Consider the following 57,671-nt stretch of genomic DNA (forward strand, 5'->3'; position numbering starts at 1 on the left):
GATGCGGCGCGTTGACGAAGGGGCAGGAAGCCCCTTTCGTCAACCCCCGGCGAAAGCTTCGGAGCGCAGGGAATAAGCGGCATCCGGGCCGCCTTTTCTTTGGGTACTTTCTTTTGGCGGAGCAAAAGAAAGTACCTCGGCTGTCGGGCCGAGACCCGACATTAAAACCAGCCGTCGCGCCAGCGACACCTTAACCTCAATAGCCCTTCGACAAACTCAACTCGAACGGAATCCAATAAAAAACTAATCAACGCCCAATCGCGTAATACTGCAACCCAAACTGCTTAACCAACCTAGGCTCATACATATTCCGCCCATCGAATATCACCTTGTCTTTCAACAAACGACTTAAATCATCAAAGTCCGGACTGCGGAACTGTTTCCATTCGGTGACGATGATCAACGCATCCACATCGTTTAAGGTGTCCGCCTGTTTCGCGCAATACACCAATCCGGCTTTGTCGCCATAGATGCGATGCGCTTCTTCCATCGCTTCCGGGTCGTAGGCTCGTACAGTCGCACCCGCATCGATTAAGGCTTCCAGCAATACCCGGCTGGGGGCTTCGCGCATGTCGTCGGTGTTAGGTTTAAACGCCAGGCCCCATAGCGCAAAGGTTTTGCCTTTCACACCATCGGGATAATGCGTAGAAACTTTCTCAAATAAGCGGTGTTTTTGTCGGTCGTTGACGTTTTCCACAGCGCTAAGCAGTTCGGCTTGATAGCCGTAGTCGCGGGCGGTACGTTCCAGCGCTTTCACGTCTTTCGGAAAGCAGGAGCCGCCGTAGCCGCAGCCTGGATATATAAAGCTGTAGCCAATGCGGCTGTCGGAGCCTATGCCGTGGCGGACGTTTTCGATGTCGGCGCCCAGCCTTTCCGCCAGATTGGCGAGTTCGTTCATAAAGCTGATTTTGGTGGCCAGCATCGCGTTGGCGGCGTACTTGGTCAGTTCGGCGGACCGAATGTCCATAGTGATAACCCGCTCCCGGCTGCGATTGAACGGCGAGTACAGCGCTTTCAACAATTCGGCGGTTCTGGGGTTATCGGTGCCGATGATGATCCGGTCCGGCTTCATGAAATCGTCCAGCGCGGAGCCTTCTTTTAAAAACTCGGGATTTGAGACGACGTCAAACTCCAATTCCTGACTGCGCTCGGCCAATACATCTTTGATGGCCTGTTTGACTTTGTCGGCGGTGCCGACCGGCACGGTGGATTTATCGACCACTATTTTGTAATCGCTCATGTGTTCGGCGATGCTTTTCGCCACCGCCAACACGTATTTCAAATCGGCCGAGCCGTCTTCGTCCGGCGGCGTACCCACCGCGATGAATTGAAACAAGCCGAAATCCACGGCTTCCTTGACGTCGGTGGTAAAGCTCAAGCGACCGGCGGCGACATTGTCCTTAACCATCTCGTCCAAACCCGGCTCGTAGATTGGAATGACACCTTGCTTGAGTTGGTCGATTTTGCGCTGATCGACATCCATGCAAAGCACTTGATTACCCACTTCTGCCAGACAGGCGCCCGTCACCAAACCTACATATCCACTGCCAAACACCGTAATTTTCATCGTTACACCTTGTAAACTAATTGGAAGATCGTTTCTGTTTTAAGCGATACAACGCGGAAATATCCTCGTCGCCATAACCTTTGGCCATCAGTTTGGCATAGTCCGCGAGCGTCGTAATGGTTAGCGGGCAACCTACGCCGGCATGCTGAGCCATATGCTGAGCTATTTTTAAGTCTTTATGATGGAGCGCCAATTTAAAACCGGGGGGAAATTGGTTTTGGGTCATGGTCTTGCCGCGGTGATTCAAGAACCAGTTGCCGGCCGCGCCGCCGCTGACCACCTCAATGACTTTCTCCATCGGTAATCCCTGAGCCTCGGCAAAGGCCAATGCTTCGGTCACTGCCTGGTTAATGCCGGCACACATGATTTGGTTCACTGCCTTGCAAGCTTGCCCGGCACCGACACCACCCATGTGTTCGATACGCGCGGTCATGGCCGCCAACACCGGACGAACCCGTGCCAAAATTTGTGCGTCGCCACCGACCATCATAGCCAACGTGCCTTTGTTGGCGCCTTCCACGCCGCCGGACACCGGCGCGTCCAAGAACGCCGCCTGTTTTTCCGCCAGTTTTTGCGCCGCCACCATCGCCGTCTCGCTGCTGACCGTAGACATATCCACCACCACGCTGCCTGGCCGGATGGTTTTAGCGATAGCATCCACCACCATCAGCACGTCTTTATCCGCCGATACGCAGATCAACACCACTTCGACTTGACCGGCCAGCTGTTCGATAGTCTCGCAAGCCTGGATTTGTAATTCCGCCGCTAAGGTCTCGGCTTTACTTGAGGTCCGGTTGTAAACCGCAGTCAAGCATCCGGCCTTGGCAAGATTGCGCGCCATGCCCTGGCCCATTGCCCCCAATCCGATTAAGCCTACCCGCATGTCATATCCCCTTAATATTGTCTGGACCATTATAGCGCCTTAGTCCGGCGGCAACAGAGCACGCTGCGGCTACAAAGCGCCATACTTTTGCAGTAATGTCGCAATATTTTCCGCCAGGCGCCGGTACCCCAAGTCGTTGGGATGAACAGCATCCGACTTAAGCTCGTTGTTTGCCAGAATGCTGGGCACGGTATCCAGATCGCTCGGCACGCCTTCGGAGACGGCAAGTTCCTCATAAACTTTCGCACTATGCAAAAACACTATCCCAAACGCCGGCACACCCAACATAAGCACCGGAATATTGCGCTGCCTGGCTTCGGCAATCATGGCTTTGAGATTCTCGCGGGTTTGCTCCGCCGCGATTTGTTGCAAAATATCGTTGCCGCCGTGGATTAAAATCACCAGGTTGGGCTGATATTCATCCAGCAATGCCGGTAAGCGTTGCCTGCCCTCAGCGCTTAATTCTCCGGGGACGCCTTCGTTAATCACCTCACGGCTTATCATTTGCGCCAGGATACTGGGGTAATCATGCTGCGCCGACGCGCCGGTGCCATAGGTCAGGCTATCGCCGAACGCCAGGATGACGGCGTTATCCGGCAGCTTGCTAAAGGTTGGCGCCGGTTTATTGCAGGCTATGCAGCCACAGAATAATGCCACGGCAATCAGGAATATTTTCATGTTAGCCTCGGCTTGGGCACCTTACCGTTATCGATCCCATACTTCGGGAACTGCTGGTGCCTTCTTATCTTTCCAGGTAGGTATAAGCGTTCAATCCGGCCAGCAATTCCTGCTCGAAACACGCCTTTTGCTCAGCCGGCAATCCGCAGCCGTCAAGCTTTTGCCGATAGGCGGTTTTCAGGGCTTCGGTATTGATATGCACATAATCCAGCAATTCGCTGACATCCTCACCTTCCATGAAATCGCCGAAACGATAGCCCTGTTCGTCCAGTTCGATATTAATCGAATGCGTATCGCCGAACAGATTGTGCATATCTCCCAGAATTTCCTGATACGCCCCAACCATGAAAAAGCCGATCAGGTAATCCTGATCTTCCGCGATAGTATGCAGCGGCATGGTATTGGCGATGTTCTGATGATCGACATATTGGTCGATACGGCCGTCGGAGTCGCAGGTTAAATCCTGCAAAACCGCGCGCCGGGTGGGTTGCTGTCCTAGCTGATGAATGGGCATGATCGGAAAAATCTGGTCTATGCCCCAAATGTCCGGCATCGATTGAAACAAGGAAAAATTGCAAAACACCTTGTCAGCCAGCTTTTCGTCCAGTTCCTGCAAAATTTCCCGGTGATGATGATTGTCCAGGTCCAACTCGCGCTGAATCTGCTGGCACAAACTAACGTAATACTTCTCGGCTTCCGCCAACTCGGTCAGCGACAAATCGCCCTGCACGAACTTGGCGCGGGCTTCGGCCATGTTGAATTGGGCATTGTGATAAGCCTCGGCGATATTTTGCCCGGCTATTTCCACCGGCATAGCAGCACCTTGCAGGCTTTCCACTTCGGTGACATTGGTAATCAACACCGCATGGTGCGCCGTAATGGCCCGACCCGATTCGGTAATGATGTTGGGCTGCGGCAATCCGTGTTGCTCAGCCACTTCCGCAAAAGCGCGGACAATATTTTCCGCATACTCGTTCACGCTGTAATTGATCGAGCATTCGCGCCGCGAGCCGCTGCCGTCATAGTCCACACCCAAGCCGCCACCGGCATCGACCGTGGTAATGTTGGCGCCGAGCTGATGCAATTGCAGATAAAACTGGCCGGCTTCTTTCAGCGCCAGCTTGATATCGTGGATATTGGCTATCTGCGAGCCCATATGAAAGTGCATCAGCTGCAAACAATTCAGCATATTCAATTGCTGCAAGCGGGCGATCAGTTGCAAGACTTCGCTGGCGTGCAAACCAAATTTGGATTTTTCGCCGCCGCTGTTTTGCCATTTGCCGGCGCTGATGGTCGATAAGCGCACGCGCAAGCCGATCAAAGGTTTTACCTGTAGCTTGGCGGCTTCTTCGATGATCATCTCCAGCTCGGAAGGCTTTTCGATGACGATGAACACCGACAAACCCATCAATTGGCCCATCAAGGCCATGCGGATGTAAAACCGGTCTTTGTAGCCGTTGCAGACAATGGTACCGCCGCGTTTTGCCAGACCCAAAATCGCCAGCAATTCCGGCTTGCTACCGGCTTCCAGGCCGATATGCTCGGCAGCCACAATGCTTTCCACCACATTGCCTTGCTGATTCACTTTAATCGGATATACCGGCGTGTAATGGCCGCGGTAAGCATGCGCGACTCTCGCCTGATCGAATGCCTGCTGTAACTGGCGGATGCGGTCGCGCAAAATATCGGTAAAACGCACCAGCACCGGAAAGTTCAAGCCCTTGTCCCGCAAGGCCTGAGCGATGTCGAACAGATCGATTTCGGTCGCGCAATCGGCTTGCGGCTTGACGCAGACATGGCCTTGGTCGTTAATCGAAAAATAACCGTTACCCCATTGCTGGATAGCGTAAAGCTGCTTGGATTGTTCAATCGACCAGGGTTGTGTTGGCACGCGTTCTACTCGGACTGTCATAAAGAGGTAGAAATTCTAAAGTATAATGATGAACGTTATATGACTTTTTACAGGACTTCATCATGCTCGACGACCAATGGTTCAGCGAAGCGCAAACCGCCACCGGCACTGCGTTTTCATTAAAAATCACCCGTAAACTCCACGAGGAGCAATCCGAATTTCAGTTTCTGGAAATCTACGAAACCGAACAGTTCGGCAATCTGATGGTGATTGACGGCTGCACCATGGTCTCCACCCGCGATAATTTCTTCTATCACGAGATGATCAGCCACCCGGTGTTGTTTACCCATCCCAATCCAAAAAACGTGTTGATTATCGGCGGCGGCGACTGCGGCACCCTGCGCGAAGTGTTGAAGCATCCCGGCGTTGAATCAGCCGTGCAAATCGACATCGACGAACGCGTCACCCGTTTGGCGGAAATCTATTTTCCGGAATTGTGCGAATCCAACAACGATCCGCGCGCCGACTTGAAATTTATCGACGGCATCAAATGGGTAAAAGAAGCCGCGCCGAACAGCGTGGACATCATCATCGTCGACAGCACCGACCCGGTCGGCCCGGCCGAAGGCCTGTTCAGCGCCGATTTTTATAAAGATTGTTTCAGGGCGTTGAGCGAGAACGGTATCGTGGTGCAGCAAAGCGAATCGGCCTTGCTGCATATGAAAATCCTCAAGGAAATGCGCGAGGAAATGCAAGCCGGCGGATTTGCAAACTTTCAAACCGTGTTCTTCCCGCAATGTATTTACCCGTCCGGCTGGTGGAGTGCGACGATGGCCAGTAAAGCCGACTTGTCAAAATTCCGCGAGCAGGATGCCGCCAATAAAGGCTTTGACACCGTCTATTACAACAGCGACATCCACAAAGCCAGTCTGGCGATGCCGGAGTTTTTCAAAAAAGCCTTCGCTTAAACCACAAGCGAGCCGAAGCGAACCTACGCTTCGGCTACTGCTGAGTTGCATCCCACCCACGCCGCACAACACTCTCAAACCGCTTCACTACCTTCAGCTCGACATCGCTGACCTTGATAGCTGTCGGACTATCTGAGACACTACAAATTATAAGGTTGCACCTACAGCGCCCCGCTCGACAACATAATTTTACGTTTGGCCGAACAATCCCAAAAGCTTATTTCAACGCCCATGCCTGGAGATGATTAGGAATCAACCGATGACCACGCCTCCCGACAAAACTCAGTTAAATTTGTCGAACACTTTGGTCGGCAAATTATCCGAAAACGGTCGCGACCTTTCGGAGCTGGAGCCGTATTTGGTAGTTTTATCCGGTAGCGAACAAGGCAAGCAATTCAAATTACACAATGACCAGCATGTGCTGGGCCGCGAACCGGCCGTGGATATTCTGATTCCGGATCCGAAAGTCTCCCGGCGCCACGGCATGCTGTCGGTGAACAGCCAGCATATCCTCCTCGAAGACTTAAATTCCACCAACGGCACCTACGTCAATGGCAAGCGCGTCATAAAACATACACTCGCACTACTCGACAGAATCCTGCTGGGCGACACCTACCTGAAAATCGATTACAAACGCTTCAACGAGGCCAAATCGGAACAGGCGCTTTACGCGGCGGCGAATCTGGATTCGATGACCAACATTCTGAACCGCAATGCCTTCATGCTGCGCGCGCAACAGGAGTTTTCTTTTTGTAAACGCAACGAAACGCGATTGACGGTGATGATGTGCGACGCCGACCATTTCAAGCGAACCAACGACAATTTCGGCCACCTCGCCGGCGACCAGGTCCTTAAAGAATTGGCGAAAATTCTGAATGCGGAAATGCGCCAAGAGGATTTTCTGGCCCGTTACGGCGGCGAAGAATTCATCATGTTATTGCGAGAGATTTCTGTGGATGCCGCAGCCGCTTTGGCGGAGCGCATCAGACTTACGGTGATGCAGCATACGTTTCAATACCAAAATCAGCACATACCTGCCACCATTTCGATTGGCGTCTGCTCGTGTCGGGTAGTTACCGACACATCCCTGGAAGCAATTATCCAAGCGGCTGATGACGCCCTTTACCGCGCCAAGAAAAACGGCCGCAATCGGGTTGAAATCGACGCCCAGTAACTTTGGTTTGCAAACCAGGCAAAACAAACATCTGGCCGCATAAGGTATTTGCATTTCTCTGCGCCGTGCGTTACTGTCGGACTTCCAGTGTTTTCGGCGTTCTGCTGCTATGCTTAGCACGTCAGTAGAATTAAATTTGTAACACCACGGGAGTATCTAACATGAATAAAAATAAATTCCTCATCACCTGTTTGCTGTCAGGTGCATTATTGGCAAGCCAAACGGCACATGCGGACGAAAACCATCCGGGTTATCTGGCGGGTTTTACTTCCAGAGTCAGCCAAGGCTTCGCTAACACCACTTTCAGTTTTATCGAAATCCCTAAAAACGTGGTCAACATCACTCACGACCAAAACATCCTGCTTGGTTCGAGTTGGGGCGTGTTACGCGGCGTGGCTCACACCGTCAGCCGCACCCTGATAGGTGTGGCGGAGCTGATTGCCTCGCCGATACCCACCGATGAATTTATCTCTCCGCCATACGTATGGGACCGTTTTAGTGAAGATACCCGTTACTTCGGCCTGCATTTCCCCGGTTACTGGACTCATTACGGCCCGCTGGATCACGGTTATTCCGACACGCTGGATCATGGCAAGTAACGCGGACGATACCGCTCGATTTAGAGGATAAGATCATGAAAAAAAAATACGTATACATCCCGCTTGCCGTTCTGGCTTTATCGCTGACCGCCTGTTCCACGCCGAAAAAAGATGTGGCTGGACTCAGCGCCGAAATTGATGCCGCATCCAAAGGTCATTACGGTCAAGCCTTGCTCCACGCGTCAGCGGCTGAACAAGATTTAAAGTCGGCCAATCATGTGCTGAAACACTGGCAAAACGATTACTACTGGAACATCGACGAGAGCCTAAAAGCGCAGGAGGCTGCAAAATCAGCCGCGGCACACATTTTGGCCTCGGAAAAAGAGTATTGCCAATGGCTGACAGAGGCCCATTCACAAAACCATCATCACGTGGAAACGATTCATGAAACCGTAGCCTACTTCAAAACCGGTAGCCACGTGCCGTTTAAAACCAAGGAAGACACCATCAGTCATATCGGTCACTTTTTGCACGACCACCCCGATGCAACTGCTACTGTCACGGCTTCCACCGACACAGTCGGCAAGCCAGCCTATAACCAAGCCTTATCGGAAAGAAGAGCTAAATCCGTTAGCGAACTGCTGATTAAAAATGGCGCCAGAGCCACCCAACTGGTCTCTAAAGCTATCGGCGAAGCTCACGGTCCCGATAATACCGCTGATCAAAGTCACCGCGTTGCCGTGGTTATTTCCGCGCACCCTGACTATCTCGACTGCCCTAAACTGAAGTAAGTCCAACCCGCCCTGCTCGCGCCAGCGGCAGGGTGCTTGGCGGCAGAGATTCAATAACATCGATTATCGAATCTCTGCCCCACATTACATTTGGTCTGCCTGCTGTTTCTGCCGGTCCGCACTTTCAAAAATCTGCTTTTCCGCATCTCTGGCCTGATCCATGGGTTGCTTGATTGCATCCGCAAGCGGCTGCTGCACTGCTGCCGGCGGATTAGCCTTATCGGCCGGCGCCGAGTCGCAAGCCGACAAACCGCAAGCCACTAGTAAAAAAATCAAAGTGTTTTTCATGGGTTTATAGAACCTATTCGCAGGGCTATTGGACATTAAACTTCGGACTCAGCGGCCGGCGATGCCAAATATTCAATCATTCCGGTGCTCGCGAGGCCTACGCAAAACCTGCTGTATCGCCTGCTCCACCGCCATATCGACAGCACTGGCCATCTCCTGATATTGCTGCTCGCTGACATTAATGCCCTTATCGATGGTATTACGCACATAACACGGCGGTAATTTATTCAGCGCCAGACAGGCGACGTCTTCCTGAAATGCTTGACTGAACGGCTCTTCGGCCTGCTCAGCAAGCTTCCACAGCCGGTCTATCACCAATCGCTCGTAATAATTACTAATATTCAGCATAAAGACCTCTTGGCATGACATTGGCTAAAACTGCTAGCTAAGCATAGCCGAGAATCCTTTCGGGCCTAGTCCATTCTTTCGTTTTGGCAGATGTGATGATGTCAGCAAGACAACAATAGTGCTTTGGATCACTCCGCCCGTAAAGCTTCCAACGGATTCAATCTGGCGGCTTTGATGGCGGGCACCACGCCTGCCGCGACGCCGATAAACAAGGAAATCGCAAAGGCGGCAACGATGTAGTTCCAGGCCAATTGCACCGGCAGCGCCGGAACAAAAGCGGCAGCGAGCTTCACCAGTGCCACGCCCAACAAAACGCCTCCAGCCCCGCCGACCAAGCTCAGCAGCATCGCTTCGCCGAGAAACAGGTTAAACACCATGCCACGCTCGGCACCGATGGCGCGCAGCAGACCAATCTCAGACACCCGTTCCGATACGGCGATGGTCATGATGGTGAGAATACCGACCGAGCCCACCAGCAGCGAGATACTGCCCAGCGCCGCCACCGCCAGCGTTAAAACGCTGAGCACCGAATCCATTTTTTCCAGCATCTGGTTCTGAGTGACTATCGTAAAATCCTCAGCGCCGTGCCGCGCTATCAAGCGGCGCTTGATAGCTTGTTCGACAGTTTCCGCACTGGTTTCGCTGCTGTAGAGTAAATCGATTTCCATCAAACTCTGCCGATCGAACATTTCCATGGCCTTGCCGCTGGCGATGAATACCGTGTCGTCCAGGTCAAAACCCAACATCTGGCCTTTGGCCTGCATCACGCCGATGACCCGAAACCGGTCGCTGCCGATGCGAATCCGTTGCCCCAAAGGGCTGGCGTTACCGAATAATTCGGCGCGCATCTTACTGCCCAATACCGCGAAAGCGCGCGGGTTATCGAGGCCATCGTTAGGCAAAAAGCGGCCGCTATCGACTTTCAGCTGCCAGACTTGCGGCAACGCGGCCCCCACCCCAAATACATTAGCCCGGCGTTGTTTAGCGCCGGCCTCGATCCGGGCATTGCCCTGTACCAAGGGCATCGCCGCCAGCACATGATCCAGATTTTCCAGACTGGCCGCATCGGCGGTGGATAAAGGCCGCACCGTGCTGATGGTAGCACCGGATAAGCCAAAGGTAGTCGTTTTACCGGGATAAACCGCGATCAGATGCGTGCCGAACTGGGTAAATTCCGCTAGAACGAAACTATGAATGCCGCGGCCGATGGAGGTCAAAATCACCACGGCGGCAATGCCGATAATCAAACCCAGCGCCGTCAGCAGGGAGCGTTGTTTATGGCTGCTAATACTGCGTAGCGCCAGTTTGGCTAAATCCAGCCAATTCATCTTAGCGCCTCGCCAAAGCCGCAACCGGGTCCAACCGCGCCGCCTTCCGGGCAGGCATTACCCCGAAAATCAAGCCGGTGGCCAGCGCCACCGCCAAGGCCGACAGTCGGGCCCAAAGCGGCAAAGCGACCGGAAAATTAGGATACAGCCACTGCAATACCAAGATACCGAACTGCCCTATCACGCTGCCGACCACTGCGCCAGCCAGGGATAGCAAGGCCGCTTCGCATAAAAACCAGCGCTGCAACTGGCCTTGGGTGGCGCCCAAGGCTTTCAGCAAACCAATCTCCGCCGTGCGTTGGCTGACGCTGACCAGCATCACATTCATCACCAATACCCCCGCGACCGCCAGACTGACCGCCGCAATGCCGGCTACGGTAAAGGTCAATGCGGTAAGGATTTTGTCGAAGGTATTCACCACGCTGTCCTGGGTAATCACGGTCACATCGTCCTCGCCTTCGTGGCGCAGCTTGATGATATTGCGGACCTCGTCAACGGCTTTATACATAGCGGCTTCCGAATGCGCCTCAATTAAAATCCGAAACAAGGAATGGCTGTCGAACAAGGCTAGCGCGGACGCCACCGGCACAATGATGAGTTCGTCGAAACCGGTGCCTATTGATTGACCTTCCTTGGCCAACACGCCAATCACTCGAAACCGGCGGTCGTTGATACGCAGCCATTGGCCAACCGCTTGCTGATGCGCGAACAATTCGTCACTGATAGTTTTGCCGATCACGCACACCGAAATTTCTTTATCGGCATCGGCCTCCGGCAGAAACTGGCCTTGGGCCATCGTCAAATGCCGCACGCGCAGCAAAGCATGCGTGGAGCCCATTACATTGGTTTCCCGCTCCAGACCGCCGACGGACACCGGCGCCGAGCCGATGCTGACCGGCGCAATCGCCGCCACCTGCCGGCTGCGAAACAAGGCGGCGGCATCGTCCAACGTTAGATCGCGCGGGGTTTCACCAAACAGAGGTGGATGGCCGCCGGTGGTTTCGGTGCGACCGGGCAGGACGATGACCAGATGGGTGCCCAGCGATTCGAATTCGTGGACTACATAATTGCGGGCACTATCGCCCAATGCGGTCAACACATTTACGGCAGCCACGCCTATGCTCATCGCCAAAATAATCAGCGCGGCGCGTAGGGGCTGGGTCCGGATGGCTTTGCCGGCCTGAAGGAGTAAGTCTTTACTGAGCATGGCGATAGGGTAACAAGCTTAACCGGCAGTTTAGCTGGAACCGCCAACAAATACCCAGCTAAAACGCAAACGCTTCATAGACTGCGAGATTAAAACCTTGAGCTTAGGTTTTCCGGCGGCTGAGCGGAGCTTCGCCGAAGCCAGCCAGCGCGGAGTCGGCGAAGCTCAGCGCATAGCCCCCAGAGAACCGGGGCCAATCAGCTTCCGAAGTAATTTATTATCAGTTTTCCGCCGGACATCACCAAATCAGGATATTCCAACAATTTAAGCTTTTGCATCGGGTCGCCTTTTACCGCGATCATATCGGCCGGCGCGCCGGGCAATAAGGTGCCAAGCAAAGGAATATTCAGGTATTGACCGGCATTGGAGGTTGCTATCCGAATCACGTCCAACGGCGTCATACCTGCCAGATGTTGCAGGTACAGCAACTCCTGGCCGTCTATGCCCCAGGGAATATCGGGATGAGCGATTTCCGCGCCGTACAAAAACTCCGCGCCCAGCTCGGCTAAGCGTCTGACATTGCTGCTCACTCCCGAACATTTGGACAAGGTGTCGATGGTGCTGACGATTCTGACCTGCTGTGCCACGGCCCGATGCAGTTGTGCGTCAGGCAGAGTTTCGCATGGTGTATGTGCCCATTCGTCGATGCCGACGTCCAAAGCCAATTGTGCGCCTTTAGACTCCGCAAGATGTGCCGCCACCCGGCGACCCAGTTGATGCGCTTCATCGACGATGGCCGCCAACACAACCGGAGATAACATCGGCCAGCTATGAGGCTTATCATGCATTTTGGAGTGCGCGTGTTGGGCGTGAGCGTGTCCGCCAGACCAGGGCGCGCCTGCTTCGCCACCCGGCTCCAGCGCCACTTTGATCACTACCGCGCCACCTGCCACCAGTTTACGCACCGCTTGCCGCGCTTGTTGCGCGTCGGCTACCGGCATGGCAATGTCGGTTTCGCCCAGATTAGGTATCGGATAGCCTGCCGGCGCGGTTAAAATCGGCCCTGACGTCATTAGCCTTAAGCTGCCGTCGCCGCCGTAAGGCTGATGCAGCGGCCCGCCGACATCGCGCACCGTGGTGACTCCATGGCGCAACACTGTATCGGCCGGTACGTGTTGATAGCTTAAATGCGCGTGTAACTCGATAAAACCCGGCAATAAGGTTGCATCGCCGAGATCGAGTCGGGGTGCACCGCTATCGTTAAAGGCTTCCCGGCCGTCTATCCTGGCGACCTTGCCCTCGCTTATCAGCACCGCCGCATCGGTTCTGAGCGTATAGCCATCGAAAACCCGCGCCGCCGAGATTAGCAGCGGTTGGTCTTGGGCGAAGGCGGCGCTGCCCGGCAAAGTCAGCGCCAGCACCGATAGCAATTGGAGGCAGCGATTGAAACTAAATTGAGATTTCATGGCTATTTCGCAAAAAGCAGCGCCGGCGGAAACCGGCTCTGTCGAGTTGAAGTGGATTAAATCGCCTAGAAGCTGGCAGCAATACCGATTTGCCCCCAAATGCCAGGCATTTGATAACCGGGGCGGTATACATAGCGCTTGTCGAACAAGTTTTCCACGCTGACAAAGAGTTCGCCTTTTTTGCCCAACCCGGCAATCGGATAGGCCAGCCGGGTATTCGCCACGGTAAAGGCTTCGACACGTTGGTTATTTACTTCGCCGACATTCCGGGCTCTGTTCAACGCCCAGGTTCTTGATTGATATTGCAGGTCGAAGGAAAAACGCAGCGGACCAATCGGGCCATTGATACCGGCGGTCACCGCTTGTTCCGGGGTGTAGGGCAAATTCGGGATGCTGGGGTTTAATAAGGTCAATCCCGCAAACAGACTCCAATCGGCGAATAGCTCCTGCTTGACGGAGGCTTCCAAACCGCGCATCCAGTACGAGCCGAAATTGAGATAAGCACCCTGGGTTAAGTCGAACACGTAGCGGTTTTTGACATTATCGATGAAAAAACTCAAATCGATTTTTGTGGTTTTGAACGGCGAGGCTTTTAACCCCACTTCGGCATGATCGACATTTTCAGGCGACAAATTTTGCCAGCCGTTGGCTGAAAAATTCGGTAAAAAGCCGCCGGAAAACATATTTAACGGCACATTCGACAAGGCACCGGCGTTAGCCGCCGCGTCAATGCCGGGATAATTGACGCCATTCGAGACGTTGCCGAATAAGGTCAAATCATCCGAGACAAATGACAAACCGGCGTGCGGCGAAGCTTTGGATTTATAGTGACTATGATCGTAAAAACGCACGCCGATAGATGGCACCATCACCCAGTCTTTGTTCAACACCACGTCGTGATTCAAGGCCACATAAGGGCTGGTCAGCCTGAAAGTGGGTGTGGCGAATTGGTACACTTGGTTGCCGGTTTGAGCACCCAGATTGGTCACTTTACCGTTCAGCCATTCGTTATCGATACCGGCCAGTAAGGTGCCGCCCTGCCACGGCGAAAACTGTTCCTTCCAGCGAAAACCGTCCATGCTGTATTGACTGAGCAGATTCGAGCGGTTGTCGGCAAAGCCGGTGAAGTAAGTGTTTTGACTTAACCAGTTACCGTCTCCGCCGTTATGGTAAAGGGTAAATTTACCGTGCCAATCGCCGTGCTCGTGACTAACACTGGCGGCAACCATACCGGCAACCGTATCGTACTCACCGATAGGCGGCGTTACCCCGTACTGCCCGGGATCGCCGGCTCTGTTATCCGCGTACAGAAAAGTCACGTCCGAACGCCATTGCGGACTTAGCTGATAGCCGGCTTTACCCATCACGTTGCGCAATTCGCCATAGCCATTTTGGCGATGACCGTCCGATTTAGCATAGCCTTGCGCCAGCGAGAAATCGAAATCGCCGTATTTGCCCTGCACATCCGCTTGCTCGGTAATCGTGCCGAAAAAGCCGCCGGACAAACGGCCGCTACCGTGTAGACCGTCCTCGATCGCGGTTTTGGTTTGCAGGTTGATCGAGCCGAAATTGTTGCCGTTGATATGCGGTTGCGGGCCCTTGTACACCGTAATCGATTGCATGCCGTTGACGGGCAACAAATCCAGCAAGGGATGGTTCCAAGTGGCCATATACATAGGAATATCGTCGATATAGGTTTTAATCTCGCTACCCGGCCGGCCCGTGCCTTGACCGCGAATCGAAACCGCACCGCCCTGGTCGCCGCCGAAGGCGCCGACCGGGTTATAGCGCGAGATTTGCACGCCGGGCGTTCTTTTCAACACTGACGCCAAATCCAGCGCATTCTGATCGCGGATTTGCTCTTCGGTCACAACCGCGGACACGCCGGAGAACTCGTCCACATGGTTTTCTTCGATAATGGGGCTGGCGACTACCTCGGTGGAATCGAGTTCGTCAGTCTTTTCCTCCGCCATCACGGCGGCACTGGCTTGCAGTAGCGCCAAGGAAACCAGCAAGGGCTTGGGTAAATTCAGTAGGGGCAGCGAGGCATATTTCATGATAATTCCAGTCAACATTCGGCAAATATAAAACCCGATCCACCAAACATTTATCGATTAATGTTCGAATATGGAAAGCGTTTATCACAATGCTGATTTTAACGAATCACCCGCAGCAGCCTAAGCTCCTTTCATATGCTAAAAGTAATATTTTTTATGCTATAAGTAGTAGCCGGTAATGTCTGGCGTTTCGATTATTTCATCCAAAAAACTCGGCAGCCTATTTAATAACTATTAATTAAGCCAAATAACACAGTTTAAATAAAATTTGCCCGTTGCTAACCACACAGAGATTGCCATGACAAAAAAAACGGCGGGACGCTGGCGCATAAAAAACGAAGAATTGCAGTCCCAACAGCAAGGCAACTGCCTGACTGAGTATCTACCGAATGAAATGGGCAAAGGGCACTCGACTTTGTTTCCGCTCGATCAGGATCTGAACTATATCGAAACCCATTATCAGCCCAGTCAGGATTTAGCTATCCTGACCCGGATGGATCAGCACAACCCTCGTCTGGTTGTGACTTTGGGCATGCAAGGGCAATCGCGATTCGTTGATGCGCAAGGCCGCGAAATTACTTTTAATGAAGGCTATACGTCGATAACCGCATTTAGCTCCAGTATTGGCGAACGCCAATATCAAGCCAATAATCCGATGGCTCAAGTGCGCTTTTCGATGAGTAAGTCCTGGTTGAGTAGATATTTCGGCGAAAATACCGCAACGCGATTTTTTAATAAGAACGGCATTAATTTAATAAGCTATAAACCGATTTCGAACGCGGCATTAATTGCCACGCGACAGTTATTAAATTGCGATGCGGATAACCCGGTAAAACATGTATTTATGCACGGCCAAGCCATGTCGATATTAGCCGCCGAAATGGGCCATCTATGGCAAGACGATCAGAAGAGCTCGCCGGTATTTTCGCAAAAAGACAAGGCCATAGCCCAAGCCGCACGCAGTATTCTATTAAATGAATATAAAAACCCGCCGTCGGTTGCGGAATTATCAAAACGCGTCGGCACTAATCAATTTAAATTAAAGCAATTGTTTCATCATTTTTTTAATACTACGCCATATGGCTTATTATTAGAGATTAGAATGAAAACCGCATATCAGTTATTGGAATCCAGCCGCTGTCAAATCGACATTGCCGCCGCCCACGTCGGATACAATCACGCCAGCAATTTCAGCAGCGCTTTTAGCAAATATTTCGGAATATCCCCCGGCAATATTGCCAAAAACCACACATCCAAACCTTAAGGGTTTACTATAGGCGCGGCTCCGACAAAACTCGTGTGTCGGTAGCCGGCAGGACGATGCGTATTTTGGATTCGCAGACCATTAGACCGAGCCGATACGGCCGGATTTAAACCCATTCGCTCTTACCTCCCCAGCCAAACACCAGTGCCAGCCGACACTAATCAGCCGCAATCCATTCAGACTCCCAACCCTATCTTGCCGCCATCTAACAGCCGCCTCGGTCTAATCTATATGCTGGTCGCTTGCGTGTTGTTTTCGGTTATGAACGCCGGCGCGTACGCCATCGGCCTACTTGATACCGGCTTGCCGCCCAGCATGATCAGCTTTATCCGCATTCTGGCCAATTTATTGATTCTGACAGTCCCGGCGTTGATCGGCGGCCGACTGAGCGGTCTGTTCGGCGATGCCCGCCCGTCGTTGTGGTTGCGCGGCTTGTTCGGTAGCACGGCCTTGATGCTGTCATTTGCCGCCATCGCCCGCATTGGTCCGGGCGAGAGCGCGTTTCTTACCGCCAGCAGCGGCGTGTTCGTGATGCTGTTAGGGCCAGTGGTGCTGGGCCAAAAAAACTCGCTGCTGGTTTGGCTGGCGATTATCGGCTCATTCAGTGGGGTGTCCTTATTATTCGACCTGGAAAATAGCCACAACTTGTTCGGCCAAGCCATGGCCTTGCTGGCCGGCCTGCTGTCGGCGCTGGCGTATTTGATGGTGGCGCGCGCCGGGCGCAGCAATACGCCGCAAACGGTAATCTTCTATTTTTGTCTGGTCGGTTTGGTGTTACACGGTTTTTATTTTGCGCGCTTTGGCTATCGGCTGCCGGACTCGCCCGAAAGCTGGGGCTTATTGCTCTTGGTAGGTCTGTCGGGCAGCGGCGCGCAACATTACATGACCCGGGCTTATCAAGCGGCGCCAGCGGCCTTGGTGAGCTCCATCGGCTATTTGGCCCCGGTATTAAGCCTGGCCTGGAGCGTCTTGCTATTCGAACAAATTCCCGGCCAAACCGCTCTGCTTGGCGCCGCACTGATTTTAGTGTTTGGCGTGATGTTGCCGTTTCTACGTTAAGCTAGACCGGCCAGGCCCCTGTTATTGCATTATGAGATACCGTGGTGCTTGCAACGCCTGACCATAGGCATGATGCAGTGATTGCTGAATTGGCCGGCGCTTTCGAGACCAGATTTTAAACTGCAACTTTGCAATAAGAGGGAATCCAACTGCGAGCGATCATGTAGTCCGGCAATTCGTTAAAATCAAAGGCCTCGCCATGCGCGATCATTTGTTTGACATCGAACAGCTCGCCCACTTCCGGGATATCTTGATAAAACAGGGTGTAAAACGGCTTAACCAGATAGCGGGCAATCTTAATACCCAATGGCCCGATGAAATTACGGCGCTGGCCGACATGGGCGACTTCGTCGATGGTGATTTCGTCCAGCAAGGCTTTCAGACGATCCCGAACTTCCGGCTCGTCGGCCAATAACGCGTCGAATAACTGATACAGATGGCAATAGAAGCTGACACCCATTAACTCGGTGACGAAGGCCGGCGTATCCATCAATACCCCCGGCAACTTGGGAAACTGTTCGTAGATCATTTCCTTAAACGGGGTCAACGGTTCCCATACCACCCGATCTAATCCGCAGGTCTTCAGCATTTCATCGAACAAACGCCAATGGCAAAATTCTTCGGCCAGATGCACTCGGGAAATTTTGTCTTCCACGCTATGCGAATTAGCCATATCCGGCACCACATCCCAGGCGCCTTTAATACCCACCCACTCGTGGCGCGCGAACTTATAAATTCCGCACAGCAACAAAGTCAGCTTGTCCATGGATTTTGGATCGTCCACCATCTTCACATAATTGCGATAAAACGCTTCCGGGTCTGCCAAAGGCTTGCGCAAGCGCACGGGATCATTTTGAAAATACGCCAATCGTTCGCGTTTTTTAGCCAAATCCCGGTCTGCTTCCAGCAACTCACCACCATGTTGTTGGGTAAACAGCCAATAATCGGCAAAATTTTCCTGCCGTTGCGCGTCGCTGGCGGGCGTAAAAATAGAACGATATTTGGCCTGAGTCACAAAATATTTCCCAATCTGCGGATAAAGACGCAGATTCTAACGAATTAATGACTTAAGGGTAGATTTTAAAATTTTTCCGTCGAGGAAATCGTTTGATTGCTCGATTCCCGCTGCATTCCCAACCAATTCAACGCATCGTCGCGATTATTGAAAATCCGGTAAACCCAATCGGCATCCCTGGGCATTGACAACATAACTTGGGTGGTCAGCTGGCTGATGTGGCTATAAACCACAAATGCGGCCGCTTTAATACCGGGCAAGGTGCCAAGTGCGGTTTGCGAGGCAAAGTCATAGTGGTAGGCGTTTACTTTGTGCACCAGCAGCAGATAGGGCCTCCGCAAATGCGCAACGATCCACGCATGATATTCGTCGACACGAGCCAAGTTAAATTCCACACCCTCATCGACAACAAACTCCGCCAAGTCCTCATCCAGCTTGATGGCATTGCAAAAACTTAATCTAAATCGCTCCATCGTCCCTCCCCGGCCCACTGGCGCGTTAACTCTGTGGACAGTATCGCACAACCAGGAAAAGTCTAACGACAAAGTTATCGCCGCCAAGCTTTTTTTAGCGCCACCCTAACTGAAAAAACTAAACCGAGCCGCCTGCCAAACGACCATCGACAATTCGCAATTGCCGCTTGGCTCTTCCGCCGATGTTTTGGTCATGGGTGATGATAATCAGCGTCACACCTTGCCGGTTCAGATTCTCCAACAACTCGATAATGTCCTGACCGGACTTGCTGTCCAGATTGCCGGTCGGCTCGTCGGCCAGCAGGATACCGGGCTGCATGATCATCGCCCTGGCAATGGCTATGCGTTGCAACTGGCCGCCGGACAATTGATTGGGCTTATGCTCGGCCCGATCCAATAAACTCACCGAGGCCAATGCCTGTAACACCCGTTGCTTGCGCTGTTTGCTGTCGATGCCGGCGAGGATCATCGGCATTTCGATGTTTTCCGCCGCGGTGAGCCGGGGGATCAAATGAAAAAACTGGAACACAAAGCCGATATTGTCGCGGCGAATCCGCGCCAGTTCGTCATCGCTTTGCCGGGTGACATCGGTGCCGTTCAACAGATACTGGCCGGCCGACGGTTGATCCAACAAGGCGACAATGTTTAATAGCGTGGACTTTCCGGAACCGGACGGCCCCATCACCGATACATATTCGCCACGACCGATAGACAGGTCTATGCCGTTCAAGGCCTGCACGATTTGCTCGCCCACCTGAAATTCCCGGCGGATACCGCTAAGCTGAATCATGGCTTGACGCGAACCGTCACGCCGGCCGCCACGCCATCCTTACCAACCGACGTCACCACTTGGTCGCCCGCCTTCAATCCCGACAGCACCTCGGTGAAACTCCAGTTGGATAGGCCGGGCTGAAAGCTTTGTTCATGCAGCACATTGTCTTCGTCTATCAACAACACGCGATGATTGTCCAGAATCGCCTCGGCCGGCAAACGCAGCGTACGCTCTTTTTGGTTAAGCAACACTTCGATGTCCGCGCTGTAACCCGGCAACAATTCCGCCAGATCTTTGGGATCGCGCAAAGTAACTTCAACTTCCACCGTGCGCGCCTGTTTTTCCTTTTCCAACACATAGGGCGCAACGCGGGTCACGATGCCGGAACACCGTTTTTCTGGAAACGCATCCAGCGACACGCAGGCACTCATGCCGGTCTTGATACTGGCCGCGTCCACTTCATCGATAGGCGCCGAGACGGTCAGACAACTAACGTCCAACAAATCGATAGGCGGCAAGGTCGGAATCCCCGGCGGCGATGGCGTGACGAACTCGCCCAACTCGGCATTGACCTCCGCGACCGTACCGTCGAACGGTGCTTTCACCAAAGTGCGCTGCACAGCCGCCTCGGCGACGCCCAACTGCGCCTCGGCCACCTCAATGGCTTGCAGCGCTGCCTTGCACCCGGCGCGCTGCGACTTACCGCCGGTTACCGACTTATCGACCTGTTCGACTGACACCACGTTTTTGTGTTTTTGTAATTGAGTCATCCGCGCCGCTTCCCGCTCCGCGCCGCCGGCCAGTTGGCAGGCCTGTTCAGCACTGGCCCGGCTGGCATTGATTTGGGCCTTTTGCAGTTCAACCTGGGCTTTCAAATCGTGATTCCACACTTCCAGCAACACTTGGCCTTGCTTGACCTTATCGCCTTCCTTGACCAACAAACTCGCCACCTGCCCTCCAGTGGCCGGCGCCAGATACGCCCGTCGACACGCCTTGACCGTCCCCACCCGCGTATTCGCCACCGTCGCCCGCACCTCGCCTTCCGCCAGAGTATAAGCCTCCACCTCGACCGGCTGCGGGCGGCGGCTGTAGAAAAATAGTGCGGCGATGGCTATCAGCAAGGCAGCAACGATCAGAGATTTGCTTTTCATGGAGCGAGTGCGCGGATAAGAGGTAGACCGGTAGCCTACATCGACAACGCTTGATTGCCAAGTGATGAACTACTTCCGCTGCGCCCAGTAGCCTGGTCGCCGCCTGTGATGTGCGACGGCAAGAATTCGCAACTCCTCAGCAGTGCACTGATAGATGATGCTGTATGGGAAGCGACGGAGGTTATAGCGTCGACGCGTGCCGCGAAACAGAGTGCCGAGCAGCGGATTGGTCAAAACGAAGTTGGCAGCTCGTTCAAACTCGGCCACAAATGCCAAACCAAGTTCGATATTCGCTTTCAACGTATAGAATGCGGCTGCATCGTGAAGCTCCGTGAGCGCCGGCGGCGCAACGACCAGCTTCATTTCAGGGCTGCACGTACCTGGGCAAGTGCTTCAGCAATGGGAATGACTTGCACAGTTCCATTCTCAATATCGGATATTCTGCGCTCGGTTTCGGCGACCCAAGCTTCCTCAATCTCGGCGTCCTCGTCGAGACTGGCAAGCAGCAGCTGGGCAAAAGCCGCGCGTTCACCGACTGTTAGTTGCAGGGCTTGGGCTTCGAGCAATTCGAGTTGAGTTCCCATGGCTAAGGTCTCCGTAAAGATGGTAGCTGTATTATACCGATGCTCTGGTTAGACGCCATGTTAAGCAGGGTATGTTGCTGCAAGACCGAGTTCCGTTTTTCTGTGCTGCGGCTATAGCTGATGTTGAAACGGGAAACATTATAGACATCCGCTTCGAACCATCCCTGGAGTCTGGATTCGCTAAGCGGTCTAACGGCTCCGGCAATCCATTCCAGAATGACGCCGTCAACACAGTCCCCGAAGCCCTGCTGGGTATACAGTATTTATAACAATGCTAAGTGTTTTCTTGTGGGACGGCTGTTCTCCCGTTTGCCGCGCCGAGTACCGGAGCTTTCGGCGGGATCAGCCCGCAGGGGCGACGCATGGATGCGGCGCGTTGACGAAGGGGCAGGAAGCTCCTTTCGTCAACCCCCGGCGAAAGCGAGGAACGCAGGGAAAAAGCGGCATCCGGGCCGCCTTTTCTTTGGATACTTTCTTTTGGCGGAGCAAAAGAAAGTATCTCGGCCGTCGGCCCGAGAACCGACATTAAATCCAGCGGTCGCGCCAGCGACACATTATTTCGAAATACTTCAAATCCGCGTGGGCACAAAAACCGTGCCCACCCTACGAAACGTCAAAAAACAAATCTCGTATGCGGTTTTCAAGTTTGAAGCCATCAAAGCCTTGCATTAATGCTGGCTTGGTCTTTTGGCGTTGCATAACATTCGAATCAACATACATGTAAAGATGGTACTTGCCAGTGGAGGGTGTTTGTTGAGCGCGATCTTTTAACTCATCATGATGGAAAATCCATGCGCGGCTTTCCGATATGTCAACGAAGGCAAAATATTCGGCAGGTGAATTGACTGGAACCCACCAATCGAGAGTAAGCTTTCCTTTGCCTCCTGCAGGTTTTGGCGCGAGATTTGTTTTTATTTGAACTGTGAACGCCTTTTTTCCCTGGCTAGAGTAAGCAACAAGATCAATTCCTGCATCAGTAGTGAGATGTGCTGACTCAATGCCATACTGTAAAAGGCGATATTGAATAAATAGTTCGCCAAGTTTACCAATCTGTTGTGTTGATAACGTTTGATCAAAGGAACATTTAACTTTGTGTTTTTCAATCACCTACAAACCTCCACCTCAAACACCGTCCCCTTAACCGCCACCACTTTCACCTTAGCCCCCATCGGACTATCCTCCCCATGCACCTTCCAAAACGTATCATCAACCTTAATCTTGCCCTGACCATTCTCGATAGGCGCGATCAGAAAAAAAGTCCGCCCGATGTACTGCGCCCCGCGCTGATTCAATAAAGGATGATCGGTAACAGTCACCGCCCGATTCCGGGCGTATTTACGCCAGGCCAGCACCGACAACACCGCCAGCAAGGAAAACAGCAGTAACTGCACGTTGAACGGCGTGGCCCGCACTAACAACACCACAGCGCCGACAATAAACGCCGACACCGCCAACCACAGGAAAAAGAAACCGGTGACGACGATTTCCAAGGCTAAAAAGCCCACCGCCAGCACCCACCAATACCAAAACACAATATCTTGCTCCAACATAATTAAGCCTTTTTATTCAGCGCTTCTTTAGCCAATTCGCCGATGCCGCCCAGCGCGCCGATCACGCTGGAGGCTTCCAGCGGCATGAAGATCAGTTTGCTGTTGTTGGCCGAAGCGACTTCTTTCAAGGATTCAATGTATTTTTGCGCAACGAAGTAATTGATGGCCTGTACGTCGCCTTTGGAGATGGCTTCGGACACCATCATCGTGGCGCGGGCTTCCGCTTCTGCGAGTCGCTCACGAGCTTCGGCGTCGCGGAACGCGGCTTCTTTACGGCCTTCGGCATCCAGAATCGCGCCTTGTTTCAAACCTTCGGCTTTCAAAATTTCCGCTTGCCGCAAGCCTTCCGCTTCCAAGATCTGCGCGCGTTTTTCCCGCTCGGCTTTCATTTGTCTGGCCATGGAATCGACCAAGTCCTTGGGTGGGGCAATATCTTTGATTTCGATACGAGTGACTTTAAGCCCCCACGGTGAGGTGGCTTCATCGACTACCGTCAACAGGCGGGCGTTGATTTCGTCGCGGCGCGATAGCAGTTCGTCCAGGTCCATGGAGCCCATTACGGTACGGATATTGGTCATCACCAGATTGATAATGGCCATGTCCAGATAAGTAATCTCGTAAGCGGCCTTGGCGGCATCCATAATCTGATAAAACACCACACCATCGACCCGCACCATCGCGTTGTCCTTGGTAATGACTTCCTGCGACGGTACGTCCAGCACTTGTTCCATCATGTTAAGCTTGCGACCGATGCGGTCAATGATCGGCATGATGATATTCAAGCCGGGCGTCAAAGTCGCGGTATATTTACCGAAGCGTTCGACGGTGTACTCCATGCCCTGCGGCACGGACTTGACGCTCATGAACACCATCAAAACTGCAAACACCAACAACATTATTGCGAATAAACCAAAGCCGCCCATAGCGCCTCCTAAGTTGTGAAAATGAATTGTGTATTGCCAACGGTCACGCGGCTAATAATAATGTATGTCTCTTTAACTTGCTGGAAACAGGGTTCCGATTCATGAATACTTTGATCTACTACAGTTTTAACGTAATGATTTTGGCGGTGATTATCTTGATCGTCGGCCTGATCAAACCCAAGTGGATACTGCTGTGGATGGATAAACCCGGTCGCCTGCCCATCATGGCCATTGCCGGTGCGATATTTATGGCCGGTGCGGTGATGTTCGGCGAAGGCAATAAGCAAAAACAACAGGAACAAGCCGCCGCCGCAGCCAAACAACCCGCGCAAAAGGCGGGTGAAGAAGTGCCGGATTTACATTAATCCGTAGGGTCAAATGAATTCGCACTTCTAATTTCGCTTTTTTATTTCCCTCACCCCTCTCCCGGAGGGCGAGAGAGAACATCTGCCGAAATTTGAAGCGGGAAAATTATAGTTAAACTCGAAAGCTCGCGACCAACTTTTTTAGAACCTGCAAATCGCTGGCTTCGGTATCTGATTGGTAGCGTAAGCGAATATAAATCGCGGTAATCCGCTCAATTGCTTCGGCCAAATCCGGGCGCAGCCCTTTGGCGCGCTCGGCGACGGTTTTGGGGCCATCGCCGACATCAACTTTAATACCGGCTTTGCTCAGCTTGGCACAAAACTGCCGATACAACATCAGAGCCGGGTCTTGGCGGCGCAGGTTGGGCCGCAACAAGCGCCAAGCCAACACGCCGCCGACACCGGCAACGCTAATCAACAGCCAATAACCGAGCTTGACGAAATTATCTATCCCCAGGCTTTGTAAAAACGCTCTCTGATTAACCGTGTCGTAATTGATGATCCAGCGTTGCCAGTTGTAATCGACGCTTTGCCAGAGTTGCCGGCCGCGTTGCAGCCAGGATAAGGTTTTTGCGTCGAGTTGGATCGGGCTGAAATTAACCGCGCCGCTGGCAATTTGTAAATCCACGTTCACGCCGCGCTCGATGCGCTCAGGGGCGATGGCGGCGGTCGGATCGAATCTAACCCAGCCGCGCCCTTCCAGCCAAGCTTCCGCCCAAGCATGTGCGTCAGCCTGCCTGATCTCCAAAAAGCCGCCGACGTCGTTAATCTGTCCGCCTTGATAACCGCCCACCACCCGTGCCGGAATCTCCGCAACGCGCAACAAATACACAAAGGCCGTGGCGTAATGGCTGCAAAACCCGGCGCGGCGCTCGAATAAAAAGGTCTCTATCGGTTTATCCGGCATCGCCTCTGGACTAAGGGTGTAATGAAAGTTTTCCTGGCGAAAATGTTGCAACAAATTGCCGATAAACAACTCGGGGCCGGCTTGCCTGCCTTGTAACTGCTTAACCAACTCCACGATTTTTTCCGACGGTTTGCCGGGTAGTTGCAGATTTTCCCTGCGCTCGGTTTTGCTGATGCCTCCGGTGTTATAGACAGGCGAGGAGCTAAGCTGATACTCGGCGCGGTCACCGGGATTTTTATTGGTGATTAGCTGATATACACCGTTGCGCCGTAAGCCCGCGCCAAACTGCGTGGGCATCTCCAGCGCAAACACCCAATTCTGTTTTTGCGGCTCCATCATCAGCGTGTAATCGTAAGTTACGCCAGTAAAAGCAGGTTGATCCGGATTATTCTCCCGGCCCAATACCGGCGGCGCTCGCCAACTTACTCCATCGGTAGTGGCATAAACCGGCCCGCGCCAATAGCGCTGGGCCGGCGGCGGCAGGTCGCCGGCGAATTTGACCCGAAACACCAGTTCCGGCGACAAACTTAATTCGGCAATCGAACCGGGTTCCAAGGTATTGCTCAGGCCACTCTTGGCGTGAGTATCATTGTCCAGCCAACTCCAGTGCGGCGCCTCCAGGCGCGGAAACAATACAAACAACACCAAGGCCAACGGCAGGCTTTGCAGAATAATCGCCGCCGACGTTTTTAAGGCTGCCAGGGTTTGCGGCGCCTGGCTGTTTTGCGTAATCAAGGTAGCCAGCAGCACCCCGCACACCAGCAGGATATACAGAGCCATCAAGATGCTTTCTTCGTACAAAAACTGCGTGACCGCCACGATGAAAGCCAGATACACGATCACATACACGTCGCGCCTGCCGTGAATTTCCAGCAACTTCAAGCCCAACGCCACGACGAACAGACTGGTGCCGGCATCGCGGCCGAATACGGAGTGCTGCTGACTGTATAACAAACCTATTCCCAGCAGCATCAATAAAAATACGCCAAACCGGTTTGGTAAATAGCGGGGCTGCCAAACGCTCAGCAAGCGCCAGAGCAGCAGCAGCGTAAAAAATCCGAACAATAACGGCGGAATATGCCAGGCATGCGGCAGCGTGATCAGCCCTATCGAACCCAGCATAAACAGCATCAGTCGCGTGGACGGCAGAAACGGCATGCTCAAAACAGCGCCAGGGCTTGCAGACAATTACGGTAATGCGCGGCACCGTTGTCCGGCGGCAGACGCAAGCCTGGCAGCACCAAGCCGTAACGCAAACCGGCCTGCTCGGCATCCACCAACCAGCGGCACAACTGGCTAAGGCGCTCTTCCAAGTGATGGCCGGGCGCTTGTTGATAATCCAGCCACAATTCGCTGGAACTGGCGCCGCTGTAGTATTTACTGTGCACACCCTGGCCTTTGGCGAAGGCTTTCCAATGGATTTGCCGAATCGCGTCGCCGCGCTGATAGACTCTTACCCCGTCAAACTCGTCGCCGCTACGGCGGTTTTGGCCGGGCTTATCCTGACCGCCGCCGCTTTCCGGAAACGGCAGTTGCTGGTTGGCAGGCTTGGGATAAACCAGCAAAGGACTATCGAAACGTAAGGGCGCCCAGGCCCGAAATAAACCCAAGGGGTAGGTGCTGGAAACGGTCAGCGTGCCCGGCAACTGCCAACCGCGCTGGTGGGTGGGTTGATACAGTGTGACGATTTGGGTTTGCTCGGCGGCTAAGCTGATAGACAACTCGGACTGCAAAGTCAGATCGACAGCAAAACGCGGCTGCGAACCCGGATTGCTGATCTGGAAACTATACGGGCCTGCTTGGCCGGCAAACACCGCTTGTGGGCGGGCGGGTTGAATGGTTAATCCGGCCAAGGCTTTGAAGCTGTGCAGGATGGTCACAAAAAAAATGCTGGCCAGTAAAAATCCCAGCAAATAAGCCAGATTGTTGTTGTAGACAAAGCCGATCAGCACCAGCAACAAAATCAACAACACAAAAGCCAGCCCGCGTTGCGTCGGCAAAATAAACACCCGCCGCTGCGTCAACACAATCGGCCCGGCGGTCGGCGCCTCACCGCTAAAAAAACGCGACAGTTTAAGGCGCTGTTTTAAGGGTAAGGCCGCTTCGCTCAAAGTACCGGCACATGCTTGAGAATGGGTGCGACGATGGCCGCTGAATCGTTGGCGCCCACGTTTAAACGATGCCCGGCCACCGCCGGCAATACTGCTTGCATGTCTTCCGGCAGAACGGCCTGGCGCTTATCGATTAGTGCCCAAGCCTTGGCTGCGGCCAGCAAGCCCAGGCCCGCGCGCGGCGACAGGCCGCTGGCAAAATCGGTGGATTGGCGGCTAAAAGCCAGAATGGCTTGCAGATAATCCAGCAAGGCCGACGACACATACACCTGATCCGCGGCCTGTTGCAAGTCCGCCAATTGCGCGGGCAGTAACGCCACCGGCAACTCGTCGATCAATACATGCCGTGGTTGACCGCTCAGCAACTCCCGTTCGGCCTGGCGGCTGGGGTAACCTAACTCGATACGCATCAAAAACCGGTCTACTTGCGATTCCGGCAACGGGAAAGTGCCGATTTGATGCGCCGGATTTTGCGTAGCGATGACAAAAAACGGCTGCGGCAAGGGATAAGTGCGGCCTTCGACGGTCACCTGCCGTTCTTCCATCGCTTCCAATAAGGCACTTTGCGCCTTGGGTGTGGCCCGGTTGATTTCGTCGGCCAGGATCATTTGTTTGAAAATCGGCCCGGGATGGAAGCTAAATAACTGCTGATGCGCGTCGAATACCGAGGAGCCGACGATATCGGCCGGTAAAATATCGCTAGTGAATTGAATCCGCTGATATTCCAGGCCAAACAAGCGCGCCAGAGTGTGAGAGAGAGTGGTTTTGCCAACACCAGGAATGTCCTCGATCAGCAAATGTCCCCTGGCCAACAGACAGCAAACCGCCAGGCGAATTTGTGGTTGTTTACCGAGAATGACTTGATTGGCAGCGGCGAGTAAACGATCAAGAGCAAGGTCCATTGTGCAAAAGGCAAGAAATGTTGATGACTCGAGTATAGATCAGCTTGGTTGCACCTGCTATCGGCTTCATTGTATAAACCAGGGATTGACTATCCGGCCGGCAGAAGCCGGTTATTAAACCATGCAGCCCTGCTGCGGAGAGTGCCATGAAAGACTATGCAGATGTACGCGACCAATTGTTGAATATGTTGGAAGACCTGGACGACAGACTGGGGAAAATCACCGAAGACGTCAGACACACCGATAAACCGCTGGCCCAGGATTTTTCCGAACAGGCCGTCGAAACCGAAAACGACGAGGTATTGGACGCACTGGGCAACGCCACGCGCGACGAAGTCGAAAAAATTAAACAAGCCATTTCCCGTATCGATGCCGGTACCTACGGCATTTGCCTAAGCTGCGGCGAACCCATTAAAAAGGAACGCTTGGCTGCGGTACCCTACGCCAATCAATGCATTCGCTGCGCCGAAAAAAGCCAGCACCGCTAGGCCGATATACCTCTCGCCAGCATAAGGGGTGCTGCCATGGACGAATAAGCCGGCCGGTTTTGAATTGTGTACTATCCTTGCCGACGATCATTCCTTTTATTGCTGGGACATAAATCATGGATATCGCCGAACTATTGACCTTTTCCGTCAAAAACAAAGCCTCCGACTTGCATCTTTCCGCCGGCTTACCGCCGATGATCCGGGTGGACGGCGACATCCGCCGCATCAATATCCCCTCCTTAAACCACAAGGAAGTTCATGCACTGATTTACGACATCATGAACGACAAGCAGCGCCGCGATTACGAAGAATTTCTGGAAACCGACTTTTCTTTCGCGCTGCCCGGCGTGGCTCGCTTCCGGGTGAATGCTTTCAATCAGGATAGGGGCGCCGGCGCGGTATTCCGGACCATTCCCTCTAAGGTGTTAACCCTGGAAGACCTGGACGCGCCAAAGTTTTTTGCGGAACTGTGTACCAAACCGCGCGGCCTGATTCTGGTCACCGGGCCGACCGGTTCCGGTAAATCCACGACGCTGGCCGCGATGGTGAATCATATTAACTCCAACGACTACGCGCATATCCTGACGGTCGAAGATCCTATCGAGTTCGTGCACGAAAGCCAAAAATGCTTGATCAACCAACGCGAAGTACACCGCGACACGCTGGGTTTTAACGAAGCCTTGCGCTCGGCCTTGCGGGAAGACCCGGACATTATTCTGGTGGGCGAGATGCGGGACTTGGAAACCATTCGTCTGGCCTTGACCGCCGCGGAAACCGGCCACTTGGTATTCGGCACCTTACACACCACTTCGGCCGCAAAAACCATAGACCGGATTATCGACGTGTTCCCCGCTGCGGAAAAAGACATGATACGGGCCATGCTCTCCGAATCCTTGCAGGCGGTTATTTCGCAAACCCTATTAAAAAAAGTCGGCGGCGGCCGGATTGCTGCGCACGAAATCATGGTCGGCACCCCGGCCATCCGCAACCTGATCCGCGAAGCCAAGGTGGCGCAGATGTATTCGGCCATTCAAACCGGCCGCAAAGACGGTATGCAAACCCTGGATCAGAATCTGAAGGAATTGGTCGATAAAGGCCTGATCACCGCAAAAGGCGCAATGGTCAAGGCCGTCAACAAAGACATGTTCCGTTAATTTTTAGGAGGCGTCATGGACTTTAAAGCCCTATTGGCCCTGATGGTTGAAAAGAAAGCGTCCGACTTGTTTATCACCGCCGGCCGGCCACCGTCGATGAAAGTCAACGGCAAAGTCGTCGAAGTGTCCAAAACCATTTTAAATAGCGAACAGACCATGATGCTGGTCCTTAGCATCATGTCGCAACGCCAACGCGACGAATTTGAAAACACTCGCGAATGCCAGTTTGCCTTGAGCGTCCACGATTTGGGCCGGTTCCGGGTCAGCGCCTTTACCCAGCGCGACTCGGCCGGCATGGTGTTGCGCCGCATCGAAACCACCATCCCCAGCGCCGAAGACTTACATCTGCCGCCGGTGTTGAAAGAACTGATCATGTACAAACGCGGTCTGGTAATGTTCGTTGGCGCCACCGGTACCGGTAAATCCACCTCATTGGCAGCGCTGATTCGGCACCGCAACGAAAACAGCAGCGGCCATATCATTTCCATAGAAGACCCTATCGAGTTTATCCATCCGCACAAAGGCTGCATCATCACCCAGCGCGAAGTGGGCCTGGATACCGAGTCGTTTGAAGTGGCGTTAAAAAACACGCTGCGGCAAGCGCCGGATGTGATTCTGATTGGCGAGGTGAGAAGCCGGGACACCATGCAGCACGCCATCACCTTCGCCGAAACCGGCCATTTGTGCGTCTGCACCCTGCACGCCAATAACGCCAACCAGGCCATCGACCGCATTCTGCATTTTTTCCCGGAAGAAATGCATGGGCAATTATTCATGGACTTGTCGCTTAACCTGCGCGGCATTGTCGCTCAGCAATTGATTCAACGCGCCGACGGCAAAGGTCGCTACCCGGCTATCGAGATTCTGCTGAATACGCCTTTGGTATCGGACATGGTCCGTAAGGGTGAAGTGCATAAATTAAAAGAACTAATGAAAAGCTCGCGCGAGCATGGCATGCAGACTTTCGATCAAGCGCTTTACGATCTGTATACAGCCGGTAAAATTGGTTACGATGACGCGCTGCACGCTGCCGACTCCCGCAATGAGGTACGCCTGATGATTAAACTGGGCGCCGAGAACGTCAATTTCGAAACCGCAGGCATGACCCTGGCCGAAAACGACGACGAGGGGGGCAGTCTTTTTAAATAACCCTGGATATAGCTCGCTTGTATACATTTAGTACTAGTAAAGTCGCTCTACAAAACGCCGGATCGGCACTGTTATTAACCCGGCCCTTAAATACCGTTCGCCCTGAGCCTGTCGAAGGGCCCGCCCGGCCAGGCTTCGACAGGCTCAGCCCGAACGGAATACCAGAGATAATTAGGGCCGGGTTCATAATCGCATTGCTGGCGGGCTGCGCCTCGCAGCCGCCGGTCGGCGATAAATCAAATAATCGCGTTCGCACACCCACCCAACAAACCGCGCCCAACCAGTCGCGCCAAGCGACACCAGACTTGCGGCCATTCGCCAGCGTCGGCGGCTATCATGCCACGGCAGTCAGCGGCGATTACGCCAGGTATCCGGCCCTGAACCAGTTCATCGAACAGATGGTGCAGAAACATGGTTTTAACCGCGAGTATCTGCAAGGCCTATTCTCGCAAGCCAAACGCAAGCAGTGGACGCTGGACTACCTGGCCAAATCGGATCAGGGCATGAAAGGCAAACCCAGCAAAGGCGGCTGGACCCGCTATCGCGCACAATTTCTGGACGACCGACATATCAACGCCGGTATCAGTTTCTGGCAACAGCATCATGCAACGCTGCAACGCGCCAGCCAGCAATACGGCGTGCCGGCCGAATACATCCTGGGCATCATGGCGGTGGAAACCACCTTTGGTAGTTTCGTCGGCAATCATAGAATCATCGATGCGTTAACTACCTTAGGTTTTGACTATCAGCGGCGCGGCGAATATTTCCGCAGCGAGCTGGAAAACTTTCTGGTGATGAGCAGGACTGAAAGCCTGGACCCCGGCAAGCCGGTCGGCTCCTTCGCCGGGGCGATGGGTCTTGGCCAATTTATGCCCAGCAGCTTTTTGCAATGGGCAGTGGACTTTAACGGCGACGGCCGCCGTGACCTGTGGAACCCCGAAGACGTCATCGGCAGTGTCGCTAACTATTTTGCGCAACACGGTTGGCAAACTGGCCAACCCATTGTCTCGCGGACGCGCGGCAGTTTTAGCGGCATCGACAGTTTGGAGCCGGGCGCCGACCATGCTTATCCTTTGGATACCTTGGTTAAAGCGGGTGTAGAACCGGCTGATTCATGTGCTTGCGATTATCCGTTACGGCTGTTGTTGCTCAGGCATCAAAGTAAGGACGAGTACTTACTGGGACACCCTAACTTTTACGCGATTACCCGGTACAACCAGAGTACGCATTATGCGATGGCGGTGCATGAGTTGGCGTTGGCGATTAAGAGGGGGTATCAGAGGGTGGCGGGGGGACGTGATATTGCCGGATAGGTTTTGTGTCGCTGTCGCGACGGTTTTTTAAATGTCGGGTCTCGGCCCGACATCAAACCCAGCCGTCGCGCCAGCGACACAAAACACTACCGCAAAGTCAGAACTAACTTATTCAGAAGCCCCAGAGTTCAACAACTCAAACCCCTCCCCCTCCCGAGCCAAACAAACCAAAACCTCACTCGCGTCTGCCGGCAAAAGCGATTCAAAAACCGCCTCCAAATCAGTATCACTCCGCGTCGGCTCATGATGCGTCAAAAACAGCCGCTTTGCGCCCGCCTGTGCCGCGAAATTCATCGCCGAACGATACGTACCGTGACCCCAACCATGCCTGTTGGCATATTCGGCGTCGGTGTAGGAGCTGTCCATAATCAACGCATCGACGCCAGCCATCGCCGCAATCACTTCCTCGTGTTTTTGCTCGATCAGTTCCTGCATGGCCGGGTAGCCCGGATGGTCCGGCTGATAAGGATTGAGTTGCGGTTCGTAATCGCCGGTAAAAAACAGGGAACTGCCGTCGACGTCCTCGAGGCGATAGCCAAAGTTATATACCGGATGATTCAATACCGTCGGTGTCACCCGCACGTTGCCCACCGTAATAGGCGCATTGGCTTTCAATGTGAAATAGCGCACCTCGGCTTTTAACTGCGCTTCGCTGATCGGAAAATAGCTGTGCTGCAATTGCACATGCATCGCCCGTTCGATACCTTGATGAGTCAAAGGCTCCAGGCCGCCGTAGATGTTGATGATATTGCCGGCCTTGAACATCGGCAAGAAAAACGGCAAGCCTTGTATATGGTCCCAATGGGTATGGGTAATCAGGATGTGCGCGGTCAGCGGGTGTTTTTGCAAGCTCTGAGCCAGCGCGTGGATACCGGTGCCGGCATCCAGGATGATTAAATCGCCGGCACTGCTGGTGACTTCGATACAAGTGGTGTTGCCGCCATATTTGACCGTGCTGGGCCCCGGCGTGGCGATTGAGCCGCGCACGCCCCAGAATTTGAATTTCATGTTTTATCGGCCCCTGTAACACTCAATGGGCTTCGTCCCAGTTTTCGCCGCTGCCGACTTCCACCAGCAAAGGCACATGCAGCTCGGCGGCGCCGGACATAATGCCGCGAATGGTTTCCATATGTTCCGCCAAGCGCGATTCGGCGACTTCGAATACCAATTCGTCGTGCACTTGCATGATCATTTTCACATCCGGGTTATCCGCGCCTATCCAGGCGTCGCAAGCCAGCATGGCCCGCTTGATGATGTCGGCGGCGGTACCTTGCATCGGCGCGTTGATAGCGGTGCGCTCGGCGTACTGGCGCATCGCGGCGTTGCGGGAGTTGATTTCCGGCAAATATAAGCGGCGGCCGAAGATGGTTTCGACGTAGCCTTGCTGCTTAGCCAGTTCGCGGGTGTTGTCCATATACTGTTTCACGCCGGGGTAACGACTGAAGTATAAATCTATGTACGCCTGGGCCTGATTGCGCGGCAAACCTAATTGCTGCGCCAAACCAAACGCGGACATGCCGTAGATCAAGCCAAAATTGATGGCCTTGGCCGAGCGACGCAGATCATGAGTGACTTGCTCCAGCTCTACTTCAAACACTTCTGCGGCCGTGGCGCTGTGCACGTCCACGCCTTGCGAAAACGCCGCCAGCAGGCCGGCATCGCCGGACAGGTGAGCCATAATGCGTAGTTCGATCTGCGAATAATCGGCGGCGACAATTTTATAGCCGGGCGGGGCGATGAAGGCCTGGCGGATTTTGCGGCCTTCTTCACTACGAATCGGGATATTTTGCAGATTGGGATCGGACGAAGACAAACGCCCGGTCGCGGCCACGGCCTGATGATAAGACGTGTGCACTCGGCCTGTGCGGTCGTTAACCTGTTGCGGCAGTTTGTCGGTGTAGGTGGATTTGAGTTTGCTCATGCCGCGAAAATCCAGAATCAACTTCGGCAAGGCATAATCCACGGCCAGTTCCTGCAAGACCGATTCGTCGGTAGAGGGCTGGCCTTTTGGGGTTTTCTTCAACACCGGCAAGCTCAAGCGGTCGTACAAGATTTCCTGAATCTGCTTGGGTGAACCGAGATTGAACGCCGATCCGGCCAGATCGTGCGCTTGCTGCTCAATACCTATCATCCGGTTCGCCAGTTCCAGACTTTGCTGGGCCAGCATCGCGCTGTCTATCAGTACGCCGTTTTCCTCGATCCGCGCCAGCACGCTGATCAGCGGCACTTCAATTTCGTTATACAAAGCCCACAAACTGGGCTGCTGCTGCAATTGCGCGGACAAGGTTTGATGCAGGCGCAAGGTGATGTCGGCATCCTCGGCGGCGTATTCGCTAGCTTGTTCGATAGCCACCTCGGCAAAGCCGATCTGCTTGGTGCCCTTACCGGCCACGTCTTCAAAATGAATAGTGTCCACGCCCAGGTAATGCTTGGCCAGATCGTCCATATTGTGCTTGGTCGCGGTGCTGTTCAACACGTAAGATTCCAGCATGGTATCGTGTTGGATGCCGCGCAGCGCGATGCCGTGATTGACCAGAACATGGCTATCGTATTTCAGGTTTTGGCCCAGCTTGGGCTTATTCGGGTCTTCCAATAGGGGTTTCAAAGCATCCAAAACAGTTTGCCGATCCAACTGAGCTGGCGCATCGGGATAGTCGTGGGCTACTGGCAAATAAGCGGCCTGGCCGGCATCGACTGCAAACGACACCCCGACGATGTGCGCATCGCTGTAATTTAGGCTGGTGGTTTCGGTGTCGAAGGCAAACAGCTCGGCTTGCTGGAGTTTTTCCAGCCAGGCATCGAAATCGGTTTGAGTGAGGATGGTTTGGTAATCCCGAGCTAGCGCAGCCTTCGGCTCCGCCTCTCCAGCGGGAGAAGGCTGGATTGAGGATGCCGAAGAATCGTTGTTTGCATTTCCCCTCGGCAACTGCTCCCTGCGTTGCCCTACCTCCTGCATCCGTGCAGTCGTCACCACTCCCTCTCCCGCTGGAGAGGGAGTTGAACTGTCGCCATTCAAGGTTTTCAACCAACTGCTAAAACCCAAATGGCCCAACTGATTTTTAAGGGCCGCCATGTCCGGCTCCTTGCGTTTCAAATCCTCCAGGCTGTAATGCAAGGCCACGTCGCATTTGATGCTAGTCAGTTCACGGGATAAGGGTAACTGCCCCAAGGCCTCGCGCAAGTTATCTCCGATCTTGCCCTTGATCTCGTCGGCGCGGGCCATCAGATTGTCCAGCGTGCCGTATTCCTGCAACCACTTGGCGGCGGTCTTAGGACCCACTTTCGGCACGCCGGGGATGTTATCCACCGCATCGCCCATCAGCGCCAGATAATCGATGATTTGCTCCGGTTTGACGCCGAATTTGTCCAGCACGCCCTGAATATCCATGCGGGTGTTGGTCATGGTGTTTTCCAGGGTGATTTGCTCGTTCACCAGCTGCGCCATGTCCTTATCGCCGGTGGAAATAATCACCTCAAAACCTTGCCGCGCGGCGTTCTGCGCGAGGCTACCCAGCACGTCGTCGGCTTCTACGCCGTGTTCGATAATCAGCGGCAAACCCAGCGAGCGGATCAAGTCGTGCAAGGGGGCAATTTGTACCCGCAGATCGTCCGGCATCGGCGGCCGATGCGCTTTGTATTGATCGTATAAATCATGCCTGAAGGTCTTGCCCGGCGCATCGAACACCACGGTGATATAGGGGGTGTTGTAATCGTTGATCAGCTTGCGCAGCATGTTGGACACACCGTAAACGGCGTTAGTCGGCTCGCCCTGGGCATTGGTCAACGGTGGTACCGCGTGGAAGGCGCGAAACAGAAACGACGAGCCGTCGACCAGGATCAATTTATTAGCAGCGGATTCGGACATGTAGAGTCAACAAACAACAAGTAGGGTTCTCGCAAAGATACAGGGCCAAGCTAATGGCTGCAAGTGCGTTATTACCAGTCGGCGGCGCGGATGCTTGACTGGAATGCTGGCAATCGACTATTTTGCTCAAGGCTTTCAATCAGCTTTCCACGTGAGTTCAGTTATGGTATTTCAGCAGCATTGCCTTAGCCCGGAAGAATATCTTCGGGGCGAATTAATAGCCGACACTAAGCACCAATTATTGGACGGAATACCCCATCGAATGCCGTATGTCAGTTCGGATCATAATTTGATAACTGGGAATATTGCCTGCGAACTAAAACAACGGCTAAAAGACACGCCATGTAAAACGCTAATAGCTGACATGAAACTGCGCGTGGCCGACGATTTTTTCTATCCCGATGTGATGGTGGTTTGCAACGAGGATAGCGTGGACCCTTACTATAAAACCGCGCCGACTATCATCATCGAGGTGCTGTCAAAAACCACCCGCAAATTTGATCAAACTCTAAAGCGCCTGCGCTGCCAGAACATCCCAAGCCTGGAAGAATATGTATTGATAGAACAGGATAAAGGTGAAATTCAACTGTTTAGCCGAGCGCACAACTGGCAGTCGTTTTATTTTTACCTGGGTGACCGGATTAGTTTTGCATCCTTAGACATCAGCATCGCTGTCGAAGACATTTACGAGCGCGTCGACAACGAAGACGTCCTGAGTTTCTTACAGCAAAAACAGCAAGAAGCCTTGCAATCTGCGTCTTAAATCCCTGCCCGCAAAACCGCGTTGTGCAGTCTGGCCCGACGTTTTTTCAGCCAGATCACGACACCGGTCACCGATAGCATCACTATCGCCAAACCCAGTACGCAGACGAAAATTCGATACGGCATGCCGAACACATCGGCCATGTGCAAGGCTGCCAGCCAACTGGTAACGGTGTTGCCGGCATACTGACCGGTAGGCAATAGCAGCAATTTTTGCGCGCCGGTAGCGGCATCGATTACCAAGCGGGTACTGCCGTGCTTGTCCTCGACATCCAAGCTACTGCGAACGGTATACACATAAAAACCCTTGGCCGGATTGTAACGAAAACCCTGCTGGGCTTCGATCACAAAGCCTTGTTGACCGGACGCCTGTTCCATCATGTTTGCAGCAATGCGGTAAGCATCTGCCCAAGCGATGGGCGGATGTTTCAAGGGATTATCCAGATCGGGAAAATCGACCCAGGGTTCGTGATAATCGGTGAATACGGCACGAGTTACCGGCGCGTAAACGGTATCGGACAGATTCATAAACACACTGGACCAGGCAAACACCAACAACATGGCCCACAGCCACAAGCCGCCGGCCCGATGCAGATCGAAATTCACCCGAAAAGTAGAGCCGCGCCATTTAATTTTCCAGGCCGGCAGCCAACGTTGCCAAAATGAACGAGATTCGCTGTCAACCGCGACAATTTTGGTTTTTTTCGCTACCGGCAGCGTCAGATAAAAACCCACAAAACAATCCAGCGTCCACACTAAGGCGGTAATGCCCAAAATCCAACCACCAATTTCATCCAGCGCCAGTGCATAGTGCAGTTTGTAGACAAACGGCATCAGGTTGATCCAGCCTTCGGAAATCGCCCCCCAGGTGCGCCGCCCCAGTTCTTCGCCGGTGTAAGGATTCAGAATCAGCTGGGTGAAGCCGAGTTCGTAAGGCTTACCGTTGGCCGCATTGGTAAGCGGCTCTAAATCGATGTGTGCGGCATCATGTTCCAGCCATATTGCCACGACATTACCCTGCGGCACCAACAGTTCTGCCCTGGCTTTCAGCGACGGCGGACTCAAGCGCGCCGAAGCGGATACAGGCGCGAATAACTGCGGGCTGACTAACTTTTCCAATTCGCTGTAAAACGCCAACAGGCTGCCGGTCAAACCGACGATGATCAAAAACACCGTCATCGCCAGCCCGGCGTAACGATGCACAACTACCCAAAAGGGTCGAATTTTCATAGCTGCTCCAGGATGTCCAATATCATGCGGCAATCGTTGCCGTCATGATGTAAGACGTATGAAGCAAGCAAAAACCCCACCGTAAATTGCAAAAGGAGCTTCTAAGATTACTTATTAACCCGGCTCTTAAATTTCCCGGTTCGTCATTCCCGCTAAGGAGGGAGCCGCTAGACCACGCCGCGAATCCAGTGCAGCCGCTGAGCCCAGCCTTAGCGGGAGCGACGATGTTTAAAGGCCGGGTAATAATCCTGTCTACGCGCTTTCCGGTTCCCGCTGATCGACCAAGGCCGCGATGACCAAATCGCCGCTAACATTTAAAGTGGTGCGGCACATATCCAGGAAGCGATCCACGCCCAAAATCAAGCCCATGCCTTCGGGCGGAATCCCGACCTGTTGGGTCAAAATCATGATCAACGGCAGCGAACCGCCCGGCACGCCGGCGGTGCCGATGCCGGCCAGGATAGACATCAAGACTACCTGCACCTGCTGCGCCAGCGACAAATCCACGCCATATACCTGGGCCAGGAACAACACGGTAATGCCTTCGAACAATGCGGTGCCGTTCTGGTTGGCGGTGGAGCCTATCGTCAACACGAAGCGCGCCACTTCCGGCCTCAGTTTTAAATCCTGTTCCGCCAGTTCCAGCGAGCGCGGCAAGGTGGCGTTGGAGGATGCTGTAGCAAAGGCGTAGAGGTAGACATCCCGGCACTGGCGAAAAAAACTCAGCGGCTTGATGCGGGTAAAAAACCGCAGCAGCATGCTGTAGACCACCACTTGCTGTAGCAGCAGACCGGTCACCACCACCAGCACGTAAAAACCCAAGGAAAACAAAATGTGATGCCCGAATTTGAACGTCGATTGAAACACCAACGCAAACACAGCAATCGGCGCCAGTTTCATCGCGGTATCCACCACCAGCAAGCAGGCAGCATAGGTTTCTTCCAACAACTCCACCCAACGCGACGGCTTATCGCCATTGGTCGCCGCCAGCGCCGCGCCGAAAGCCAACGAGAAAAACATCAAAGACAGCATCTCGCCTTCCAGGGCCTGGGTGGCGCTAGCAAAGGGATTTTTGGGAATGATCTCCAACAAGGATTGCACCACCGGCTTGGCTTGAGCGACATTTTGCTGAATTTTATTCACACCGCCGTTATCGCCCAACATCTGCGAAATATCCAGCCCTACTCCAGGCTGCGCCAGATTGACCAGCGAAATCCCCACCGCCACCGATGCCGAACTAGCCAGCACGGTAAAAAACAAGGTGCGCTGGGCCACTCGCGCCAAGCCGTGATGATTGCTGAGTTGATACACCCCCAGCATCAAACCACTCATCACCATCGGCACCACGATCATGAAAATCAGCCGCAAGAAGATTTGGCCGATGGGTTCCATCAAATAGCGGTTAAACATCTGCAATGCTTCGCTGTCGGCAAAGCCGTGGCATATCAACCCGGCACATGCGCCCAGCACTAAGCTCAGCAATAATCGGTGGTGGTTTTTCATGGGGGTTCGGAAGTCGTTAACCGGGATGGTTCGATCTTAGGGGTTTTACGGGGATTTTGCTTGATTTATCGCGGTCGGGCCTTATTCATCGTTTGATAATGCATAGGGTGCAATAGGCGATAGCCGTATTGCACCGAGCGTTAGCTTTCGAATCGGTGCAATACGCTATCGCTATTGCACCCTATTTAATTAAGGGCTTAATGCCATTCTTCATCGATATCCAGCAAAACCGGAGCACTCGACCAATCGGGTGGATATAGCCCAAGCGCCACGTAATGATGAAATGTCGAATACGGCCAATCGTTAACATGTTTAACCAAACCATGTTTTAGCGGATTAATGTGGCAATAATCGATATGGGCCGCATAATCGGCGTCATCGGTGATCATATGCTCCCAAAATCGACGTTGCCAAATGCCTCGTTCGCCTCGGGCAATTCTAGAGGCGGACCGCTTTTCCGTGGCTGGCAAAGCTTTGGAAAATGCTTGTTTGATGACTCGCCAACGGTTAGCGTTATCCTCGTCGCCTTGAGGTAACGTCCAAACGCAATGCAAATGATTCGGCAAAACCACCCAGGCATCGATGTGAAACGGCCAACGTTTACGGGTATGCTTAACAACCTCTCGAAGCGTATCGATATGCCGAACCAGCAGGACGTTGGAATGACGTTCCAGCAGATTGACAGTAAAAAAATAAGTTCCGCCAGGAACACGGTAACGGCGATAGTTGGACATAAGTGATCCATATCCGACGCAAGATGTAAAAGGTAGAGAGTTACAGAATATTACGCTTTTATATTACCCGGTCGGATAGTATAGGATGCAATAGCGCCAGCGTATTGCACCAATTCGAAGGCCAACACTCGGTGCAATACGGCTAGCGCCTATTGCACCCTATGAGTGCGGCTTATCGCGTTGCGTTTTACAAGGCAATATCGACATCGAACATGTCTGCTACCTCTTCGCCAATGGCGGCGACTTCGCCTTGTAACCCGGAGGTAAACTGATCAATATCACCGTCCAGTAGTATGCCGATGCGCTCCAATCGATAACGCGCCAAACGTATATCAGCAAACGGTTTGAACAGGCCAAGCGTCAGCGTAATTAGGACCACGTTACCCAACATAATGACGAACAACTCCCTCGCACGAGCTTCGGACGTAAAAATATGGGAGCCTAACTTGGTTTGATTCCAGAGTAGATTTTGCATTCGAGAGATGAAGTAGGGAGCCACGACCAACAGTAGGCCAATGTAAGCCCATAACGCAGAGATACCGACGGCAACATTCACCATATATACTTTTTCGCCAGCGATATGTAATGCACCGCTACGGATCATTACTCGGGTAATGGTCATCGCTATAAACACATTGACGATGGTGATTAGCAAAACCACGCCATATAACTTGTAGAATCTGCGGACACCAGCGGCGAATTTGAAAAACACGTTTCCGTAAACACTGTTTTCACGCATATAACTAGCTATGCGTTGATGAGCAAAAGGCCACAACATACCCAATGTAAAAAACGAAAACAGTGGCCACAGCAGCATAGATATATAAGCCTCACCGGTTTCGCCGTGAAACGAAAAACGCAGACCGCGATAACTGGTGTTATGCAATCTGAAGCGTAGTGAACTTACCAGCAGCCAGGGCATTATCAACATAATCACCACCAAAACGATCAATCCTTCGATTAAATCAGACCTAATGGTAATTGAATAAGCAGCGAACAGCACAAACGCAAAGATTCGACCTTTTAGTATTGCTATAGGATTTCCGTGGTAATCAAAATTAGCGTTGGCTAAATACGTGTGACGGTAAAAATACTGGTTACGCCTCACCTTGGCCCATCCGGAATAGATGCCAAAAGTCACGATGCTGAGACACAGATTTACGATCCAAATCCGGAAATACTCTCCGCCATTGCCGGTGAAGCGGAGTGGTTGATATTGATGTGACTGCATATTTCCTGTCCTGTCGTTAAGTTTCCCGGAAAGCATAGAACATCACCATCACTATGGAAGATGAGTTTACTCAATTCGGAAGGCAGATCGCCCAGCGGCATCCTCCCTACTTAACACTCACCCTCCCCGCCAAACTATTCCCCTCCACCCCCTCGTTATACATGTCAAACCCACTAGCAGGGGGGATCGACGCACTACCTGCTCTAGCGACGCGCCAAACTTGATACAAGGTCAATTCGCCAGCAGATTGTAGTTTGGCGACGCGGACGATGCGGTCAGGGTAGCGCTGGGTTTCCTTGATATTGGCCCAGTAGCTGTCGTCTTTGGGCTGGATTTTGGCGTCGGCCAAGTAGGTTTCATCGTTTTCCTGGCCTTCCGCTAAGCTGGGGATACCGTCTTCGATTACCACAAATTCGCTGCCGGGTGCCGGCCGACCGGCGTCGGCGCTACGTTTGACGCGCACTTCGCTGACCACCACATCGCCGGGTTTCAAGGCTTGGCTCATGTCGATTAACTCGCTGCCTTTGGCGGTGATGCGGCGGAAGTTGCGTTGCACCTCCAGACCGGCGGCGCGGGCGGCGACGGCTGGATAGGGCACTTCGACACTGACGGTGGCGCTGGCAATTTCATCGGCATTCAACTCGGCGAGATGAATTTCGCTGAGGTCCGGGCTGTCGCCAAAGCGGTTGAAGTTGCCCAGATAGCCGCCGGGGATGCGTTGCAACGCACCCATCGCAAAGCCGTCTTTGCTGGTTACCGTAATGTTGCGGGCGTTCTGCTTGGCCGCTGCCGCCGCTTCCTTAGATAACAATTCGCGGCTGTTGAAAATCACCTGAGCGGTGTCGTAAGTCGATTGCCAGTAGCCGTTTTGCTGGGCTTGCAACAACCAGCGTTTCAGCTTGGCTTCCAGTGCCGGCGGCAAGGCCTGGGCATCGTTTAACGCACCCAGGCCAGCGGAGATCAAGCTGGGTACACCAAAGCCAAAGCCCAAGCTGTTATACAACTCGCCGCGCTGTTGCTGATAATTGGCTGGTTCAAAAACATCCAGCGCCAGTTGTAAGCGTTTGAGCAGATCGCTTTTCAGCTGCGGTCTATCCTTAAACTGCTGATTGAAGCTGTGCCAGTTTTGACTCTCGTAGGCTTTGACGATACGCAGCGCGGCTATCAAATCACCCGCGCCAGCTTTAGCGTCGGCAATGACTTTTTCGACAAAATCGGCTTGCTGTTGCCAGGGCGCGTTATAGGCATAACCGACTGTCGCGAAGCCGCTCAACACAAACCCGTCCGCCACCGGATTGCTTTCGGCGTGATTGTTCAGCCAATCCATGCCTTTGAAATAGGCGTTATTCACGCCTTCCACTTGCAAGTCGTTGGCGTATTTCAAGGCTTGCATTGCGATCAAGGTCACCGGTACAGTGGCCTCGCTGTCGCTGGGCCACAAGGCAAACCCGCCATCGGTTTTCTGGTTTTGAATCAGTTTACGGATGCCCAGCGCCGCGTTTTGCTTGGCGCGTTGCAGAGACTTTTCCAACGGACCCAGTTGCTCGGGTTTCAGGCCTGCACGCTCGATCAAATCCATTAATACCAGATTCGGCACGGTACTGTGCGCCAGCTGCTCGGTGCAACCGTAAGGGTATTGCACCAGCATAGACGCGGCCTGCAGCGCAGCGCCCAGCAGGCCGGAATTGACCCGTACCGTTACTTGCCGAGGCTGAGATTGCGCAGGCAAATCGATACGTAGCAGATTGTCCTGCTGACTACTGCTGTAAACCTGCGGCAGCGCGGCGGCTTTTAACGGAATCTCAAATTCCTCGGCACCACCGACTCGCACACCAGCCGGCGCTGTTAAAGCCACCTTAAGCGCCGGTGCACCTTGCCGATCGTTGGCAGTTAAGCGTAAGGGCCACAATTGCTCGGCTTTGGCGGCTAGTTCGGCTTGGGGTGCCGTTTCGCCGCTTTGCAAAGGCAATGTGTCGGGCAAGCTGATGCTACCGGTCAGTTTTACCGGCTGGGCCAAGTGATTGGTCAGTTTCACCGCCACGTCCACTTCGTCGCCTTGTCGCAAGAATTGCGGGCCGACCATGTCTACCGCCACATCGGTGACACTGCGGAACTGGCCGGTGGTTTCGCCGATGCGGCCATCTTTGTCGCTGGCTACTGCAGTGACCAGCCATTCGGTGATATTAGCCGGCATGTCTACGTCGATAGTGGCGTTACCTTTGGCGTCGGTAACAACATGCGGAAACCAACCGGCGGTATCGCGCATGGCTTTTTTCGCCAACTTGCTTTGGCTCTTCAAGGCGCTGAGCGAGAAATTGGGTTTACGCAGCAAGTCGGCGTAGCCGTAGCCTTGCAGATCGTCGGAATAGAAGGTCGCTAAATTGCTGCGTTGCAGCGGATAGAAAAAGTCGAAGATGCCGGGACGGAATTCGGCCTGCACCGCATACACGGCCCGGTCGACGATGGACACTGCGATTTCGGTGTTCGCAGCCGGGCTGCCGTCCGCGCGTTTGACTTGCAGCTTGATTTGGGTCGGTTTCAGCGGCTCGGTTTCGGCTTTTTCCGGCTCGATGGCAATCTGCAAACGCTTCTCCCAAGGCACGATTCTAAAGCCCAGCGTTTGTTCCTTATACTTGCCGCCGGCCACCGGCACCGTCACGGTGTGGTAAAAGCCAGTGCCGTATTCGGGCTTGGCGGTCACGTCAAACCAGCGGCTGCGGCCCTGGGCTTGTGCGCTGCGGCTGTCGAACAAACGCGCGCCGGCCACGGTTTCCCAAATTGCGCCGCTCTCGTTATTGCCCCAAGCCTTGGGCAACAAGGCAAACACCTTGGCTTGTTCGCCGGGGCTGAGGATAGTGGTGGGCGTGTACAGCTCCAGTTCCGGATTGTCGGCCACCGCTTCGCCGCCGCTGCCGGCGACGATTAAGGTGCTGGGTTGGGAGTTGGCCGGATGGTTTAACTTGCGCCCATCCAGGCTTTCCAAACGCGCAACGGCAGTCAGCCGGCCAAATTCTTTTAAAGCCGGAATGGTCAATTTTTGCTGACCACGCTCGTCGGTCGCAAAATCCAGTTTCACCAAGCTGCGCTTATCGCTGCCGGGTTGCTCCAGCATCACATCGACCACGCCGCCGGCTTTGGCGGCTGGTTTGCCGTCGGCATAGCTGGATTGCAACAGCAATTGCAAATCCTGATCGCCAACAGCCGCGACGGTTTTATTAAAACGCACGGCCGGTTGCGCTTCGGACAAGGTGGCGTAGATGCTGTCAGTTAAAATCGCATTGCCGCCCGCCGCATCCTGAGCGCGCACCATTAAGGAATAAATCCATTCCTGATCAGGCTTTTCCTGGTCGGCTGCCGGCACGGTAAACTCAAAACTGCCGTCGCCGCTTTCATCCAGTTTGGCGGCGGTTTCCCAAGGATTGCTGGCATCGACGGCTTGGCGCTCTTCGATTGAGCTGTACAGCCGTTGCGGTTGCGTCAGTGGCGCGGCGGATTTAACCTGGCCGAAATAGTCGTTGCCGGCGGCTAAACCGGCTCCGGCTTCCGTGACAAATTGCGGCGCTTCGAACTTTTTCCGGTACAGAAATACTTCAAATTTGACGTTCTGCGGTACGCCGCCGCTGTAGCGTTTGGCACGGAATTTTAGTTTAAACGGTTGACCGGCTTGCACCACCGGGCTGCGATCCAGCCATTCCAGGTAAAACGTGGGTTTGATGTAATCGCGCACCCGAAACTCGCCGCCGTAGGCTTTGTGATCAATCTCGGCCAACAAGCGATACAAGCCCGGCGTCTGACCGGGATCGAGATCGAAGCTGCCGGAAAACGAGCCGAAATCGCTTAGCTGGGTTTGGCCTTGCAAGCCAGTGGCGTTGCCGTCGGCGCGGATCAGCGACACATCGGTTTGTTTGGATTGAAAAGCCGGAATCCGCAACTGGCCGTCCTGCAAATTGCGGACGATGCCTTTGTAGAAAAAAGTTTCGCCCGGCTTGAAGATTGGCCGGTCTGTCATCACGAATACCGCGTCGTCCTTGGTTTGCGTCGGCAGAAAATCGGTAGCAGTCAATGCGGTACGCGCCGCTTCGCCGGGTTTAGCTGCCGGCGCGTCCACGCGCACCAGTAACTTACCGTCCAACACGCCATCTGGATTGTTAAAGCTCAATTCGCCAGCGGAGTTGGTGCTGGTCGACAAGGTTTGCCAGCGACCACGACCATCGCGGTAACTGACTTTGGCGCCAGCCAGGGGCTGTAAATCGCGGTTCATCGCACGCACCAGCAATTGTTCACTGGATTGCTTAACCTGCACCGCCAGACTGCTGACCTGAACCAGGCATTGCGCCTCGTTCTTGCCTTGCACCGCTTGCAGTAAATAAATGCCATCCGGCAATGGGTCGAGCGCGACCTGGCGGACCTTGTAGCGATGCTCGCTCCAGGTGTCTTCGTTAAACCACCAGCCCAAGTCGTGGGTTTGCTGGCCGTTGCGCAGCAAATCGATATAGCTCTCTTTAACCACCGTAAAACCTTTCGGCGGCGCGACTAAAACCTGCTGCGGCACCGACACCAGCGGCTTTTCGGTGACGGTCAGTACCGAGCCGCTAAAATTGGTTTCTTTCAAGGATTTACGAAACTCGACATCCAGCATGCCGCGCAACAGCTTTAATGGCGATTGGGCGTTGTTGAGACCTTTGGCGAAATAATGGCCGGGATTGAGCTCGCTGACTGGCTGCTCGTAACTGCGGCTGACGTTGAATTGGCCGTCCAGGAAGGTTTCCAGGTTATTGGCTTTCAGCACTCGGAGCAACATGGGCTGGTCGGTGAGGGTGTAATCCAGGCGGATGTTGGGGGCTTCGGTGTTGGTGAAGCTGCGTTCGGCGGTTAAATAGAATGGGCTGCCGGCGAAAACACAAAATGGCGTGATTAACAACAGCAACAACCAGCCAGCGTGTATCGACAAAGATTTGCGCGTGAGTGCGTTCATAAACTTGTACATGTGACCGTCTCCCGGCTAATGATTTTTAATTGACTGGATTCCTTTGCTTAACCCAAGACGCTCATGGTGCAGGTTGCTCGCTGTAGAATAGCTTTTTATTGGCGAAAATAAACACCCATCACCAATTCTGACCAGATGAATACCCTGGATTCGCCAGTCCACAGCGATACAAATTGCAGAAGGGTTTGCGCTGGTTTTTATTGCAATAAACCGCCCAACTCCTGCTCTATCTGTTCTATGCTAGGCAAGTTGGATTACAGTTCAGCGGGCAAAACCGGCGCCGTTTGTCACCTCGATATAAATTCATCTTTTCACTGCCTGACTCTATTTATAACGGGTCTGTTGATTACGGAATTTAACGATTTGTCCCATTCAAATTTCAAGAATCAATGATTATTTTTACTTCACTCCCCAGATTTTTTTGTACTTATCCCGATAACCGTTATCCGGATCGAATTCATTACTCGGACCGCCATCGAATTCAATGTTGGCTTTTGTCACGAGGTGAACCGGTGCTGAATAGCCGCTTGGTGGCTGTCCCGCAAAAGCGCGATTCAACTCGTCTATGGATTGCCATCCGTGTAAGCGCAAAGGTTCAGCTACCGTCCCAAATTGGTAGTGGTTTTTACGAATCCGATTGAAGGCCAATTCGCTGCCATCGCCTGCGGATATGTTCCTTGGATAACCGTTGCCGGGAATTGCGGCGGCGATAAAGGTGGGAGGCATGGCATCAAACCAGAGATCATTGACGGCTATTGAATACGTCCATTTTTTGCCATAGTGTTGCAACAGCCAAGCCGTGCGCTGCGGCATGGCTGTTGCGGTATCCTTCAGAGGGGTAGTGTCAACCATCAGCACACTGCATTCAGCGCATTCGTGCAGGGCGTCGATCATGGCCTTTGTCTTTACATTGGCAATGGCGTAGATGGGATCGCTGAAGATGACCACTCCCGCCTTACCATCGGAATCGGCCACTGCGTACATGGCGGCAGCCTTGCCGACCTCGGTCGGTTCGGTAGCGATATTGGTGAAGATCGGCAGGTCATGGTCCGGACCCGGCTTTCCCCAGGCATGCCAACCCACCATTTCGATACCCTTAGCCGCTATTTCGCGGATCGTATCCGCCTGCTCAACGGCATCTATAGCGCCGAGCACGATGCCATCGGGATTGAGGGCAGCCGCTTGCTTCAAGGCATCCCTTCTGCCTAACACGGTACTTTGTCCATCGATCAAACGAAAACTCCAGCCTAGAGTCTTTGCCGCTTCCCCGGCTGATCGCCCAACCCCTCGTGCTCCTCCGTTATTCTGGTCTGCCGACACGTAAATCACCAATTTATTGGGTTGCGCAATTGGTCCGGAGGTGGGGCCATCCCACGAAGGGTTCGGCTTCGATACCTTCGTCACATGGGCCTTGGCCTCCGCTACATAGGCATCTTCAGCGACCGCCCCATTACCAGCCAACGCGGCAGCAACTCCAACCATCGCTATCAAAAACGGTTTGTTGCTCATCATATTTTCCTCAATCAAGTCAGTGAGCCGCGCAATCAAATTTATTACCTGCTTAGCAAGCTTGCTTCAGCTAATACAAAGGAGCTTCCCGTATGTCGTCATTTCGGCAGGGCTTGCCGAAATCCAGGCTGCATGGATAGCTCTTAGCTTGCCATCCATGGCACTGTGCTCGCATCCCTGGGGTGCAGACGGGCTTTTTGGTTTAGCTGAAGCAGCTTACGAATCAAAATTTATTATGGGTAATAAGTTCAACCGGCCATGAATACTTCATGAGTGTTTATTTTAGCCCCCTATAATATTGTTTGATGCTATGCCGTTTGTGGATCGTTGTGCCACAGCGGAAGAATGATGTTCAAATTTGACAAGAGTCTCTTTTGTAACCCGTAACATAGAAATGAATTTTCAGAAACCAATCAAACACACGGAAATTGCATTCTCCAGACTTGAGTTTCTGAGGGGTGGCATTCTTCAAATCCTTGCGTGGCCTATCCTCTCTCTCCTATTCGTGACGGCGTTATGGTATTGGGTCAACTCGACGATCGACACAGAAAAACACAATGTCGAGAAAAAAGCGCTTGAAGAAGCCACCCAGTTGAGTATGGATTATGAAAAATATCTCACTCAAGTTATTGACCGGGCAAATCAAATCACTCTGCAGTTGCAATACAACTTGGAAAAGTCCCAAGAAAATCTAAATCTTCCGGAATTGGCACAGGGCGGTATTTTTAGAGGTGCTGACATCTTGAACGTGACAATCATCGATCAGAATGGTTTGCCGGTTACCAGTACCTTCCCGATTCCGAAAGATGTGACTTTTGCAGATCGGGATTATTTTGTCTTTCATAAAAACGACGACACCAATCTACTCTTGGTAGGTAGGCCAATCATATCGAGATCGAGGGACAGGCCTGTTATCCCATTTACACGTAGATTGAATACGCCGCAGGGAGCATTTAACGGCGTGGCCTATGTTGCCTTTGACCCTGATTATCTGACAGCGTTCTTTGCTGGCGCTTTCCCCGGTAAATCAGGATTGCTCGCAGTAGCTGGCCTGGACGGCGTTCTGCGTTCGATAAGGATCGGCAACCAAGCTCAGGATTCAAGCTTACCCGAGCTGCGAACGATCCCGCTATTTACGACACCTGAAGGCGCTACGTTCCTAAGCGAAGACTCTCGGTTTGGAGATAATCTGGCGCGCTATGTCGCCTGGAGGACCTTAAAAGACTATTACTTGGTCGCGATGGTGGGGATTCCGGAAATGGATTACTTCGCCCCCTACCAGGCCAGGTGGTCAACCTATCGGTCAGCGGCCAGCGTCGGAAGCGTCCTCACATTTCTGTTGGCGATTGTAGCGACCGGGATGTCTTTGCGGATTGCCAAGAGAAGATTCCAAGAGTTTGAACAGCGCAAGGCCTACCGACTTGCGACGGAAGGCGGGAATGAAGGCTTTTACATGTATGAAGCCTTACGTGACAGAAACGGCTCCATCACAGACTTTCAACTGGTTGACTGCAACCAGCGCGGCGCAGAATTTTATGGCGTCCCCCAATCTCAACTCATACAAGCCAATCTTTCAAATTTATACCCGGAGATTTTTTTTAATGAATTGATAAACGTTTTCCTGAGCGCGATGACTTCGGGATTCTATGAAGATGAAATTAAAGTTTCGCCCGAGAGTATGATGAAAATTGGCTGGGCAAAGCGAAGATTTGTACGATCTGGAAACGGTCTGGCCGTAACAATACAGGACATCACCGAACGCAAACAAACCGAAGAGGCTTTGCGTCTTTCCGCCGAGCGGCTGCAACTGGCTGCGCGTGCTGCAAATATCGGCATATGGGACTGGAATATCGTCGAGAACGAGTTGGCATGGGATGACTCGATGTACCAGCTTTACGGCATTAAAAAAGCGGACTTCGGCGGGGCTTACGATGCCTGGATAAGTACAGTACATCCCGATGACAAGGCGCATATCGATAGAGAAATTCAGGCAGCCTTGCTGGGTGAACGCGAGTACGCGCCCGAATTCCGCATCATTCGTCCGGATGGCTCCATCCGCTATATCAAGGCAGACTCGCAGACGATACAAAATAGCGGGGGCAAGCCCTTGCGCATGATAGGTACCAACATGGACATCACTGAGCGCAAGCGGATACAGGAGGCCATGGAACGCAGTCAGTCGGCCCTGGAGGAGGCGCAACGTATTGGCCACATCGGTAGCTGGGACCTCGATATGCTCAACGATGTGTTGAGCTGGAGTGACGAAATATTCCGCATATGGGAGATCGACAAGACGCAGTTTGAAGCAACGTTTGCCGCATTCCTTGAAACGGTGCATCCCGAAGATCGGGACAAGGTGGCACTAGCTTATAACCAAGCGATCATCGATAAGAGCTTGTATCAAATCGAGCATCGACTGCTGTTCCCGGATCACCGGGTGAAATACATCTATGAACGCGGCGAGCCTTATTTTGATAAGGATGGTCGTCCGTTGCGCTTTATCGGCACCTCATTGGATATTACCGAGCGTAAGCTGGCGGAGACAGAGCTGTTACGTTACAAGGACCAGTTGGAAGAAACGGTGGAGCAACGTACCGCGGAACTGTTGCTGGCGCGGGATGCCGCCGAGGCGGCGAACAAGGCCAAGAGCGTATTCCTGGCCAACATGAGCCACGAACTGCGCACGCCGATGAATGCCATTCTGGGTTTCTCCGGTCTGCTGCGCCGCGATCCGCAACTGACCGAAAAACAGCGCGAAAACCTGGACATCATCAATCGCAGCGGCGAACATCTGTTGACCCTGATCAACGATGTGTTGGAAGTTGCCAAGATCGAAGCCGGTAGACTTAAACTGGAGATTGCGCCCTTCGACCTGGGCAGCATGGTGCGGGATGTCACCGAGATGATGCAGATCCGCGCCCAGGAGAAAAGCCTGCTGCTGGTGCTGGATCAGTCGTCCGAGTTCCCCCGCTATATCAAAGGCGATGAAGCCCGCATTCGCCAAATCATCATCAACCTGATCAACAACGCCGTGAAATGCACAGAGCAGGGCGGCGTGACGCTGCGTCTGGGGGTCAAGAACAATGCTCGCCAACACCTGTTGGTCGAAGTCGAAGATACGGGGCCAGGCATCGCGCAAGAAGATCAACAGCGCCTGTTCGAGCCTTTCGTACAATTGGGGGATGCAGACGCCCAGCAGGGCACCGGCCTGGGGCTGACCATCACCCGTCAGTTCGTACAAATGATGGGCGGCGGCATCACCGTCGAGAGTACCCTCGGCAAGGGAGCGGTATTCCGGGTGGATTTACCGTTGGCATTGGCAAGTGCTGACGAAATTCTCGGAGCGGAAATCCGCAAACCCGGTGAAGTGGTGGGCCTGTCCCCAGGCCAACCCCGGTATCGGATCATGATTGTCGAGGATCAACGGGAGAATCAGTTGCTGCTCACTCAGCTGATGGCCGATATTGGGCTAGAGGTGAAAGTAGTGGAGAATGGTCAGCAATGTCTGGAATCGTTCCAGGACTGGCGCCCCGCTTTAATCTGGATGGACAGGCGCATGCCGGTGATGGACGGTATCGAAGCGACCAAACGCCTGCGTCAATTGCCGGAGGGGCAAACCGTCAAAATCGTCGCCGTCACCGCCTCGGCCTTCAATGAACAACAACAGGAAATGTTTGATGTCGGCATGGACGATTTCGTGCGCAAACCTTACCGCTTCGATGAAATTTACGACTGCCTTGCCCGACAACTGGGCGTGCAATACATCTACGCCGACAAGCACCCGACATACATAACCGGAGTAGAGCCATTGACGGCAGAGATGCTTACGGCTTTGCCCCAGGAATTGCGTAGCGAACTCATCAATGCGTTGGAAAGCCTGGAACAGGAACATATCGGTACCATCATCGGGCAGGTTCTCCCCTATGATTTAATCCTCTACAAAACCCTGATGCGGTTGGCTGAAAATTTCGACTACCCGACCATTCTCAATGCAATACGGGCCAACTTATCGACAATTGAGACATAACCGGAAAGGCAAAAGCCTGTCAGCAGTCGCCGACGCGACTGCCGACCTGAATCAGGACTGCACTTCGTTCTTGCCTTGCACCGCTTGCAGCAAATAAATGCCGTCCGGTAGCGGTTCGAGCGCCACTTGCCGGACCTTGTCGCGATACTCGCTCCAGGTATCTTCGTTAAATCACCAGCCCAAGTCGTGGGTTTGCTGACCGTTGCGCAGCAAATCGATATAGCTCTCTTTAACCACCGTAAACCCTTTCGGCGCCGCGACTAAAACCTGTTGCGGCACGGACACCACCGGTTTTTCGGTCACAGTCAGCACCGAGCCAAGGATTTCCGAAACTCGAATTCAATACATCACAGATTGCCGCGCTATTTAGGTATTTCGCAAAGGGGCAACAAATTAAACCGTTGGCCGCGACGAGCAAATTTAAGATCATCAAATGTCACAAACGCATGGCACTGTTTTGATGCCGCCAAATGTAACGCATCTGCAAATTCAAGCCCGGCCCGGCACCAGGTGATCGCCGTTCGTAACGCGAGCGTGGATAAGGGTTTCTGGAATATGGACGTCGCCGTGACTGGACAAGGTTGACGTGTCGGCTATTCTCGAAAAAATTGAATTAAATGGATTTTCGCGTTTTCAGCCATAAAGCGCAAACGCCAAAATGATCATCACTGTTCGATGTCTAGTTAATACACGTCGAATTTCGGTTTATTGATTCGCTCACTCTAGCCCTCCCCGCAACACCATTAAGTTAAGGCTTAACCATTCGCCTTTATGCCCTAAGGATACTGAACGTGTCGAAGGGTGAATGGTTGCGCCGATCATGGTTCGACAGATTCTCGGCAACTCTCCTGCGTGCCCAGCGTCTGCATCCATGCGGTCGACCACGAACGGCTTAACTTAACGGCATGGGTGTCTGGGAGCAGAACCGGCGGGTAGCTCCATCCGGCTGTGCCTGCTAATGGTGCACGGAGTCCGGCCAAAAGCCCTTCCAGCGTTTAAGCTCGCGCATTCTGTCTTTTGCTATCGTCGCAAGACTTTTTAGCTTGCGTGCAAACCTGCCAAGCCGCACGAATACACCTAAAAGCCTTGCGCGCAACGCGTTTAAGCTCGCGCACGAGGTCTTTTGCTATCGTCGCAAGACTTTTTAGCTTGCGCGCAAGCCTGCCAAGCCGCGCAGATAAACCTAAAAGCCTTGCGGGCGCGGCAAATTGATTCGCCCGCCCGGCAAAATGCCTAGCGCGCAACTCGATTTGGTCTGAGCCCAAGGAAACGGAGCAGTCGCGAATAGCACAATGCGATTAACGCGAGGCTTCAAGGCCTGCGAATTAGAAGAAAATCCCTATCCCCACGAAGAAAATCAGGCCCCGCATACCACCCATACCGGAATGGAATGGAATGGATCAATGTATTGTATGCAGGCTTGCGCGGCTATCGGCCATTTGCCAACCATCGTAACTATCAACTGTAAGGCAGCTCAATTCTTGAAAACGGCCATTCTTAACGTCCAGACTAACTGGCGCGGAAGGCGGAGGGTTGAAAAGCAGCTTTCAATTTTCTCACTGATCAGCGAGGTTTTACCATTCACTAAATGGCCATTATTTTGATGCTGTTTTACATGTCGCACGTACTGCTATCACCGTCGTGCAATTTCGCTTGGGTTTGATATCTCACGTAATCATTTTCCATGCCATCAAAACAATCAGAGCACGCCTTAGTTCAATCTTCATAAGGCTGAATCTATAGCTAAAAATAAACCTTCATTTATTTAGACCTACAATTTATTTCATGTTTGCAAACCAGAAATAACTGCAGTGATAATAAGCACTCTGCTTTTGGGGGATTTTTAGATTAAATGGACAAGTTTTGTGCCCCATCAGTTAGAAAGAGGTGTCAAAAATGGAAAAGCATCCCTCGTTATCGGTTAGCGCATCACCTAAGGGTGGTTTTTATGTAAGAGTTCATTCAGTCGCGATCCTTGGCATACTTGTGCTGTTCGCCGCTGCGGTGCTCTGGTGGCAGTATTTGGTCAAGCCCGAAAATTCAACCATACCGTCGCCGGTCAGCCAGACGTCGATACAGGTGCGTACTCTGCGCCTGGGCCTCAACATTGCGGCTGACAGTGCGCTGAATGCGGCGGCCGAACGATTTTCCGAGCTGATCGACGAACGTAGCGGCGGCAAGCTCAAGATTACCGTGCACCCTAACCAGGAACTGGGAAACGACGACCAGATGCTGGAAATGGCGCGCAAGGGCGAGCTCGATCTGCTGCTCACCCCCACCGCCAAGCTCAGCTCGGCGATTCCGGCGATGCAGTATGCCGATTTGCCATTCTATTTCTCAGGGCGCGAAGAGCTTTATGCCATGCTCGACAGCGAGCCGGGGCAAATGCTGCTTTCCAAGCTTCAAACCATCGATCTGGTCGGTCTGACCTTTTGGGAAAACGGCTTCAAACAATTCACCGCGAATACGCCGATCCGCAAGCCAGAGGACTTCGCCAAGCTGCGCATTCGTATTATGAAGAGCAAGCTGATTACCGACCAGTTCGAAACCTTAGGCGCCAAAGCCATCCCGATCGACTTTCACGCCACCTATCAGGCGCTCGCCGACGGCGCGGTCGACGGCGAGGAAAACCCGCTGGTAGCCATCGTCGGCATGCGCTTTCATGAGGTGCAAAAGCATCTGACACTGAGTAACCACGCTTATCTGGGCTACGCCTTCTCGGCCAGCAAACGGGTATTCGAAACGCTGTCGCCGGACATGCGCGACCTGATTCAGCGCACCGCGCGCGAACTCACCGTCTGGGAGCGTGAGGAAACAGCCCGCCGCGAAGCCAAATTCATCGAGACCATAAGCGCCGCGGGGGTCGAGACGCATACCTTGACCCCGGAGGAACGCCAGCGTTTCGCCACTGTACTGGCGCCGATAGCCGACAAATTCGGTTTCGAAGTCGGCTACGACCTGCTGGCCAAGACCGATGAACTGCGCTATGACAAGCAAAGTGGGACGACGTTAGCGCGCGCTCGCCAACCCTTGGTGATCGGGCTGGATGCCGATTTGTCGTCGGCCGGCGGCCAAGCGGGTGGCTCGATATTTCGCGGCGTGCAACTGGCGGTCGAGGACATCAATCGGGATGGCGGCCTGTTGGGTGCTCCGCTACGGGTGATCGCGCATGATCATGGCGCTAATCCCGAGGTTGGGCGGCAGAACCTCGAACTCTTTGCCGCCATGCCCTCGTTGCTGGCGGTAGTCGGCGGCATGCATAGCGCGGTGATCCTGGAAGAACTGGAGGACATTCATCGCCTGCGAATTCCTTACCTGATTCCCTGGGCGGCGGGGGGCAGTTTAACGGTGCATGAATATCGTCCCAGCTATACGTTCCGTGTCTCGGTCACCGACACCGAAGTCGCGCCGTTTCTGCTCGAACACGCGCTCAAGTCGGGCGGCCACGTCGCGGTATTGCTGGAGCGTTCGGCCTGGGGTCGCAGCAACGAGGCGGTGCTGAAGCCGCTGATAGAAAAGCTACCCGCAGGCAGTGTCGGGATAGACTGGTTCACGGCCAACGATCCCGACATAGAGGCCAAAATACATGCTTTAAACGATAACGGTGCCCGAGCCCTGCTGATGGTGGCTAATCCGGCAGGTAGCCGAGCTATCGTTCAGGCGATGGCGCGCCAGGAAAAGCCACTGCCCATCTTCGCTCACTGGGGCTTGACCGGCGCCGATTTCTGGAAACAAGAGCAAGTGGCGCTGCAACGCGTCGATCTGCGTTTCGTGCAGTCCGTGCTGATTCACGGCGCTCATATCCGCCCCCAGCTCAAAAAATTCATCACGCGCTATCGTGAGCGCTATGGCCTCGGCCCCGATGATACGGTGCCTTCCCCGGTCGGTAGCGTACAAGCTTACGATTTGATTCAGCTGCTGGCGCGCGCGGTGACGCAGGCCAAGTCTATCGACCATGCAGCCATCCAGGCCGCGCTTGAAACATTACGGCCCTACTCAGGCTTGGTACGCGACTACAACCCGCCGTTCACCAAGGACCGCCACGACGCGCTGAACGGCTTGCCTCTCCATCTGGCGCGCTTCGATGCCCGCGGCCATATTCTCCAGGCTGAATGACCCATGTCCTTGCTCGATTACTTTCGTCGTAGCGTTCGCCGCCGAATTACTTGGACCTTCGGCTTGTTCGTCGCGCTGTCTATGGTCACGGTGACGACCACGGTGGGTTTCCGCCTGTTTTCGACTATTACCGCCAATCTGACTCATCAGCTTGAGGAACACGGTCGACAAGATGCCACACTATTGATACAACGCATCGAATATCTGCTGGAAAGCGCCAGCGTACTGGTCAAGAATCCGCTGGTCATCAACGGCTTGAACGATGCCCAAGGCCGCCTGAGCTACCTGCCGGAGCTGGTAAAGAACTTCAGCGAAGGCCGCGATGTACGCGCCGTTGCCTTGCTCGGTTTCGACGGCAAGCCGGTCTATTCCAGCCTGATGAACTTGCCTACCTATGGCGATTCGGCCGAGTTACGTAGCGCACTTGCCAATGGCATCGTCAGTTACCTGGTCGACGCGGAACGCGGTGAATGGGTGGTGTTTGTGCCGGTCAGCTATTACAGCACTACCCAGGGCGCTCTAGTGGTGGTCTTCGATCTCAGCGCGGTGACCAAGCGTGTGCTGCAAAGTGACGAGTTAATCGGCCATCGGTTGCGGGTGGCGGACAAGGTTATCTACCAGCGCCAGCCTGTCGACAACAGTGACATGCTGGTAGTGAGCCAGCCGCTGGTCAGCGACGGCGAAAGCTTTCTGGCCGGGCTCAAGCTCGAAATCGAGGCCTCGACGCCGCGCCGCCACTACCTTAATCCGGCCGTCCTGGCGGTACGCGACGTCGCCATTTTAGGTCTGGCTTTGACGCTGGTCGCGATCGCGACCGCCTCCTGGATAGGCTTCAGCGTGTCGCGGCCGATCCTGTTGTTGCGCCAGCGTGTCGCTGCGGCGGACGGTAGCCCGGAGAGGCGCTGTGCGCCGCTCGGCACGACCGATGAGCTCGATGATCTTGCCGAAAAATTCGATCAGCGCACTAGCGAATTGTGGGACATACAGCAACATCTTGAGGAATTGGTAGCCGAGCGCACCAAAAAACTTTCCATAGCCAAGGATGCCGCTGAGGCCGCCAATCGCGCCAAAAGCATCTTCCTCGCCAACATGAGCCACGAGTTGCGCACGCCGCTGAATGCGATTCTCGGTTTCTCGAGCATGATGCGCTCCGATCCCGACTTGCCCCAAACCCAGCGCGATAACCTCAACATTATCAATCGTAGCGGTGAGCATTTGTTGAAGCTGATCAACGATGTGCTGGAAGTGGCCAAAATCGAGGCGGGGCGCCTGCAATTGGAGGTCGCCCCGTTCGATTTGGGCGGCATGGTGCGGGATGTCGCCGAGATGATGCAAATGCGCGCCGAGCAAAAAGGCTTGCGTCTCGATCTTGATCAGTCTTCTGAGTTTCCTCGCTACATCAAGGGCGACGAGGCGCGCCTGCGTCAGACCTTGATCAATC

At 53.6% G+C, this 57,671-nt stretch carries 46 protein-coding genes (1 of these 46 running past the window's edge); 15 read left to right on the forward strand and 31 right to left on the reverse strand.

All coding sequences use genetic code 11. The features are described 5' to 3' along the window. Nucleotides 1-247: 247 nt before the first annotated feature. The 4 genes from A1332_RS12215 to speA all read right to left on the reverse strand — a co-directional run bounded on the left by A1332_RS12215 (nucleotide 248) and on the right by speA (nucleotide 5,040). Entirely contained in the window at nucleotides 248-1,567 is a 1,320-nt protein-coding gene (locus A1332_RS12215; protein WP_064008771.1) for a UDP-glucose dehydrogenase family protein, read from the reverse strand. Nucleotides 1,568-1,583: 16 nt separating this feature from the next. Continuing rightward, nucleotides 1,584-2,450, reverse strand: a complete 867-nt coding sequence (locus A1332_RS12220; RefSeq protein WP_064008772.1) for an NAD(P)-dependent oxidoreductase — start codon at nucleotides 2,448-2,450, stop codon at nucleotides 1,584-1,586. A 69-nt stretch (nucleotides 2,451-2,519) separates the two neighbouring features. Continuing rightward, nucleotides 2,520-3,128: a GDSL-type esterase/lipase family protein gene (locus A1332_RS12225; RefSeq protein ID WP_064008773.1), complete on the reverse strand. Its 609-nt coding sequence runs from the start codon at nucleotides 3,126-3,128 to the stop codon at nucleotides 2,520-2,522. Between the two features lie 64 nt (nucleotides 3,129-3,192). Beyond that, nucleotides 3,193-5,040, reverse strand: coding sequence for a biosynthetic arginine decarboxylase (gene speA / locus A1332_RS12230; RefSeq protein WP_064008774.1), 1,848 nt, complete (start codon nucleotides 5,038-5,040; stop codon nucleotides 3,193-3,195). A gap of 62 nt (nucleotides 5,041-5,102) precedes the next feature. On the opposite strand from speA, the gene speE reads away from it, so the two are divergent. The 4 genes from speE to A1332_RS12250 all read left to right on the forward strand — a co-directional run bounded on the left by speE (nucleotide 5,103) and on the right by A1332_RS12250 (nucleotide 8,452). Beyond that, the gene (gene speE, locus A1332_RS12235) at nucleotides 5,103-5,948 is read left to right on the forward strand and encodes a polyamine aminopropyltransferase (protein WP_064008775.1); all 846 of its coding nucleotides are present in this window, start codon (nucleotides 5,103-5,105) and stop codon (nucleotides 5,946-5,948) included. 259 nt (nucleotides 5,949-6,207) lie between these two features. Continuing rightward, complete coding sequence (locus A1332_RS12240) at nucleotides 6,208-7,122, forward strand: GGDEF domain-containing protein (protein ID WP_064008776.1); 915 nt, start codon at nucleotides 6,208-6,210, stop codon at nucleotides 7,120-7,122. 161 nt (nucleotides 7,123-7,283) lie between these two features. Further along, on the forward strand, nucleotides 7,284-7,721 hold the full coding sequence (locus A1332_RS12245; RefSeq protein ID WP_064008777.1) for an exosortase system-associated protein, TIGR04073 family: 438 nt from the start codon (nucleotides 7,284-7,286) through the stop codon (nucleotides 7,719-7,721). A gap of 35 nt (nucleotides 7,722-7,756) precedes the next feature. Continuing rightward, the gene (locus A1332_RS12250; protein ID WP_064008778.1) at nucleotides 7,757-8,452 is read left to right on the forward strand and encodes an OmpA family protein; all 696 of its coding nucleotides are present in this window, start codon (nucleotides 7,757-7,759) and stop codon (nucleotides 8,450-8,452) included. Nucleotides 8,453-8,536: 84 nt separating this feature from the next. Here the strand turns inward: A1332_RS12250 and A1332_RS12255 are convergent, their stop codons facing one another. From A1332_RS12255 to A1332_RS12280, 6 genes are all read right to left on the reverse strand, one after another. Further along, nucleotides 8,537-8,740 (reverse strand): hypothetical protein, encoded by a 204-nt coding sequence (locus A1332_RS12255; RefSeq protein ID WP_064008779.1) that lies wholly within the window; start codon nucleotides 8,738-8,740, stop codon nucleotides 8,537-8,539. Nucleotides 8,741-8,812: 72 nt separating this feature from the next. Beyond that, nucleotides 8,813-9,088: a late competence development ComFB family protein gene (locus tag A1332_RS12260; protein ID WP_064008780.1), complete on the reverse strand. Its 276-nt coding sequence runs from the start codon at nucleotides 9,086-9,088 to the stop codon at nucleotides 8,813-8,815. A gap of 128 nt (nucleotides 9,089-9,216) precedes the next feature. Beyond that, a complete protein-coding gene (locus A1332_RS12265; protein ID WP_064008781.1) occupies nucleotides 9,217-10,416 on the reverse strand; it encodes an ABC transporter permease in 1,200 nt (399 codons plus the stop codon). Between the two features lies 1 nt (nucleotide 10,417). Then, nucleotides 10,418-11,623 carry an ABC transporter permease gene (locus A1332_RS12270; protein WP_064008782.1) on the reverse strand — a complete coding sequence of 402 codons (1,206 nt, stop codon included), beginning with the start codon at nucleotides 11,621-11,623 and terminating at the stop codon, nucleotides 10,418-10,420. Nucleotides 11,624-11,820: 197 nt separating this feature from the next. After that, nucleotides 11,821-13,029, reverse strand: coding sequence for an amidohydrolase family protein (locus A1332_RS12275; protein ID WP_064008783.1), 1,209 nt, complete (start codon nucleotides 13,027-13,029; stop codon nucleotides 11,821-11,823). Nucleotides 13,030-13,094: 65 nt separating this feature from the next. Then, complete coding sequence (locus tag A1332_RS12280) at nucleotides 13,095-15,086, reverse strand: TonB-dependent receptor (protein ID WP_082879672.1); 1,992 nt, start codon at nucleotides 15,084-15,086, stop codon at nucleotides 13,095-13,097. Between the two features lie 298 nt (nucleotides 15,087-15,384). Between A1332_RS12280 and A1332_RS12285 the strand changes: the two genes are divergently transcribed. Next, nucleotides 15,385-16,350, forward strand: a complete 966-nt coding sequence (locus A1332_RS12285) for a helix-turn-helix domain-containing protein (protein ID WP_064008784.1) — start codon at nucleotides 15,385-15,387, stop codon at nucleotides 16,348-16,350. 144 nt (nucleotides 16,351-16,494) lie between these two features. After that, nucleotides 16,495-17,409: a DMT family transporter gene (locus A1332_RS12290; RefSeq protein WP_231890282.1), complete on the forward strand. Its 915-nt coding sequence runs from the start codon at nucleotides 16,495-16,497 to the stop codon at nucleotides 17,407-17,409. A gap of 115 nt (nucleotides 17,410-17,524) precedes the next feature. Here the strand turns inward: A1332_RS12290 and A1332_RS12295 are convergent, their stop codons facing one another. From A1332_RS12295 to A1332_RS12340, 9 genes are all read right to left on the reverse strand, one after another. Further along, on the reverse strand, nucleotides 17,525-18,424 hold the full coding sequence (locus tag A1332_RS12295; protein ID WP_064008786.1) for a hypothetical protein: 900 nt from the start codon (nucleotides 18,422-18,424) through the stop codon (nucleotides 17,525-17,527). A 65-nt stretch (nucleotides 18,425-18,489) separates the two neighbouring features. Further along, nucleotides 18,490-18,897 carry a hypothetical protein gene (locus tag A1332_RS12300; RefSeq protein ID WP_064008787.1) on the reverse strand — a complete coding sequence of 136 codons (408 nt, stop codon included), beginning with the start codon at nucleotides 18,895-18,897 and terminating at the stop codon, nucleotides 18,490-18,492. 118 nt (nucleotides 18,898-19,015) lie between these two features. Beyond that, on the reverse strand, nucleotides 19,016-19,687 hold the full coding sequence (locus A1332_RS12305; RefSeq protein WP_064008788.1) for an ABC transporter ATP-binding protein: 672 nt from the start codon (nucleotides 19,685-19,687) through the stop codon (nucleotides 19,016-19,018). Next, a complete protein-coding gene (locus A1332_RS12310) occupies nucleotides 19,684-20,820 on the reverse strand; it encodes an efflux RND transporter periplasmic adaptor subunit (protein WP_064008789.1) in 1,137 nt (378 codons plus the stop codon). The genes A1332_RS12305 and A1332_RS12310 overlap by 4 nt, the downstream gene beginning before the upstream one ends. Before the next feature lie 69 nt (nucleotides 20,821-20,889). Then, complete coding sequence (locus A1332_RS12315; RefSeq protein ID WP_064008790.1) at nucleotides 20,890-21,183, reverse strand: type II toxin-antitoxin system RelE/ParE family toxin; 294 nt, start codon at nucleotides 21,181-21,183, stop codon at nucleotides 20,890-20,892. Further along, nucleotides 21,180-21,404 carry an addiction module protein gene (locus A1332_RS12320; protein ID WP_064008791.1) on the reverse strand — a complete coding sequence of 75 codons (225 nt, stop codon included), beginning with the start codon at nucleotides 21,402-21,404 and terminating at the stop codon, nucleotides 21,180-21,182. Before A1332_RS12320 ends, A1332_RS12315 begins: the two co-directional genes overlap by 4 nt. A 603-nt stretch (nucleotides 21,405-22,007) precedes the next feature. After that, nucleotides 22,008-22,511, reverse strand: a complete 504-nt coding sequence (locus A1332_RS25320) for a hypothetical protein (RefSeq protein WP_064008793.1) — start codon at nucleotides 22,509-22,511, stop codon at nucleotides 22,008-22,010. Then, nucleotides 22,508-22,954 (reverse strand): NfeD family protein, encoded by a 447-nt coding sequence (locus tag A1332_RS12335; RefSeq protein ID WP_064008794.1) that lies wholly within the window; start codon nucleotides 22,952-22,954, stop codon nucleotides 22,508-22,510. Before A1332_RS12335 ends, A1332_RS25320 begins: the two co-directional genes overlap by 4 nt. Nucleotides 22,955-22,956: 2 nt before the next feature. Continuing rightward, nucleotides 22,957-23,877 carry an SPFH domain-containing protein gene (locus tag A1332_RS12340; RefSeq protein WP_020483887.1) on the reverse strand — a complete coding sequence of 307 codons (921 nt, stop codon included), beginning with the start codon at nucleotides 23,875-23,877 and terminating at the stop codon, nucleotides 22,957-22,959. A gap of 101 nt (nucleotides 23,878-23,978) precedes the next feature. Here A1332_RS12340 and A1332_RS12345 point away from each other — a divergent pair, with 101 nt between their 5' ends. Beyond that, a complete protein-coding gene (locus tag A1332_RS12345; RefSeq protein ID WP_064008795.1) occupies nucleotides 23,979-24,242 on the forward strand; it encodes a hypothetical protein in 264 nt (87 codons plus the stop codon). Nucleotides 24,243-24,354: 112 nt separating this feature from the next. Here A1332_RS12345 and A1332_RS12350 read toward each other — a convergent pair whose 3' ends face one another. The 3 genes from A1332_RS12350 to A1332_RS12360 are packed head-to-tail and all read right to left on the reverse strand — an operon-like array spanning nucleotide 24,355 to nucleotide 28,162. Next, complete coding sequence (locus tag A1332_RS12350) at nucleotides 24,355-26,337, reverse strand: DUF3488 and DUF4129 domain-containing transglutaminase family protein (protein WP_331709875.1); 1,983 nt, start codon at nucleotides 26,335-26,337, stop codon at nucleotides 24,355-24,357. Continuing rightward, nucleotides 26,310-27,260, reverse strand: coding sequence for a DUF58 domain-containing protein (locus A1332_RS12355; RefSeq protein WP_064008797.1), 951 nt, complete (start codon nucleotides 27,258-27,260; stop codon nucleotides 26,310-26,312). The genes A1332_RS12350 and A1332_RS12355 overlap by 28 nt, the downstream gene beginning before the upstream one ends. After that, complete coding sequence (locus tag A1332_RS12360) at nucleotides 27,257-28,162, reverse strand: AAA family ATPase (RefSeq protein ID WP_064008798.1); 906 nt, start codon at nucleotides 28,160-28,162, stop codon at nucleotides 27,257-27,259. Before A1332_RS12360 ends, A1332_RS12355 begins: the two co-directional genes overlap by 4 nt. Before the next feature lie 146 nt (nucleotides 28,163-28,308). On the opposite strand from A1332_RS12360, the gene A1332_RS12365 reads away from it, so the two are divergent. The 4 genes from A1332_RS12365 (at nucleotide 28,309) to mltB (ending at nucleotide 32,266) form a co-directional block, all read left to right on the forward strand. After that, nucleotides 28,309-28,650, forward strand: a complete 342-nt coding sequence (locus A1332_RS12365) for a TraR/DksA family transcriptional regulator (protein WP_020483882.1) — start codon at nucleotides 28,309-28,311, stop codon at nucleotides 28,648-28,650. A gap of 116 nt (nucleotides 28,651-28,766) precedes the next feature. Further along, the gene (locus A1332_RS12370; RefSeq protein WP_020483881.1) at nucleotides 28,767-29,804 is read left to right on the forward strand and encodes a type IV pilus twitching motility protein PilT; all 1,038 of its coding nucleotides are present in this window, start codon (nucleotides 28,767-28,769) and stop codon (nucleotides 29,802-29,804) included. Between the two features lie 15 nt (nucleotides 29,805-29,819). Then, nucleotides 29,820-30,953, forward strand: coding sequence for a PilT/PilU family type 4a pilus ATPase (locus A1332_RS12375; RefSeq protein ID WP_064008799.1), 1,134 nt, complete (start codon nucleotides 29,820-29,822; stop codon nucleotides 30,951-30,953). 17 nt (nucleotides 30,954-30,970) lie between these two features. Next, complete coding sequence (mltB, locus tag A1332_RS12380; protein ID WP_231890283.1) at nucleotides 30,971-32,266, forward strand: lytic murein transglycosylase B; 1,296 nt, start codon at nucleotides 30,971-30,973, stop codon at nucleotides 32,264-32,266. 108 nt (nucleotides 32,267-32,374) lie between these two features. Here the strand turns inward: mltB and A1332_RS12385 are convergent, their stop codons facing one another. Beyond that, the gene (locus A1332_RS12385) at nucleotides 32,375-33,274 is read right to left on the reverse strand and encodes an MBL fold metallo-hydrolase (RefSeq protein WP_064008800.1); all 900 of its coding nucleotides are present in this window, start codon (nucleotides 33,272-33,274) and stop codon (nucleotides 32,375-32,377) included. Nucleotides 33,275-33,296: 22 nt separating this feature from the next. After that, nucleotides 33,297-36,131 carry a DNA polymerase I gene (polA, locus tag A1332_RS12390; RefSeq protein ID WP_064008801.1) on the reverse strand — a complete coding sequence of 945 codons (2,835 nt, stop codon included), beginning with the start codon at nucleotides 36,129-36,131 and terminating at the stop codon, nucleotides 33,297-33,299. A 163-nt stretch (nucleotides 36,132-36,294) separates the two neighbouring features. Between polA and A1332_RS12395 the strand changes: the two genes are divergently transcribed. Beyond that, nucleotides 36,295-36,894: a Uma2 family endonuclease gene (locus A1332_RS12395; protein ID WP_064008853.1), complete on the forward strand. Its 600-nt coding sequence runs from the start codon at nucleotides 36,295-36,297 to the stop codon at nucleotides 36,892-36,894. On the opposite strand, the gene A1332_RS12400 is transcribed toward A1332_RS12395, so the two are convergent. From A1332_RS12400 to A1332_RS12425, 6 genes are all read right to left on the reverse strand, one after another. Beyond that, nucleotides 36,891-38,123, reverse strand: a complete 1,233-nt coding sequence (locus tag A1332_RS12400; protein ID WP_064008802.1) for a PepSY-associated TM helix domain-containing protein — start codon at nucleotides 38,121-38,123, stop codon at nucleotides 36,891-36,893. The genes A1332_RS12395 and A1332_RS12400 overlap by 4 nt on opposite strands. Nucleotides 38,124-38,375: 252 nt before the next feature. Further along, entirely contained in the window at nucleotides 38,376-39,626 is a 1,251-nt protein-coding gene (locus A1332_RS12405; RefSeq protein WP_064008803.1) for a dicarboxylate/amino acid:cation symporter, read from the reverse strand. A 197-nt stretch (nucleotides 39,627-39,823) separates the two neighbouring features. Beyond that, a complete protein-coding gene (locus A1332_RS12410) occupies nucleotides 39,824-40,360 on the reverse strand; it encodes an REP-associated tyrosine transposase (protein WP_064008804.1) in 537 nt (178 codons plus the stop codon). Nucleotides 40,361-40,547: 187 nt separating this feature from the next. Continuing rightward, on the reverse strand, nucleotides 40,548-41,627 hold the full coding sequence (locus A1332_RS12415) for a YjgN family protein (RefSeq protein WP_064008805.1): 1,080 nt from the start codon (nucleotides 41,625-41,627) through the stop codon (nucleotides 40,548-40,550). Nucleotides 41,628-41,697: 70 nt separating this feature from the next. Then, on the reverse strand, nucleotides 41,698-46,578 hold the full coding sequence (locus A1332_RS12420) for an alpha-2-macroglobulin family protein (protein WP_064008806.1): 4,881 nt from the start codon (nucleotides 46,576-46,578) through the stop codon (nucleotides 41,698-41,700). Between the two features lie 399 nt (nucleotides 46,579-46,977). Further along, nucleotides 46,978-48,090, reverse strand: coding sequence for a substrate-binding domain-containing protein (locus tag A1332_RS12425; protein WP_157204007.1), 1,113 nt, complete (start codon nucleotides 48,088-48,090; stop codon nucleotides 46,978-46,980). Nucleotides 48,091-48,481: 391 nt separating this feature from the next. On the opposite strand from A1332_RS12425, the gene A1332_RS12430 reads away from it, so the two are divergent. Beyond that, nucleotides 48,482-52,114: a PAS domain-containing protein gene (locus A1332_RS12430; protein WP_082879674.1), complete on the forward strand. Its 3,633-nt coding sequence runs from the start codon at nucleotides 48,482-48,484 to the stop codon at nucleotides 52,112-52,114. A 171-nt stretch (nucleotides 52,115-52,285) separates the two neighbouring features. On the opposite strand, the gene A1332_RS26315 is transcribed toward A1332_RS12430, so the two are convergent. After that, the gene (locus tag A1332_RS26315) at nucleotides 52,286-52,417 is read right to left on the reverse strand and encodes a hypothetical protein (RefSeq protein WP_269454659.1); all 132 of its coding nucleotides are present in this window, start codon (nucleotides 52,415-52,417) and stop codon (nucleotides 52,286-52,288) included. Nucleotides 52,418-54,010: 1,593 nt separating this feature from the next. Here A1332_RS26315 and A1332_RS12440 point away from each other — a divergent pair. Beyond that, entirely contained in the window at nucleotides 54,011-56,230 is a 2,220-nt protein-coding gene (locus A1332_RS12440; RefSeq protein WP_082879675.1) for a DctP family TRAP transporter solute-binding subunit, read from the forward strand. A 3-nt stretch (nucleotides 56,231-56,233) separates the two neighbouring features. After that, nucleotides 56,234-57,671, forward strand: partial view of a hybrid sensor histidine kinase/response regulator gene (locus A1332_RS12445; RefSeq protein WP_064008811.1) — the 5' portion only. Its footprint extends 992 nt past the window's final position; 1,438 of the gene's 2,430 nt are visible here — the first part of the coding sequence; its start codon is at nucleotides 56,234-56,236; its stop codon lies beyond the right edge, outside the window.

Origin of the sequence: Methylomonas methanica (genome assembly GCF_001644035.1) — a bacterium.
Lineage (GTDB): Bacteria > Pseudomonadota > Gammaproteobacteria > Methylococcales > Methylomonadaceae > Methylomonas > Methylomonas methanica_A.

What these genes read in the sequence shown, in the direction of transcription:
- A1332_RS12215 (WP_064008771.1), bottom strand. Translation starts at nt 1,567, where the DNA reads ATGAAAATTACGGTGTTTGGCAGTGGATATGTAGGTTTGGTGACGGGC.
- A1332_RS12220 (WP_064008772.1), bottom strand. Translation starts at nt 2,450, where the DNA reads ATGCGGGTAGGCTTAATCGGATTGGGGGCAATGGGCCAGGGCATGGCG.
- A1332_RS12225 (WP_064008773.1), bottom strand. Translation starts at nt 3,128, where the DNA reads ATGAAAATATTCCTGATTGCCGTGGCATTATTCTGTGGCTGCATAGCC.
- speA (WP_064008774.1), bottom strand. Translation starts at nt 5,040, where the DNA reads ATGACAGTCCGAGTAGAACGCGTGCCAACACAACCCTGGTCGATTGAA.
- speE (WP_064008775.1), top strand. Translation starts at nt 5,103, where the DNA reads ATGCTCGACGACCAATGGTTCAGCGAAGCGCAAACCGCCACCGGCACT.
- A1332_RS12240 (WP_064008776.1), top strand. Translation starts at nt 6,208, where the DNA reads ATGACCACGCCTCCCGACAAAACTCAGTTAAATTTGTCGAACACTTTG.
- A1332_RS12245 (WP_064008777.1), top strand. Translation starts at nt 7,284, where the DNA reads ATGAATAAAAATAAATTCCTCATCACCTGTTTGCTGTCAGGTGCATTA.
- A1332_RS12250 (WP_064008778.1), top strand. Translation starts at nt 7,757, where the DNA reads ATGAAAAAAAAATACGTATACATCCCGCTTGCCGTTCTGGCTTTATCG.
- A1332_RS12255 (WP_064008779.1), bottom strand. Translation starts at nt 8,740, where the DNA reads ATGAAAAACACTTTGATTTTTTTACTAGTGGCTTGCGGTTTGTCGGCT.
- A1332_RS12260 (WP_064008780.1), bottom strand. Translation starts at nt 9,088, where the DNA reads ATGCTGAATATTAGTAATTATTACGAGCGATTGGTGATAGACCGGCTG.
- A1332_RS12265 (WP_064008781.1), bottom strand. Translation starts at nt 10,416, where the DNA reads ATGAATTGGCTGGATTTAGCCAAACTGGCGCTACGCAGTATTAGCAGC.
- A1332_RS12270 (WP_064008782.1), bottom strand. Translation starts at nt 11,623, where the DNA reads ATGCTCAGTAAAGACTTACTCCTTCAGGCCGGCAAAGCCATCCGGACC.
- A1332_RS12275 (WP_064008783.1), bottom strand. Translation starts at nt 13,029, where the DNA reads ATGAAATCTCAATTTAGTTTCAATCGCTGCCTCCAATTGCTATCGGTG.
- A1332_RS12280 (WP_082879672.1), bottom strand. Translation starts at nt 15,086, where the DNA reads ATGAAATATGCCTCGCTGCCCCTACTGAATTTACCCAAGCCCTTGCTG.
- A1332_RS12285 (WP_064008784.1), top strand. Translation starts at nt 15,385, where the DNA reads ATGACAAAAAAAACGGCGGGACGCTGGCGCATAAAAAACGAAGAATTG.
- A1332_RS12300 (WP_064008787.1), bottom strand. Translation starts at nt 18,897, where the DNA reads ATGGAGCGATTTAGATTAAGTTTTTGCAATGCCATCAAGCTGGATGAG.
- A1332_RS12305 (WP_064008788.1), bottom strand. Translation starts at nt 19,687, where the DNA reads ATGATTCAGCTTAGCGGTATCCGCCGGGAATTTCAGGTGGGCGAGCAA.
- A1332_RS12310 (WP_064008789.1), bottom strand. Translation starts at nt 20,820, where the DNA reads ATGAAAAGCAAATCTCTGATCGTTGCTGCCTTGCTGATAGCCATCGCC.
- A1332_RS12315 (WP_064008790.1), bottom strand. Translation starts at nt 21,183, where the DNA reads ATGAAGCTGGTCGTTGCGCCGCCGGCGCTCACGGAGCTTCACGATGCA.
- A1332_RS12320 (WP_064008791.1), bottom strand. Translation starts at nt 21,404, where the DNA reads ATGGGAACTCAACTCGAATTGCTCGAAGCCCAAGCCCTGCAACTAACA.
- A1332_RS12335 (WP_064008794.1), bottom strand. Translation starts at nt 22,954, where the DNA reads ATGTTGGAGCAAGATATTGTGTTTTGGTATTGGTGGGTGCTGGCGGTG.
- A1332_RS12340 (WP_020483887.1), bottom strand. Translation starts at nt 23,877, where the DNA reads ATGGGCGGCTTTGGTTTATTCGCAATAATGTTGTTGGTGTTTGCAGTT.
- A1332_RS12345 (WP_064008795.1), top strand. Translation starts at nt 23,979, where the DNA reads ATGAATACTTTGATCTACTACAGTTTTAACGTAATGATTTTGGCGGTG.
- A1332_RS12360 (WP_064008798.1), bottom strand. Translation starts at nt 28,162, where the DNA reads ATGGACCTTGCTCTTGATCGTTTACTCGCCGCTGCCAATCAAGTCATT.
- A1332_RS12365 (WP_020483882.1), top strand. Translation starts at nt 28,309, where the DNA reads ATGAAAGACTATGCAGATGTACGCGACCAATTGTTGAATATGTTGGAA.
- A1332_RS12370 (WP_020483881.1), top strand. Translation starts at nt 28,767, where the DNA reads ATGGATATCGCCGAACTATTGACCTTTTCCGTCAAAAACAAAGCCTCC.
- A1332_RS12375 (WP_064008799.1), top strand. Translation starts at nt 29,820, where the DNA reads ATGGACTTTAAAGCCCTATTGGCCCTGATGGTTGAAAAGAAAGCGTCC.
- A1332_RS12385 (WP_064008800.1), bottom strand. Translation starts at nt 33,274, where the DNA reads ATGAAATTCAAATTCTGGGGCGTGCGCGGCTCAATCGCCACGCCGGGG.
- polA (WP_064008801.1), bottom strand. Translation starts at nt 36,131, where the DNA reads ATGTCCGAATCCGCTGCTAATAAATTGATCCTGGTCGACGGCTCGTCG.
- A1332_RS12395 (WP_064008853.1), top strand. Translation starts at nt 36,295, where the DNA reads ATGGTATTTCAGCAGCATTGCCTTAGCCCGGAAGAATATCTTCGGGGC.
- A1332_RS12400 (WP_064008802.1), bottom strand. Translation starts at nt 38,123, where the DNA reads ATGAAAATTCGACCCTTTTGGGTAGTTGTGCATCGTTACGCCGGGCTG.
- A1332_RS12405 (WP_064008803.1), bottom strand. Translation starts at nt 39,626, where the DNA reads ATGAAAAACCACCACCGATTATTGCTGAGCTTAGTGCTGGGCGCATGT.
- A1332_RS12410 (WP_064008804.1), bottom strand. Translation starts at nt 40,360, where the DNA reads ATGTCCAACTATCGCCGTTACCGTGTTCCTGGCGGAACTTATTTTTTT.
- A1332_RS12415 (WP_064008805.1), bottom strand. Translation starts at nt 41,627, where the DNA reads ATGCTTTCCGGGAAACTTAACGACAGGACAGGAAATATGCAGTCACAT.
- A1332_RS12420 (WP_064008806.1), bottom strand. Translation starts at nt 46,578, where the DNA reads ATGTACAAGTTTATGAACGCACTCACGCGCAAATCTTTGTCGATACAC.
- A1332_RS12425 (WP_157204007.1), bottom strand. Translation starts at nt 48,090, where the DNA reads ATGATGAGCAACAAACCGTTTTTGATAGCGATGGTTGGAGTTGCTGCC.
- A1332_RS12430 (WP_082879674.1), top strand. Translation starts at nt 48,482, where the DNA reads ATGAATTTTCAGAAACCAATCAAACACACGGAAATTGCATTCTCCAGA.
- A1332_RS12440 (WP_082879675.1), top strand. Translation starts at nt 54,011, where the DNA reads ATGGAAAAGCATCCCTCGTTATCGGTTAGCGCATCACCTAAGGGTGGT.